This window comes from Acidovorax sp. FG60, assembly GCF_057808995.1.
Window position 1 is genome coordinate 110,711 of sequence record NZ_JBMDJC010000004.1, and the last position, 55,204, is coordinate 165,914.

The 55,204-nt window shown below is 65.2% G+C and carries 54 protein-coding genes (2 of these 54 cut by a window edge); 19 read left to right on the top strand and 35 right to left on the bottom strand.

Annotated elements, in window-relative coordinates:
- Positions 1-801: the 3' portion of a LysR family transcriptional regulator gene (locus ACODS0_RS07690; RefSeq protein ID WP_488834030.1), read on the top strand. Its footprint begins 174 nt before the window's first position; the window shows 801 of its 975 coding nt (coding positions 175-975); its start codon lies beyond the left edge, outside the window; the stop codon is at positions 799-801.
- 191 nt (positions 802-992) lie between these two features.
- On the top strand, positions 993-1,505 hold the full coding sequence (locus ACODS0_RS07695) for an SRPBCC family protein (RefSeq protein ID WP_055401106.1): 513 nt from the start codon (positions 993-995) through the stop codon (positions 1,503-1,505).
- Between the two features lie 38 nt (positions 1,506-1,543).
- Here the strand turns inward: ACODS0_RS07695 and ACODS0_RS07700 are convergent, their stop codons facing one another.
- Positions 1,544-2,419, bottom strand: a complete 876-nt coding sequence (locus tag ACODS0_RS07700) for a hypothetical protein (RefSeq protein WP_488834033.1) — start codon at positions 2,417-2,419, stop codon at positions 1,544-1,546.
- Between the two features lie 108 nt (positions 2,420-2,527).
- Complete coding sequence (locus tag ACODS0_RS07705) at positions 2,528-3,328, bottom strand: SDR family oxidoreductase (RefSeq protein ID WP_488834036.1); 801 nt, start codon at positions 3,326-3,328, stop codon at positions 2,528-2,530.
- A gap of 138 nt (positions 3,329-3,466) precedes the next feature.
- Between ACODS0_RS07705 and ACODS0_RS07710 the strand changes: the two genes are divergently transcribed.
- A complete protein-coding gene (locus tag ACODS0_RS07710) occupies positions 3,467-4,390 on the top strand; it encodes a LysR family transcriptional regulator (RefSeq protein ID WP_218300972.1) in 924 nt (307 codons plus the stop codon).
- 191 nt (positions 4,391-4,581) lie between these two features.
- Here ACODS0_RS07710 and ACODS0_RS07715 read toward each other — a convergent pair whose 3' ends face one another.
- The 4 genes from ACODS0_RS07715 to ACODS0_RS07730 all read right to left on the bottom strand — a co-directional run bounded on the left by ACODS0_RS07715 (position 4,582) and on the right by ACODS0_RS07730 (position 7,188).
- A complete protein-coding gene (locus ACODS0_RS07715; RefSeq protein WP_488834037.1) occupies positions 4,582-5,157 on the bottom strand; it encodes a DUF1439 domain-containing protein in 576 nt (191 codons plus the stop codon).
- A 184-nt stretch (positions 5,158-5,341) separates the two neighbouring features.
- On the bottom strand, positions 5,342-5,593 hold the full coding sequence (locus tag ACODS0_RS07720) for a hypothetical protein (RefSeq protein ID WP_055401112.1): 252 nt from the start codon (positions 5,591-5,593) through the stop codon (positions 5,342-5,344).
- A 167-nt stretch (positions 5,594-5,760) separates the two neighbouring features.
- Positions 5,761-6,246 (bottom strand): GNAT family N-acetyltransferase, encoded by a 486-nt coding sequence (locus ACODS0_RS07725; RefSeq protein ID WP_488834039.1) that lies wholly within the window; start codon positions 6,244-6,246, stop codon positions 5,761-5,763.
- Positions 6,247-6,309: 63 nt separating this feature from the next.
- Positions 6,310-7,188: a PA4780 family RIO1-like protein kinase gene (locus ACODS0_RS07730; RefSeq protein ID WP_055401116.1), complete on the bottom strand. Its 879-nt coding sequence runs from the start codon at positions 7,186-7,188 to the stop codon at positions 6,310-6,312.
- 192 nt (positions 7,189-7,380) lie between these two features.
- Between ACODS0_RS07730 and ACODS0_RS07735 the strand changes: the two genes are divergently transcribed.
- On the top strand, positions 7,381-8,229 hold the full coding sequence (locus tag ACODS0_RS07735; RefSeq protein ID WP_488834042.1) for a hypothetical protein: 849 nt from the start codon (positions 7,381-7,383) through the stop codon (positions 8,227-8,229).
- A 150-nt stretch (positions 8,230-8,379) separates the two neighbouring features.
- Here ACODS0_RS07735 and ACODS0_RS07740 read toward each other — a convergent pair whose 3' ends face one another.
- From ACODS0_RS07740 to ACODS0_RS07750, 3 genes are all read right to left on the bottom strand, one after another.
- Complete coding sequence (locus ACODS0_RS07740) at positions 8,380-8,802, bottom strand: hypothetical protein (protein ID WP_055401120.1); 423 nt, start codon at positions 8,800-8,802, stop codon at positions 8,380-8,382.
- Between the two features lie 358 nt (positions 8,803-9,160).
- Positions 9,161-9,940 (bottom strand): tRNA-uridine aminocarboxypropyltransferase, encoded by a 780-nt coding sequence (locus ACODS0_RS07745; RefSeq protein ID WP_228897222.1) that lies wholly within the window; start codon positions 9,938-9,940, stop codon positions 9,161-9,163.
- Entirely contained in the window at positions 9,937-10,545 is a 609-nt protein-coding gene (locus tag ACODS0_RS07750) for a methyltransferase domain-containing protein (protein WP_488834045.1), read from the bottom strand. The genes ACODS0_RS07745 and ACODS0_RS07750 overlap by 4 nt, the downstream gene beginning before the upstream one ends.
- A gap of 124 nt (positions 10,546-10,669) precedes the next feature.
- On the opposite strand from ACODS0_RS07750, the gene ACODS0_RS07755 reads away from it, so the two are divergent.
- A complete protein-coding gene (locus tag ACODS0_RS07755) occupies positions 10,670-11,905 on the top strand; it encodes a helix-turn-helix domain-containing protein (protein ID WP_488834046.1) in 1,236 nt (411 codons plus the stop codon).
- 120 nt (positions 11,906-12,025) lie between these two features.
- Positions 12,026-12,712, top strand: a complete 687-nt coding sequence (locus tag ACODS0_RS07760) for a Vgb family protein (RefSeq protein ID WP_488834361.1) — start codon at positions 12,026-12,028, stop codon at positions 12,710-12,712.
- 40 nt (positions 12,713-12,752) lie between these two features.
- Here ACODS0_RS07760 and ACODS0_RS07765 read toward each other — a convergent pair whose 3' ends face one another.
- The gene (locus ACODS0_RS07765; protein ID WP_055401124.1) at positions 12,753-13,142 is read right to left on the bottom strand and encodes a VOC family protein; all 390 of its coding nucleotides are present in this window, start codon (positions 13,140-13,142) and stop codon (positions 12,753-12,755) included.
- 173 nt (positions 13,143-13,315) lie between these two features.
- On the opposite strand from ACODS0_RS07765, the gene ACODS0_RS07770 reads away from it, so the two are divergent.
- Positions 13,316-13,915 (top strand): flavin reductase family protein, encoded by a 600-nt coding sequence (locus ACODS0_RS07770; RefSeq protein ID WP_228897218.1) that lies wholly within the window; start codon positions 13,316-13,318, stop codon positions 13,913-13,915.
- A 32-nt stretch (positions 13,916-13,947) separates the two neighbouring features.
- On the opposite strand, the gene ACODS0_RS07775 is transcribed toward ACODS0_RS07770, so the two are convergent.
- From ACODS0_RS07775 to ACODS0_RS07785, 3 genes are all read right to left on the bottom strand, one after another.
- Entirely contained in the window at positions 13,948-14,289 is a 342-nt protein-coding gene (locus ACODS0_RS07775; RefSeq protein WP_055400741.1) for a DUF1330 domain-containing protein, read from the bottom strand.
- 188 nt (positions 14,290-14,477) lie between these two features.
- Positions 14,478-15,887: a DUF2130 domain-containing protein gene (locus tag ACODS0_RS07780; protein ID WP_488834049.1), complete on the bottom strand. Its 1,410-nt coding sequence runs from the start codon at positions 15,885-15,887 to the stop codon at positions 14,478-14,480.
- 73 nt (positions 15,888-15,960) lie between these two features.
- Positions 15,961-16,881, bottom strand: coding sequence for a LysR family transcriptional regulator (locus ACODS0_RS07785; RefSeq protein ID WP_488834363.1), 921 nt, complete (start codon positions 16,879-16,881; stop codon positions 15,961-15,963).
- A gap of 116 nt (positions 16,882-16,997) precedes the next feature.
- On the opposite strand from ACODS0_RS07785, the gene ACODS0_RS07790 reads away from it, so the two are divergent.
- Both ACODS0_RS07790 and ACODS0_RS07795 read left to right on the top strand, forming a co-directional pair.
- A complete protein-coding gene (locus ACODS0_RS07790) occupies positions 16,998-17,834 on the top strand; it encodes a pirin family protein (protein ID WP_488834052.1) in 837 nt (278 codons plus the stop codon).
- Between the two features lie 82 nt (positions 17,835-17,916).
- Positions 17,917-18,561, top strand: a complete 645-nt coding sequence (locus ACODS0_RS07795) for an NADPH-dependent F420 reductase (protein ID WP_306553535.1) — start codon at positions 17,917-17,919, stop codon at positions 18,559-18,561.
- Between the two features lie 132 nt (positions 18,562-18,693).
- Here the strand turns inward: ACODS0_RS07795 and ACODS0_RS07800 are convergent, their stop codons facing one another.
- The 8 genes from ACODS0_RS07800 to hsdR form a co-directional block, all read right to left on the bottom strand.
- Positions 18,694-19,953 (bottom strand): DUF4172 domain-containing protein, encoded by a 1,260-nt coding sequence (locus ACODS0_RS07800; RefSeq protein WP_488834054.1) that lies wholly within the window; start codon positions 19,951-19,953, stop codon positions 18,694-18,696.
- A 336-nt stretch (positions 19,954-20,289) separates the two neighbouring features.
- Positions 20,290-21,294 (bottom strand): DUF5655 domain-containing protein, encoded by a 1,005-nt coding sequence (locus ACODS0_RS07805; RefSeq protein ID WP_488834056.1) that lies wholly within the window; start codon positions 21,292-21,294, stop codon positions 20,290-20,292.
- A 2-nt stretch (positions 21,295-21,296) separates the two neighbouring features.
- Entirely contained in the window at positions 21,297-22,364 is a 1,068-nt protein-coding gene (locus ACODS0_RS07810; protein WP_488834058.1) for a hypothetical protein, read from the bottom strand.
- 2 nt (positions 22,365-22,366) lie between these two features.
- Positions 22,367-24,004, bottom strand: coding sequence for a restriction system-associated AAA family ATPase (locus tag ACODS0_RS07815; RefSeq protein ID WP_488834060.1), 1,638 nt, complete (start codon positions 24,002-24,004; stop codon positions 22,367-22,369).
- Complete coding sequence (locus tag ACODS0_RS07820; RefSeq protein ID WP_488834062.1) at positions 24,001-25,551, bottom strand: restriction endonuclease subunit S; 1,551 nt, start codon at positions 25,549-25,551, stop codon at positions 24,001-24,003. The genes ACODS0_RS07815 and ACODS0_RS07820 overlap by 4 nt, the downstream gene beginning before the upstream one ends.
- Positions 25,544-26,623, bottom strand: a complete 1,080-nt coding sequence (locus ACODS0_RS07825; protein WP_488834064.1) for a PDDEXK nuclease domain-containing protein — start codon at positions 26,621-26,623, stop codon at positions 25,544-25,546. The genes ACODS0_RS07820 and ACODS0_RS07825 overlap by 8 nt, the downstream gene beginning before the upstream one ends.
- A complete protein-coding gene (locus ACODS0_RS07830; protein ID WP_488834066.1) occupies positions 26,620-28,218 on the bottom strand; it encodes a class I SAM-dependent DNA methyltransferase in 1,599 nt (532 codons plus the stop codon). Before ACODS0_RS07830 ends, ACODS0_RS07825 begins: the two co-directional genes overlap by 4 nt.
- 24 nt (positions 28,219-28,242) lie before the next feature.
- The gene (gene hsdR, locus ACODS0_RS07835; protein WP_488834067.1) at positions 28,243-31,647 is read right to left on the bottom strand and encodes a type I restriction-modification system endonuclease; all 3,405 of its coding nucleotides are present in this window, start codon (positions 31,645-31,647) and stop codon (positions 28,243-28,245) included.
- 584 nt (positions 31,648-32,231) lie between these two features.
- Between hsdR and ACODS0_RS07840 the strand changes: the two genes are divergently transcribed.
- Positions 32,232-33,590: an MFS transporter gene (locus ACODS0_RS07840; RefSeq protein ID WP_488834069.1), complete on the top strand. Its 1,359-nt coding sequence runs from the start codon at positions 32,232-32,234 to the stop codon at positions 33,588-33,590.
- A 781-nt stretch (positions 33,591-34,371) separates the two neighbouring features.
- Here ACODS0_RS07840 and ACODS0_RS07845 read toward each other — a convergent pair.
- Positions 34,372-35,130, bottom strand: a complete 759-nt coding sequence (locus tag ACODS0_RS07845) for a tyrosine-protein phosphatase (RefSeq protein WP_488834071.1) — start codon at positions 35,128-35,130, stop codon at positions 34,372-34,374.
- A 128-nt stretch (positions 35,131-35,258) separates the two neighbouring features.
- On the opposite strand from ACODS0_RS07845, the gene ACODS0_RS07850 reads away from it, so the two are divergent.
- On the top strand, positions 35,259-36,104 hold the full coding sequence (locus ACODS0_RS07850) for a helix-turn-helix domain-containing protein (RefSeq protein WP_488834073.1): 846 nt from the start codon (positions 35,259-35,261) through the stop codon (positions 36,102-36,104).
- On the opposite strand, the gene ACODS0_RS07855 is transcribed toward ACODS0_RS07850, so the two are convergent.
- From ACODS0_RS07855 to ACODS0_RS07880, 6 genes are all read right to left on the bottom strand, one after another.
- Positions 36,065-36,403: a DUF2834 domain-containing protein gene (locus ACODS0_RS07855; RefSeq protein ID WP_488834075.1), complete on the bottom strand. Its 339-nt coding sequence runs from the start codon at positions 36,401-36,403 to the stop codon at positions 36,065-36,067. The two genes, ACODS0_RS07850 and ACODS0_RS07855, sit on opposite strands and share 40 nt — an antisense overlap.
- A gap of 149 nt (positions 36,404-36,552) precedes the next feature.
- A complete protein-coding gene (locus ACODS0_RS07860) occupies positions 36,553-36,903 on the bottom strand; it encodes a DUF4124 domain-containing protein (protein ID WP_055401712.1) in 351 nt (116 codons plus the stop codon).
- 71 nt (positions 36,904-36,974) lie between these two features.
- The gene (locus ACODS0_RS07865) at positions 36,975-37,583 is read right to left on the bottom strand and encodes a YbhB/YbcL family Raf kinase inhibitor-like protein (protein ID WP_488834078.1); all 609 of its coding nucleotides are present in this window, start codon (positions 37,581-37,583) and stop codon (positions 36,975-36,977) included.
- A gap of 115 nt (positions 37,584-37,698) precedes the next feature.
- Positions 37,699-38,475: a helix-turn-helix transcriptional regulator gene (locus ACODS0_RS07870; protein WP_488834081.1), complete on the bottom strand. Its 777-nt coding sequence runs from the start codon at positions 38,473-38,475 to the stop codon at positions 37,699-37,701.
- A gap of 89 nt (positions 38,476-38,564) precedes the next feature.
- Positions 38,565-38,795, bottom strand: coding sequence for a hypothetical protein (locus tag ACODS0_RS07875; protein ID WP_055401716.1), 231 nt, complete (start codon positions 38,793-38,795; stop codon positions 38,565-38,567).
- On the bottom strand, positions 38,795-41,719 hold the full coding sequence (locus tag ACODS0_RS07880; RefSeq protein ID WP_488834083.1) for a DNA topoisomerase III: 2,925 nt from the start codon (positions 41,717-41,719) through the stop codon (positions 38,795-38,797). Before ACODS0_RS07880 ends, ACODS0_RS07875 begins: the two co-directional genes overlap by 1 nt.
- A gap of 131 nt (positions 41,720-41,850) precedes the next feature.
- On the opposite strand from ACODS0_RS07880, the gene ACODS0_RS07885 reads away from it, so the two are divergent.
- Genes ACODS0_RS07885 through ACODS0_RS07895 form a run of 3 tightly spaced genes read left to right on the top strand, consistent with a single transcriptional unit; the run spans position 41,851 to position 44,181 of the window.
- Positions 41,851-42,453 carry an SET domain-containing protein gene (locus ACODS0_RS07885; RefSeq protein WP_488834085.1) on the top strand — a complete coding sequence of 201 codons (603 nt, stop codon included), beginning with the start codon at positions 41,851-41,853 and terminating at the stop codon, positions 42,451-42,453.
- Positions 42,450-43,397, top strand: a complete 948-nt coding sequence (locus tag ACODS0_RS07890; protein WP_176887494.1) for a biotin--[acetyl-CoA-carboxylase] ligase — start codon at positions 42,450-42,452, stop codon at positions 43,395-43,397. The genes ACODS0_RS07885 and ACODS0_RS07890 overlap by 4 nt, the downstream gene beginning before the upstream one ends.
- 46 nt (positions 43,398-43,443) lie before the next feature.
- On the top strand, positions 43,444-44,181 hold the full coding sequence (locus tag ACODS0_RS07895; RefSeq protein WP_431151192.1) for an SPOR domain-containing protein: 738 nt from the start codon (positions 43,444-43,446) through the stop codon (positions 44,179-44,181).
- A 45-nt stretch (positions 44,182-44,226) separates the two neighbouring features.
- On the opposite strand, the gene ACODS0_RS07900 is transcribed toward ACODS0_RS07895, so the two are convergent.
- The 5 genes from ACODS0_RS07900 to ACODS0_RS07920 all read right to left on the bottom strand — a co-directional run bounded on the left by ACODS0_RS07900 (position 44,227) and on the right by ACODS0_RS07920 (position 49,840).
- Positions 44,227-45,228 (bottom strand): MBL fold metallo-hydrolase, encoded by a 1,002-nt coding sequence (locus ACODS0_RS07900; protein ID WP_488834088.1) that lies wholly within the window; start codon positions 45,226-45,228, stop codon positions 44,227-44,229.
- A gap of 106 nt (positions 45,229-45,334) precedes the next feature.
- Positions 45,335-46,786, bottom strand: a complete 1,452-nt coding sequence (locus tag ACODS0_RS07905) for a sensor histidine kinase (protein ID WP_488834090.1) — start codon at positions 46,784-46,786, stop codon at positions 45,335-45,337.
- A gap of 223 nt (positions 46,787-47,009) precedes the next feature.
- A complete protein-coding gene (locus tag ACODS0_RS07910; protein WP_055394601.1) occupies positions 47,010-47,684 on the bottom strand; it encodes a response regulator in 675 nt (224 codons plus the stop codon).
- Between the two features lie 139 nt (positions 47,685-47,823).
- A complete protein-coding gene (locus tag ACODS0_RS07915) occupies positions 47,824-48,753 on the bottom strand; it encodes an N-formylglutamate amidohydrolase (protein ID WP_488834092.1) in 930 nt (309 codons plus the stop codon).
- 121 nt (positions 48,754-48,874) lie between these two features.
- Positions 48,875-49,840, bottom strand: coding sequence for a Bug family tripartite tricarboxylate transporter substrate binding protein (locus tag ACODS0_RS07920; protein ID WP_228897203.1), 966 nt, complete (start codon positions 49,838-49,840; stop codon positions 48,875-48,877).
- A gap of 108 nt (positions 49,841-49,948) precedes the next feature.
- Here ACODS0_RS07920 and ACODS0_RS07925 point away from each other — a divergent pair, with 108 nt between their 5' ends.
- From ACODS0_RS07925 to ACODS0_RS07935, 3 genes are all read left to right on the top strand, one after another.
- Entirely contained in the window at positions 49,949-50,926 is a 978-nt protein-coding gene (locus ACODS0_RS07925) for a LysR substrate-binding domain-containing protein (RefSeq protein WP_488834095.1), read from the top strand.
- A gap of 70 nt (positions 50,927-50,996) precedes the next feature.
- Complete coding sequence (locus ACODS0_RS07930; protein ID WP_121421570.1) at positions 50,997-51,227, top strand: helix-turn-helix domain-containing protein; 231 nt, start codon at positions 50,997-50,999, stop codon at positions 51,225-51,227.
- Between the two features lie 15 nt (positions 51,228-51,242).
- Positions 51,243-51,770, top strand: coding sequence for a Clp protease N-terminal domain-containing protein (locus ACODS0_RS07935; RefSeq protein ID WP_488834097.1), 528 nt, complete (start codon positions 51,243-51,245; stop codon positions 51,768-51,770).
- A gap of 6 nt (positions 51,771-51,776) precedes the next feature.
- On the opposite strand, the gene ACODS0_RS07940 is transcribed toward ACODS0_RS07935, so the two are convergent.
- Positions 51,777-52,289 carry a MarR family winged helix-turn-helix transcriptional regulator gene (locus ACODS0_RS07940; protein ID WP_488834098.1) on the bottom strand — a complete coding sequence of 171 codons (513 nt, stop codon included), beginning with the start codon at positions 52,287-52,289 and terminating at the stop codon, positions 51,777-51,779.
- Between the two features lie 141 nt (positions 52,290-52,430).
- Here ACODS0_RS07940 and recA point away from each other — a divergent pair, with 141 nt between their 5' ends.
- Positions 52,431-53,507 carry a recombinase RecA gene (gene recA, locus ACODS0_RS07945; RefSeq protein ID WP_121422935.1) on the top strand — a complete coding sequence of 359 codons (1,077 nt, stop codon included), beginning with the start codon at positions 52,431-52,433 and terminating at the stop codon, positions 53,505-53,507.
- 82 nt (positions 53,508-53,589) lie between these two features.
- On the top strand, positions 53,590-54,069 hold the full coding sequence (gene recX / locus ACODS0_RS07950; protein ID WP_121508199.1) for a recombination regulator RecX: 480 nt from the start codon (positions 53,590-53,592) through the stop codon (positions 54,067-54,069).
- A 43-nt stretch (positions 54,070-54,112) separates the two neighbouring features.
- Here the strand turns inward: recX and ACODS0_RS07955 are convergent, their stop codons facing one another.
- A protein-coding gene (locus ACODS0_RS07955) for a chemotaxis protein CheW (protein WP_488834100.1) crosses the window boundary here: on the bottom strand, positions 54,113-55,204 show its end. Its footprint extends 1,602 nt past the window's final position; only the last 1,092 of its 2,694 coding nucleotides appear in the window; its start codon lies off the right edge, out of view; it ends in the stop codon at positions 54,113-54,115.

Here is a 55,204-nt window from a genome sequence, read left to right on the forward strand (position 1 = left end):
AGCCTGACCGAGGAGGGGCGCCAGTTTCTGGAGGCCGCGCAGCCGGGCCTCGCGACCCTGCAGCGGGCGGTGCACGGCGCGCGGCGTGGGCGCGAGGAGATTGCGGGGCCGCTGCGCATCGTGGCACCACGCTCCATCATGCTGGAGGTGGTCTGGCCCGTGCTCGACGTGTTCTGCCGCCGCCACCCGCTGGTGGAGCCCGATGTGCAGCTGGACGACCGCATCGGCAACTGGGTGGAGGACCGGGTGGACGTTGGTTTCCGCTCGGGCTACCCGCCCGAGGGCGGGGTGATTGCCCGGCGCCTGATGGCGCTGCAGCTGGTGGTGTGCGCCACGCCGGACTACCTGGCCCGCCATGGCACACCCACCCGCATCGAAGACCTGGCACAGCACCGCTGCAGCGGGTTTCGCCACCCCACCACCGGCAAGCCCATGCCGTGGGAGTTTCAGGTGGGCGATGACATCGTGGCCCATGCCATACCGCCTGCGTTCTGCGTCAACGACATCGAGCTCGAAGCGCGCGCGGTGCTGGGGGGCCACGCCATCGGCCAGCTTGTCGGCGTGACGGCGGCGCCACTGGTGCGCAGCGGGCAACTGGTGCCCGTGCTGACCGAATTCGTGCCCCAGCACCTGGGCCTGTACGTGTACTACGGCAGCCGGGCGGCGCAGCCAGCCCGCGCGCGCGCCTTTATCGATCTGGCGGTGGAGATGCTGGCCGACAACCCGGCGTTCGGACTGAGCGTGCAGGAGCTGCGGGCCCAGGCCCCAAAGCCCCGGCGGCGCAAAGCCTCGGCCACCTGAACGGGCGCAGGCCGCCGATGGCTGCCGTGTGCGCCCGCCGCGTTGGCGCACAGCGTCTTCGCCCGGGAAAGGGGCGATTGCGGGTCATTTGGCAAACAGTCCGTTGCGGAGAAGGGTATTTATCGGTGTGGTCGCACGCCCTACAGTGACTTGACTGCCCGAGAGGCGGAAGCAACGCACCGGATTCACCCATGACCACCTTCTCTGCCACGGTCCAGACGCACATCAAGGCCTCCCCGGCACTGGCGTTCCAGCACATCGCGCCCATTGACCCGCGCGCCCTGTTCACCGGCTACGGGCCTTTGCCCGCAGTGATCGGCACGCGCGACCAGACGGGCGCCTGGGACACGCCGGGGCAGACGCGCACCGTGGCGCTGTCCGACGGCAGCGTGGCCGAAGAAAGGCTCAAGCACTACCACCCGGCGCAGTACTTCAGCTACACCGTCAGCGGCTTCACCGGGGCACTGCGCTGGTTGGCCACCGGGGCCAATGGGGCCTGGTGGTTTGACCCGCAGGCGGGTGGCACGCAGACCACGGTGCGCTGGCGCCACGCGTTTCATCCCCGCTCCAAATGGGCCGCGCCGGTGCTCTGGCTGCTGGCCAACGTGCTGTGGCGCGGCTACATGCGCAAGGCACTGCGGCTGGCCAAGATGCAGATCGAGACCCCACTGCGTGCGCCCGGAGGCCCAGCGATTTCAGCCTGAGGCGGCCCCCATCCGACCCGACGACTGCCCACCACGGCTCAGTTGCTTTTGGCTTCGAAGAATGGCGTGCCCTGAATGGCCGACGGGCTGACGGTAAACGTTCTCAGGGGCTCCAGGGGCGGGGTCTCGCCTGGTTTCGGCGCAGGGCGCGGGGCGCCAGGATTCAGCGCGGGGGCTATGCAACCCGTGCGCACTGTTTGCACCACTTCAGGGTCCAGCGCCCGGCGTTTGCCCAGGCGGCTGCCCGACAGAAACAGCATGTCCCCTTTCAGCTCGGCCCGCTGGCTCATCAGCGGCAAGGCCTGCAGCGGATCAAACCCCACACGCACTGAATTGGCACCGTCCAGCCGGTACTGCACCACCTTCACGACCGCTGGCTTGCCCGGGGCTTCCTCCACCACGTCGCCCAGGTAGAAGTAGCGCACGGCCTCTGCAGGCAGTGGGGGCAGCGGGTAGTTTTCAGACCAGCTGCTGTGGTCCGGGCCAAACAGCGGGCGCAGCGTGGCCGGGGCCTTGTCATCCGCCGACACCGCAAACACCGGCGCGCGGGCACTGGACAGCGTGGGGCCGTGGAAGTCGAACTCCACCATGGCGCCCAGCGCTGCCACCTTGCGGGCGTAGGCCGGGAACAAGGTCTGGTCCGGCCGCACCTGCTGCAGCCGGACTCCGCTGCCTTCCGCCTTCCAGCGGCCCGCCATCAGCATGTCCAGCACCCCACCCGTCACCGCAAAACAAAAGGTGTTGTCGTCCAGCAGCGCCAGTTGCGTGATGGTGTCCACGGAACGCCCCCGGTATTCGCCCACATAGCCCGACTCGGCGGGCGTGGCGGCGTGCAGGGAGACGCTGACCGTCAGCGCGGCCAACGCTGCTGCAGGGGCGCAGGCATTGCGCAAAGTGCGGAGGGTGAGGTTCACAAAAGGGTCCCAGGTGGAAGGGTGGGCCACTATATCGCCCTGGGCGCAACCCGCGCGCGCAACGCATCCCACCAGCACAAAACCCAAAGAGCCCCGAGCTACCTTGGCTCAGGCAGCAAACCCACCATCGATGAGCAGGCTGGCCCCGGTCACCATGCCAGACTCCGGCCCCGCCAGATAGGCCACCATGCCCGCGATCTCGTCGGGGTGGGCATGGCGGCCGAGCGCCATCATGCCGTGCATGTTGCTGGCCAGGGGGCCATCGGCGGGGTTCATGTCGGTGTTGACCGGGCCAGGCTGCACGTTGTTCACCGTGATGCCACGCGGCCCCAGGTCGCGCGCCAGGCCTTTGGTGAGGCCCACGATGGCGGCCTTGCTCATGCCATAGACGCTGAAGCCTGCCCATGGCACACGGTCGGAGTTGGTGCTGCCGATGGTGATGACGCGGCCATAGGCACCGCCCTGGCCCATGTGGCGCACGGCAGCCTGCGTGGCCACAAACACCGCGCGCACGTTCACGTTGAGCGTGTGGTCGAAATCGGCGAGGGCAAAGCTGTCGATCTCGCCCGCCACCGCCACGCCGGCGTTGTTGACGAGGATGTCGAGGCGGCCCAGCGTGCGCGCGGCCGTGTCGATTGCTTGCGTGAGGGCGGCGGCGTCTGCACTGTCGGCACGCAGCGCCAGGGCCTTGCCTCCGGCAGCTTCAATGGCAGCCACCAGCGTCTGCGCGGGGGCCTCGGAGCTGCTGTAGGTGAAGGCCACGGCCGCTCCGTCGCGCGCCAGGCGCTGGACGATGGCGGCGCCGATGCCACGCGCGCCGCCGGTGACAAAGGCCACCTTGCCCGCCAACAGGCGTGACGCGCTGGCAGGCAGCGTGGTGGGGGCGGATGTATCGGGCACAGAAGACATGGTGTTTTTCCTCAAAAATCAGATGGTTGAAAGGTTCTTCACGGAACCAGGAACACCTGCAGTTTCAGAAAAACATTGCTTTGCGGGTAGCCAGGAATGGGCTGGATCTATTTCAACCTACAGTTGAAAATGCAAACCATGCAACCCCTGAGCCACCTCGAATCGTTCGTCAAATCCGCCGAGTGCGGCAGCTTCTCGGCCGCCGCGCGGCTCATGGGCCTGACGCCTGCCGCCGTGAGCAAGAACGTGGCGCGGCTGGAGGCAGGCCTGGGCGTGCGGCTGTTCCAGCGCAGCACGCGGCGCCTCACGCTCACCGAAGGCGGGCAGCGCCTGCTGGCGCAGATCAGCCCGCCGCTGACCGCGCTGGCCGATGCGGTGGACCACGCGGCCGAGGCCGAGCAGCAGCCTGCGGGCACGCTCAAGGTGAGCATGGGCCTGGCGTTTGGCCGTGCCTACATCGTGCCGCTGCTCACCGAGTTTTTGCAGCGCTACCCGGCCATCCAGCCCGACTGGCGCTTTGAGAACCGCCAGGTGGATCTGATCGGCGAGGGTTTTGATGCCGGCATTGGCGGTGGCCTGAATCTGAACCCCGACATGGTGGCGCGCACGCTGGGGCCGATCCACCTGGTGGTGGTGGCCGCCCCCGCGCTGCTGCAGGGCCGCAAGGCGCCGCGCCACCCGGCAGACCTGGCGCAGTGGGACGGCATTGCGCGCCGCGCCATCCGCACGGGGCGCGTGCCGGTGACCACACTGCGCAACAAGGCGGGCGACGCTGCAGCGGCAGTGTTCCGCCCCCGCATCGTGTTCGACGACCCCGAGGCCATGTGCCAGGCCGCGCTGATGGGCCTGGGCCTGGCCGTGCTGCCCATGCCGTTTGCGCAGCCCTGGCTGGCGCGCGGCGACCTGGTGCGGGTGCTGCCGGGCTGGTGGGCGGATGCAGGGCCGACATCGCTGTACTACCCCAGCAAAAAGCTGCTGCCAGCGCGCACGCGGGTGTTTGTAGATTTTGTGGTGGAGCAGTTCGCGCTGCGCGGGTTTGCGCAGCGGGTGCGGGGCGATTGAGCGCAAGCCCCTGCGCGAGACAGACCTGCGCAACCTGCGCCACCCTCGGCCCAGCCCTGGTGGGAGAGGGCGGGGAGAGGGAGAACAAGCGCGGCGCCCCCGAAGCCCCGTCTCCCCCACCCGCTCCCGCGAGGGGAAACGGAGTTAACCCCGGCGCTGCGGCGATGGAAGGCGGCCGTGCCCAGCGGGCGTCATGGCTGCTTGCCCACAAACGCCACGGTGAGCCCCTTGGCCGTCACCGTGATGGGCCCGGGCTGCAGCCCCAAGCCGTCGAACATGGCCGTGTCCTGCGGGCGCAGCTGGTGCAAGGTGACTTCGCGCAGGGATTGTTCGGCCAGCACGGGGGCATAGGCATTGATCAGTTCGGTGACGGCCGGTTTGAGCGTGGGGAAATCCAGCCGCCCCAGCCGGATCTGGTGGGCGCGCAGCGTGCGGTCACTGGCTTCATAGCGCAACGCAAACTCCACATCGAACGTGCCCGCGTGGCTGCGCCGCAGCGCAGCGCCCGCCGCGTCCACCGCCATGACGGCGCCCAGGCGATTGACCTCAGGCAGCAGGCGCAGGCGCGGGGGTTGCAGGGTGAGATCGAACAGGCCTTGCACCGGCACACTGCGCGGGAACTTCGTGGCCACCATCTCCTGCAGCTGCGCGAGCGGCACGGTGTAGCTGGGCTGGGCCCACGCGGCACGCCCTGCCAGCAGCAACGCGGCGCCGCCCAGGGCCAGGCGGCTGCCGGTGGTTCTCAGAAATCGTCTGCGGTGCAGCATGAGGCTATCTCCTTGATAGGCCTGTGTGACACGCACGAGATGAAAAGGTGCCCCATTTGTGGGCCATGGCTGTGTATCCGTTCGCACAGCCCTGCAAGCCGTTCCCAGCCATGGGTTGGAACCCAAAATGACCGCTGGCGCTTATCCAACAAGCGCTGACCTCTCTCCATGGAGATGCGATTGCTTATCGCCCCACCACCGACCAGCCTGCCTTCTGGTTGCCCTTGTCGTTCTCATACTCCCACGCCGTGCCGCAGCGGTCGCACACATAGCGGGTGATGGTGACGGAGCCCGTCTCGCGGTCTTCCTTGCGGTTGCCGCGCTGCACCAGCTCGGCGTGGCCCGGCGCCTTGCGCCAGTTGCGCTGGATGCCCTGGCAGGGCTCGCACAGCGCCATGGGTTTGAGTTCGTTCTGTCGGGCCAGGTCTTTGGTCATGGGGTGTCAGCCGTCGTGGGCCGGTGTGGGTGGGTTTGTCTGCTGCGGGGCGGCTACTGTAAGGCACCTGCGTGTGCAAAGACACAGCATGATGGCTGAATTACAAGCAAAATCAGCCTCTAGCGATTGATAGACAAGCGTAACCAGCTATCAAATCAGGAGTTGCCTTAGCCCATCACCAGCGCCTTGGCCATGCGCGCGTTGTGCAGCACCACGCCCGCGCGCTCCACCTGCTGGCGCGCTTCCACCGCAAAGCCCTGCGCGGCAAAAAAAGGCTCGGCGGTCAGGCTCACATGGGCGTTCAAGTGGGTGATGCCGCGCTGCGCCGCCTGCGCGTGGAGGTGTGCCATCAGCGCCCGGGCCACGCCCTGGCCTGCAAACGCCGGGGCCACAAAAAACATGTCGATGGTGCCGCTGGCCTGCAGATCGGCAAACCCAGCTATCGCCCCGCCGCCAATTGCTTGCGCGACGAAGGGCTGGTTGGCCCGCATGCGCTCGGCCCATTGCACAGCGTCATGGTGCAGCGGCGCCCAGGCGGCGAGTTGTTCGGCGGTGTAGTCCTTGTTGGCCAGGCTATGCACCGAGGCATGAAAAATGGCGCGCAACGCGGGTTCGTCGCCAGGGCAGAAGTTGCGGATGTGGAAGGAAGGCATGGCGAGCGAACTGCAGAGAAAAAGGGGCGCGATGGTGCCACAACGCAGCGCGGTGGAGAAATCTCAGCCCGCCGCCATGCGCAGCCTGCGCGCTGCATCTTCATCGCGTGCGTCGTCAATCTCGCGCAGCACGGCCTGCATGTCCACATCGGCATGCGTGGGCGCATAGATGCCGGTGAGCGGCGTCTCGTTGCTCAGCAGGCCGCTCTGGTACAGGCTCCAGATCTCGGGGCCGTATTGGGTGGCGCGCAGCTCGGGGGCAAACTGGCCGAAGAAGTCGCGCAGGTTGGCCACGTCGCGCAGCAGCATGCGCTGGGCGTGGTTGTTGCCCGCAGCGTCCACGGCCTGGGGTAGGTCGATGATGACGGGGCCATCGTGGCCGGCTTCTCCACCTTCTGCGCCCGGCAGGTGGGCCAGCAGGATGTTGAACTCCGACAAGTCACCATGCACCACGCCCGCACACAGCATGCGCACCACCTCGGCCACCAGCGTGGCGTGGTGGGTGCGCGCGTCTTCGGGAGTAAAGCTCACATCGTTCAGGCGCGGGGCGGCGTCACCGTGGGCGTCGGTCACCAGCTCCATGAGCAGCACGCCGTCGTGAAAGTTGTAGGGCTGCGGCACCCGCACGCCGGCAGCGGCCAGGCGGTAGAGCGCATCGACCTCGGCGCTTTGCCAGGCGGCCTCTTGCTCTTGCCGGCCAAACTTGCTGCCCTTGGCCATGGCGCGGGCCGAGCGTGAGTTCTTGACCTTGCGGTTTTCGGTGTAGTCCACCGCCTGCCGAAAGCTGCGGTTGTTGGCCTCTTTGTAGATCTTGGCGCAGCGCGTTTCATCACCACAGCGCACCACATAGACCATGGCCTCCTTGCCGCTCATGAGCTGCCGGACCACGGTGTCGATCAGGCCTTCCTCAATGAGGGACTGCAGGCGGGGGGGAGCTTTCATCGGGTCAGTGCGGTAGAGGGGGAATGGTCCATTGTCGTTGCAAGGCCACAAGAGCACGGCGTGCCCAGGGCCTTGAACGACAATCCGACGGCTTTTCAGTGTGACGACAGGCCGCCCCTGGGCACGCCGCCGTTCCACCGCCTTCTCTTTTTCTTGCGCCGTACCAGGCGCTGCCGCCCGGAGACACCCCCCATGCCCTTCGCCATTGCGCTCCCCGCCACCGCCCCGCGCGCTGCCGTGTTGGCGGGGCTTCTGATCGGGGGCGTTGCGGTTTCGCAGCCTGCGGCGGCTGCCGGGTTCCGCCAGGGTGCCTATGCGGACTCCTTGGGCAGCACCGCCGTGGTGTGCGTGACAGCGCAGCACATGGCCAGCCTGACGGCCCCCGCCTGGAAGAACGCCATGCAGCAGCGCGGCATGGACTGCACGGTCAGCGAGTCTGACCAACCCATGCCCGGCCATGAGACCTGGAAGGCCCGCTGCGTCGCCCCTGCCCAGGCCGCAGGCGCCAGCGCCGCGCACCTGTACCAGTTCACCGTGCACGCCGATGGCGAGCAGCTTGTCATCGACAGCGGCATGCAGACCTCGGCGGGCCGGCAGATGATGAAGAAGGCCTTTTTCGGCACCTACCAGGGGGCGTGTGCGCCCGGCACCCCACCCCTGGACGTGTGGGCCTACCTGGATGGCACGCACAGCATGGGGACACCTGCGCAGGCCGATGCACGCAAGGCGGTCGCCATCGACCTGATCCGCTGCGGCAATGTGTTCAACGGCCTGTCGCTCAGCGTGGCAAAAGCCCGGCAAGAAGGCATGCGCGCCGCTGCGGCGGCCATGCTGGAAGCAGCGGTGGAGCTGCACCCCGGCGAGGGCGACTTCCACATCGACGCGCTCAAGAAATCAGCGCCCGAGGTGTCGGCCGAACTGGTTGGTACGTCGGCAGAAAAGAAGTTTGCGCTGTACCAGACCTGCAGCCCGTATCTGGAACCAGACGGCATCACCAAGGCGGTACAAAGCCGCGTGGCAGCGGGTGCCACCCCACGCTAGTGGGGTGTTGCACGCTATCCGGCACGTAGAACGGCGATTCGTTCGCAACTGCAGCACCTCGGTTCAGCCACCTCACGGTGCCCACAAACACCAACGCCCCGCACCACGCACAGTGGTGTCGGGGCGCTGCTTGGGGCTAGGAGTCTGCGCTTATTTGTCCAGCTCGGCGGCCAGCATGTCCCAGCTGGGGTACGAGCTTTCATCGAGAGTGATCGCACCCTTGCCTGCGGCAAACTTGAAAGCGGTGGTGCCGGTGCGGGCAAATTCCAGGGTCTTGAGTTGGCACACCGCGGCCTTGGAAGGGGCATCGTTGCAGTAGCGCGGGGCGTTGTCCACGATGGTGCCGGCCGCGTAGCGCACCTGGCGCAGATGGTCCACGGTCTGAAAGCTGTCCTGCTTCACATCCATCTTCACATCGCAGCCGCACGATTGCTTGAGGGTGCTGGCGGCGGTTTTCAGCGCGGGGGCCACCTCGGCAGCAAAAAAGTCGCGCTCGGCCTTGCCGGCATGGGCCAGCGATGCGACAGCCAGGCTGAGGGTTGCGACGAGCAACAGGGGGATCTTGTTTTTCATGGTTCTCCAACGGGTTGGCTTTGGGTGTGCAGGCCCCTGCCCCTCCCGGACAGACGGGCCGCGCCAGAGGTGGTGGCGCCAGCGCCGAATTTTGCGGGGGGCCAGGTGCAGCGCTTGTAACAACGCGGTAACAGCGCATGCTTTTTGGGCAACAGGTCATGCACGCACGCGGCCCGGCAGTCCGAGGGGCGATGGCTCAGAGGCTGAGAGTTTTTTAGCCGAGCCCGAAAGGCGCGCGAAAACGCCTCGGATCTAGGCACAAAGCACAGCCATAGCTCGGGCTACGGCGAGCATGTGCAACGACGAGCCGGGGCGTTTCGGCGTGCAAGGCGAGCATGGATAAAAGACTCTCAGACTCTCAGCCGCGGCCCTGCGCCAGAAGCCGGAGCCGTGCGTGCGCCGCCCCGTTCACGTCCGGCGGCAGCTGGTGCTTGGCTTGCAGGTAGTGGTGGGTGAACACGTCCAGGTACGCCTCCAGCGCCTGTGCTGCCTGCAGCTCGCCCGCCAGTTCCAGGCACAGCGCGCCCACCTCCGAGGTGCAGAAATGGTCCGTGCGCGTGGAGCGGCGCAGGTGGTAGCGTGAGAGCTGCTCGGGCTGCAGGCTCAGCACGGGCAGACGGTCCAGGTACGGGCTCTTGCGGAACATCTTGCGCGCCTCGGGCCAGGTGGCATCGAGCAGGATGAACAGCGGGCGCTTGCCCGTCGGCTCGGTGCTGCCCACCTGGGTGACCACGCGCCCGGGCTCCACAAACTCACCCGGAAACACCACATACGGCTGCCACTGGGGGTCAGCCAGCAGCGCCAGCAGGTCGGGGTGCACCTCGGTGCGCGCCCAGCCAAACGCGTAGGTGTCGGCCACCACGTCGGCAATCAGCCAGCCGGTGTTGCTGGGCTTGAGCGGCTCGATGTCGGCCATCAGCAGGCACATGCCCGCGCGCGTGGGCAGCACGGGGCGCAGTGCGCAGATGCAGTGGCTGGGCACCAGTCGGCAGCCCGCGCAGCGCTCGCCCTTGGGGCCACCCCGGGCCAGGAAGGGCTTGGCGCTGCGAGCCAGGCGCTCGGTGCGCAGGCGCGATACCGCATGGGGCGGGTGCGGCACCGCCTGCGGCTGGGGCGGCGGCACAGGGGTCGCCGTCACTGCCCGCCCGCCTGCTCCAGCGCAAACAGCGGCAGCTCGGCCCGGCGGCTGAGCCACACGCCGCCACCCAGTTCGATGGCGCCTTCGCGCAGGCCGCGCCGGTACAGCTCGGCACGGTGGCGGAACACACGGTTGTCGGTGATCTCTTCGTCGATGATGTCGCGCTCAAAATCCTCGCGCGACACAGCCTCGACATACAGCGCGCCTTTTGTCAGGCGGCCCAGGTTGAGCAGCGCGGCCTTCAAATCCGGCGGGCTCAGGTAGGGCAGCACGCCCTGGCAGATGACCAGGTCATACGGCGCATCGGCGGCATAGTCCACCACCGAGCCCTGCTGCCAGCCAAAGCGCTCGCACAGGTAAGGGCTGAACTCCACGCCCTGGTAGCTGGCCTCTGGAAAATGCTGCGCCACGATGCCCTTCCACAGGCCAATGCCACAACCCACGTCCAGCACGCGGTTCACCGGCACACGCAGGTACTTGAGGTAGCTGCACACAAAGGTGCCCAGGCGCTCCATGTGCTGCGGGTCCACCACGCTCGTTTTTTTGTCGAAGTAAAAGCGCTGGTAGTAGGCCTCGTCAAAAGTGGTGGCGCTGGCGGATTTCAATGGCGGGTCCTTGTGTCTTTTGGGGGGATTTGCACCACCCGGCGGGCGGCACAGCGAAGCGGCCAAGTATCCCCCACGCTTGCTGGCGTGCCATCGCAGCAGCACGCTGCGGTAGTCTGTCGCCATGGATTCGCTGATCTCCGCCGCCGCCCGCGCGCTGGCCGCAGGCGACGCCCTGGCCGCCCTGCAGCGCGTGGCCCTGCGCGACGACCCCCCGGCCCTGGCCCTGCGCGGCATTGCCATGGCCCAGCTGGGCGAGCACCCGCGCGCCCGCGATCTGCTGCGCCGCGCCGCACGCGGCTTTGGCACGCACGAGCCCGTGGCCCACGCCCGCTGTGTGGTGGCCGAGGCTGAAGTGGCCCTGGCCCAACGCGACCTGGGCGGGCGAGCGCAGGCGCTCATGTCGGCAGGGGCTACGCTGCAGGCCCACGGCGACACCGCCAATGCGCTGCAGGCACGGTTGGTGGCAGCGCGCACGCTGATCCTGCTGGGCAAGCTGGACGAAGCATCGGCTGCGCTGGCAGGCGCTCCCACCACCGACGCCACAACGCGACTGCCCCCTTCCCTTGTCGCGGTGGCCGAACTTGCCGCCGCAGAGCTGGCCCTGCGGTCACTGCACATCGGCGCAGCACGCACCGCCCTGCAACGCGCGCAACAGGCTGCCGCCCAATCCGGCGTGCCCGCGCTGCTGACCGAGGTGGCGCAGGCCCATGCGTTGCTCGAACAGCCCGCTGCGCGCTGCCTTGCGAACGGTGCCGAGCACACGCTGCGGCTGGACGACGTGGCCGCGCTGCTGGCGTCCCCCACGCTGTGGGTCGTGGACGCCTGCCGCCACGGCGTGCGCGCGGGCGAAGTGTGGCACCCGCTGGCACGCCGCCCTGTGCTGTTTGCGCTGGTGCGCGCGCTGGCTACCGCCTGGCCGGGCGGCGTGGACCGCGAAGCCTTGATCGCCAACGTGTTCCGCACCCGCCACCCCGACGAAACCCACCGCGCCCGCCTGCGGGTGGAAATCGGCCGCCTGCGCGCCCTCATCGCGCCGCTGGCCGGGGTGGAGGCCACGCCGCGCGGCTTTTTGCTCCGGCCCCACGGCGGACGCACTGTGGCCGTGCTGGCCCCGCCGGTGGAGGGCGAGCAGGGCGCGCTGGTGGCGCTGCTGGCCGACGGTGCGGCATGGTCCACATCCGCCCTGGCGCTGGCCCTGGGCGACAGCCAGCGCACCGTGCAGCGCGCACTGGCTGAACTGGAAGCTACCGGCCGCGTGCGCGCCATCGGCCAGGCGCGCGCACGCCGCTGGCTGGCCGCGCCCCTGGTGGGATTCACGACGATCTTGTTACTCCCCACCGCGCAGCCGATTGCCTAAAGTGGCTTCACCGCCCAACGCACAGCGCCCTTGCCGTGCACCGGGTACCTACCCTCAGGAGCTACCGAGATGACCACAGTCACACCTACCGCCACCCACGACACCGCCTGCAGCAGCGACATGGCGGGCACCCCGCCGTCCACCAAACACCTGCCCATTGCGGCCCGCCAGCCCGCCGAGGTGGTGCGCGAATACGGCCCGTTTGGCGGCGCCAGCACCATCCACGGCGTGACGCACGATGGCCAGCGGGTGTGGGCCGCCACGGGCGAACACCTGGTGGGTTTTGACCCGGCCAGCGGCGCCACCACCCGCACGCTCAACGTGGTGTGCGACGCAGGCACCGCGTTTGACGGCACGCACCTATACCAGATCGCCGAATCACGCATCGACAAGATCGACCCCGCCACGGGCCGGGTAGTGGCCACCATCCCCGCACCGGGCGGCGGCAACGATTCAGGCCTGACCTGGGCCGAAGGCAGCCTGTGGGTGGGCCAGTACCGTGACCGCAAGATCCACCAGATCGACCCGGCCACGGGTGCGATCCGCCGCACCATCGAATCCAACCGGTTTGTGACCGGTGTGACCTGGGTGGACGGCGAGCTGTGGCACGGCACCTGGGAGGGCGAAGAAAGCACCCTGCGCCACATCGACCCCACGAGCGGCGCCGTGCTGCAGCAGCTCGATATGCCGCAAGGCGTGGGTGTGAGCGGGCTCGAATCGGATGGGGCCGGGCTGTTCTACTGCGGTGGTGGCGGCAGCGGCAAGGTGCGCGCCGTGCGTCGGCCCGGCGCACACACGCCCACTTGAAGATCAGAAAACCGATGCGCTGAGCCGGTCGGCCCGGCCGTCACGCCGCTGGCTTGGGTGGGCGGTGCAACGCGCAGATCTTGTTGCCGTCCGGGTCGCGCAGGTATGCCAGGTAGAGCTTGCCGCCAGGGCCTTCGCGGTAGCCCGGTGGGTCTTCGCAGGTGGTGCCACCGTTGGCCACACCGGCCGCGTGGAAAGCATCGGCCTGCTCGGGCGACTGCATGGCAAAGCCGATGGTGCCGCCATTGGCAAAGGTGGCGGGCTCGCCATTGATGGGGGTGCTGATGCAGAAGGTGCCGGTGGGGCCCCGGTAGAAGTAGCGGTTCTTGTTGGCGACACCCGGGGGCACACCGATGGTGCCGAGCAGCGCGTCGTAGAACTTCCGGGACACCTCCAGATCGTTCACACCGACCATCACATGACTGAACATAGCTTCTTGTCTCCGTAGTGCCCCCGGGGGGCAGTGGTTGATAGGCCCGGGGATGTTACCGGCCCTGCACCCACCCGGCGCGCACGCTGGCGACACGGCCACACACGGCAGTCTGGTTTCAGATCAAAATGCCATCTACCGCTTATCCAACAAGCGCCACCAGCTATGAAATCATGAGCAAACCCAGCCCACAACATTCGCCCCGAATCCCCCACATCGCCCCCGTCCCCCTCGACAAAGCCTACCGCCTGCTCAACCACGGCCCCACGGTGCTGGTGTCGGCAGAGCATGCGGGCCAGCACAACGTGATGGCTGCATCGTGGGCCTGTGCGCTGGACTTTGCACCGCCCAAGGTGACAGTGGTGCTCGACAAAGCGACACGCACGCGCGAGCTGGTCGAAGCCAGTGGCGAGTTCGCATTGCAGTTGCCCACCCTGCCCATGGCGGCGATGACCGTAGCCCTTGGCACCGACAGCGCCAAGACCCACCCCCACAAACTGCAGCAGCACGGCGTGGAGCTGTTCCACGCCCCTGGCCATGCCACCCCGCTGGTACAGGGCTGCGCCGCCTGGCTGCTGTGCCGCGTCATCCCCGAGCCCCACAACCAGCAGACCTACGACCTGTTTATCGGCGAAGTAGTGGCCGCCTGGGCGGACGAGCGCGTGTTCCGCCACGGGCACTGGGAGTTCGACACCGCGCCCGATGCGCTGCGCACGCTGCACTACGTGGCGGGTGGGCAGTTTTATGCGACGGGGGCTTCGGTGACGGTGTAGCCCCGGGCCCGTGTCTGTGCCCGGAGGAGCATTCAGGCCTTGACCCCCAGCTTGGCCAGCAAGGACTCTGCGCGGTAGTTCGGTTCCGCCACCCCATCCAGCAGAAACACCGTGGATTGCGCGTGCTGCGCACGCAGTGGAATCAGCTCGGCATAGGCTGGCGATTCGTACCAGGCACGCGCCTGCTCCATGGCCGGGAAGCTGATGATGATGCAGTCCCCATCGAACACGCCTTCCTTGACCTCTGCCCGGGTGCCATGCACGAGGAAGGCCCCGCCATAAGGCGTGAGGGTCGCGTCGATGCGCTGCAGGTAGGTGACGATATCGGGGCCGAATTGCAGGTTGCTCAACAGGCCAACGGCATAGGCAGACATAACTGGGGCTCCTTTCTGGTCTCTCAGTGAGTGGGTTGGCTGCGGTTTCGGTGTGTATGCACAGACGCAGCGCGCGTCTTCAATGCCGCTTTACGCTGGCACCCGACCCGCGAGGACCACTGTAGAAAAAGGCGCTCCGCTTGGCGATTACCTCAGAGGTCAAGGTTTAGCGCCGCGATGCTCTTGCATCACTCCCCGTCCAAAAGCCCCACCTGCTTGAGCTCTGCAAACTTGGCCGCCATCGTCGGGTTGCCGCGGGTCAGCTTCTTGATCGTGAGGTCTTCGGCCTTGTCGTTGGCCAGGCGCAAATTGTTGGCCGACTTGTGCAGCGCCTCCTTGGTCTTCTCCAGGTCCTTGATGGCCTCGTCAATGCGCCGCACGGCCTCCTCAAACCCGTCTGACGCCAGACGCCAGTTGCGCCCAAACGCGCCCTTGAACTCCTCCAGCTGCGATTCGAACTTGGTGATGTCCAGGTTCTGTGCCTTCACCAGCGCCAGCTCCGACTTGTACTGCAGCGACTTCATCGCAGCGTTGCGCAGCAGCGTGATGATGGGGATGAAGAACTGCGGCCGCACCACATACATCTTGGGGTAGCGGTAGAACATGTCCACGATGCCGGTGTTGTACAGCTCGCTTTCGGGCTCCAGCAGCGACACCAGCACCGCATACTCGCAGCCCTTTTCAGTGCGGTCCTTGTCCAGCTCTTTCAAGAAGTCTTCGTTGCGCTTCTTCGTGGCCGTCTCGTCGCTCTCGTTCTTCATCTCGAACATGATCGAAACGATCTCGTTGCCCGCCTCGTCCAGGTCGCGAAAGATGTAGTCGCCCTTGCTGCCGCTGCGAGCGTCGTTGTCCTTTTCAAAGTAGGCGCGGGGAAACGCCGTGGCGCGGATGCGGTTGAACTCCGTCTCGCAGTGCTGCTCCAGCGTCTCGCCCACCATCTTGGTGGACAGGCGCGCCTTCATGTCCCGCAGCCGCGCAATCTCGCCGTCACGGTCGCGCAGCTGCAGGGCGAACTGCTCCTTGATGGCGGCCTCCTCCAGCTGCTTTTTCACCACCACCAGGTTCAGGTCGTTCTTGAGCTCGTCGCGCTCCCGCGCCACCACCGTGACTGCCTCGGTCACCGCCAGCCTGCGTGCCACCTCGGCAGCGTCCAGTTGTGATTTGAGCTGCTGAATCTCGGCGTCCTTTTGGGCGGCCACGCCCTGCAGCTGCTGCGCCAGCCGTGCTTGTGCCAACTGGTCCGCTGCCTGCTGCGCATGCCGCGCACGCTCCAGCTCATTGGCCAGCGCATCGCGCTGCTTTTCTACCGCGCTCAGGGCGTGCGCCACCGCCAGGTCGCGCTCCACCGCGCCCGCATCCAACTGCGCCTTCAGGGCTTGGATCTGTGCATCCTTGGCGGCTGCCGCCTTCTGCAGCTCATTGGCCACCTGGGCCTGCGCCAGCGCCACCGCATTGCGCTTGTCCTGCTCGGCCAGCTCCAGCCGCTCGTGCAACTGCGCATGGAAATCTGCGTCGCGCACCTGCTTGAGGATGTCGGCGTAGCCGGTCTCGTCCACCTTGAAGGCCTTGTTGCAGTGGGGGCAGATGATGTCGTGCATGGCGGTCACCGTGTGTCGTGTTGCGTTGGTGGGGGAGCATAGCGGGCAGGAGCATGAGCGGATTCATGCTGCATCAGCCGCAGGTCTGCGGCGGCAGTTCCTGCATCGCGCCCATCTTGCCGATCACCAGGTCCATGAAGGCAGACACCGCCAAGGGCAGGTAGCGCCGGCTGGGGTACACCATGTGCACGCCGTGGCCCTGCCGGTGGTACTGCGGGAGCACGGGCACCAGCAGGCCAGCGCGCAGATCGCGCAGGGTTAGCGTGGAGGGCAGCAGTGCAATGCCCAGGCCCGCCAGCGCGGCCTTGCGCAAGGCCTGCGCCGTGTTGCCACTGAAACGGCCCGCCACCTGTACCTCGGCCTGCGCTCCATCCGGTCCCGTCACGCGCCAGGTGGCCTTGCCGCTGGGGTGGCTGAACACCAGGCAGTCGTGGCCTGCCAGGTCTTGCAGCGTGTCCGGCACGCCCTGGCGGGCTACGTAGGCCGGGCTGGCCACCAGGCCGTCGTTGCCCGCATCCAGCACCTTGCGCGCAAAGAGGCTTGAGTCCTCCAGGATGCCGCCCCGAAGGGCCACATCAATCCGGTCTGCAATCAGGTCGGCGCGTCCGTCGCTCAGTACAAAGTCCACCCGCACCTTGGGGTGCGCTGTCAGAAACTCGGTCAGCCACTCCATCGCAAAGAAATCAAAAAAATCGGCCGGTGCCGCCACCCGTACCAGGCCACTGGGCTCCTGGTTCACCGCCAGCAACTCCTCGCCCGCATCCATCAGCCCCTCTACCGCGCCGCTGCAGCGCTCCAGAAACACCTGGCCCGCGCTGGTAAGCGTGAGATGGCGGGTAGAGCGCTGCATCAGCCGGGTGCCCAGCTGCGCTTCCAGCTGCTGCACCCTGCGGCTCAAGGTGTTGGGCGGCACGCCCAGGCGGCGCGCGGCCTCGGCAAAGCTGCCACAGCGCACCACCTGCACAAAGATGGCCACGTCGTTCAGATCCAGCATGGTCGTGCTCATTCATTCAATTAATGGACGAGTTCAATCATATTGCACCATCTAGTCAATCAATCGATGAATTTTTAAGCTACAGGCATCAGTTCAACACCTCCAAGGTCCTCTTGATGTCTGCACCCACCACAGCCCCCCGCGCCATCGCCCACCGCACCCGTGGCACCGCGCACGGCCCCATCACCCGCCTCATGAGCCCCGGGGACCTGGGCCAGGTGCTCAAGCCCTTCATCTTTTTGGACCTGGTCCACTTTCAGCCGGGTGCCGCGCAGCAGGGCTTTGGCATGCACCCCCACTCGGGGATCGCCACCGTCACGTTCTTGTCGGAAGGCGATGTTCGCTACGAAGACAGTACCGGCCAAGCGGGCCTGCTGCCTGCGGGCGGTGTGGAATGGATGCGGGCGGGCAACGGCGTATGGCACACCGGCGCCCCCGTGGGCGACACACCGGGCCGGGGCTTTCAGCTGTGGGTGGCCCTGCCCGCCGCGCTGGAAAACGCCCCCGCCCAGAGCCAGTACCTCGCCCCTGAGCTGGTGCCCCAGGTCGGCCCGGTGCGGGTGCTGCTGGGCGAGTACGGCGCAGCGCACAGCCCGGTGGCGGCGCCCGAGGGCATGACCTATCTGGCCGTGCAGTTGGCCCAAGGTGCGCGCTGGACCTACACCCCGCCCCGCGGCCACACCGTGGCATGGGCAGCAGTGGCCACCGGCACGCTGACGGCAGGCGAAGCCATTGACGCTGGCGAGCTGGTGGCGTTTGAGCCCAGCAGCCAGAGCATCGACTTTGTGGCCACCCAGGCCACCAGCTTTGTGCTGGGCTCTGCCGTGCCGCACCCGCACGACCTTGTCATGGGCCGCTACTCGGTGCACACCAGCCCGGCCGCACTGGCACAGGGCGCCACAGAAATCCGGCGCATTGCCACGCAACTGCGCCAGGCCGGGCGGCTCGGGTAGTCGTCCAGCCCTTCCATCCCGCTTTCTCACCTCACCCGTTCCACCTCACGTCAACCCACTTCATTTCAACCAGGAAAACATCATGAACATCGGCATCATCGGTTCTGGCGCTCTCGGCTCCAACGTGGCCCGCGCATTGGCCAACAAGGGCCTCTCGGCCACCCTCTCCACCCGGCGCGGTCCGGAATCATTGGCCGCGCTGGTGGCCGAACTGGGCCCCACCATCAAGGCGGGCACCGTGGCAGAAGCTGCCGCCGCAGACATCGTGCTCATCGCCGTGCGCTGGGAAGACCTGGGCCAGGCCCTGGGCCCCCTGCCTGCGTGGAACGGCCGCATCGTCATCGACGGCACCAACCCCGTGGCGTTTCTGGACCCCAACTCGCCCGACGCCCAAGACCCCACCAACCCGCTGGCGGCCTACGGCATCAAGGCCATCGACCTGGGCGGGCGCTCGTCCAGCGAAGTGTTCAGCGAATTCGTGCCGGGCGCCCGCGTGGTCAAGGCGTTCAACCACCTGGACGTGAACGTGCTGGCGCAGCCCCAAGTGTCTGGCGGCCAGCGCGCCATGTTCTATGCGGGCGACGATGCCGCCGCCAAGGCCGAAGTGCGCAAGGTGCTAGACGCCATCGGCTACTTTCCGGTGGACCTGGGCACGCTGGCGGTGGGCGGGCGCTTGTCGGAGCTGCCGTTTGGCGCGTTGTCGAGCACGCAGTTCATCAAGATCTGAGCCAAGGGTGCCTGACAAGGCACTTTCAGAGCTCCAGACTCACCTTGCCAAACGCAGAGAGCCTGGGGTCTGCGGCAGTCCGAAATTCCGGAACAACGGCCAATTCCAGGAATGCCCCCGGCACTCAGCTTCTCAGGGCTTGAGCGCAGGCTGCTTCCAGCCCGGCACGTTCACCGCGTAGCGCGTGGCCTTGCCAACCCCCTCTACGCGCAGCAAGCCGTAGGCCAGCAGATCGCCCAGATCGCGCGTGGCGGTGGCTTTGGATGCGCCGGTGATCTTGGCGTACTTTTCATTGGTCATGCCACCCAAGAACCCGCCGCCAGTGCCCACATGCCCCGCCTCCAGCAGGCGCTCCAGTACCTTGCGCTGGCGCTCATTGGTTTGGTACTGGGCCGCCCGCAGGCGAAACTGTGCTTTGTCTGCCGCATCCCGCACCACGGCTTGGCTGGCCACGCAGGCGCGGGTAAACGCTTGCACAAACCACTGCACCCAGAGCGTGGCGTCTATCGCATCGGCATCCGGTGCCACACCGCGCAAGCGCTGCACATGGTTCAGCGAGTCGTAATAGGCAGCGCGGGTTTTGAGCATCTGGTGCGCCAGGCCATACACCCGCACCAGCGCCGGGCTGGCCTGGGGGTCTTGCGCCACCATGTCTTGCGCCAGCGCCATGTCGGCCAAGGCGCGGCCCAAGCGGCCATTGCCATCCTCAAACGGGTGGATCGACTCAAACCACAAATGCACCAGCGCCGCGCGGGCAATGCCATTGACTGCGGAGCCTGTAGTGGCCATGCCGGCAGTGGCGGCGCCAGCGGGGCGCGTGCCTTCAAACCAAACCACAAAGCGCTCCATCTCGGCAGTGACCTGCGCAGAGGGCGGCGCCTCGTAATGCACCACCTCGCGCCCCAAGGCGCCGCTCACGATCTGCATGGCATCGGCATGGTCGCGCACCCGCCCCACCGCAATGCGTGTGATGCCCGACGTGCCACCCGGAAACAGCGCCGACTGCCAGCGGCACAGCCGGTCCAAATCCAACACGGCACCGTGGTTGGTCAAGGCGTCTTGCATTACCTGCACCAAGCCGTCGGCAGACCGGTCCGCCCCCGGCGCATCGGCCAACTCCAGCCGATGCGCCACCGACGAGCGCAAGGATTCAACATTGAGCTGCTCACCCTCAATGGCTGCAGTCGCCAGCGCCTCTTGCACCCACAGCTCGCGCTGCACTGCGTTGGCCTGCTCCAACCCAATGGCCCCCAGCAAACCCAGCAACCGGCCCTGCTGCAGCCGGGCTTGCTCCAGCGCAGGGGCCAGCGCTGCGGCATCGAACGTGAGCTGCGGCCATGCGCGGTGCTGCCAGATATAGCGAGGGGATGCGGGCTTTGGAGAAGAAGGCATGACGCGTATTTTGCGCGATACGAATCAAAAAATGAGGCGTATTTCCGAAAATACGGCTCAACAGCAAACCATCCAAGTGCGTTTCAAGGCCCGCCACAGCCCACCCAGCAGCACAAACTTGTCGGGTGAGAGGGAGAACGTTGCAGCCGTGGCTGTCGTAGACCGACCGCGCGTCTAGCGCGCCCAGGCCCGTTGCTGGCGGTAAAGGTGAGGTGGCAGAGGCCGAGGATAGGAGCCGATTCGCTCAATAGGTAGCGAGAAACACACGGGCTTGGGATGAAATTAGCCGCTAGCGGCTGATAGACAAGCGCAACCAGCTATCAAAACAGAAGCAAATCATTGCCCCGCAGCGCCCCGCCCCTCATACGCCGCCATGATGAACGGCTTCACCGCGTCCAGATCAGCCTGGGTCGAGAGCGTCACTTCCAGGTTGCCCGTGCCCCAGTGCCCGATGTTCGTCACGTCGCGCGCGTTGGGCAGCACCGGCAAGGCGGTGGCGGGGTCTACATGCAGGTACAGCACCAGGCAGTTTTTGCGGTGCAGCACCACCGTGGCAAAGTTCTTGAGGCGCTTGAAGGCCAGGTACAAGCGCAGCTCTTTGCGCTGCACATCGTCGCCCAGCGACAGCGTGTAGCCCTCTAACGAAGCCAGCAGCAACTGCATGGGCTCTGGCAAATTCACCAGCAGCTCGGCAAACGACTTGTCAGGCCCCGAGCCTTTGGTGCCGATGGGGTCGGCCACAGCAGGTACCGCCGTGGCTGCCACAGTCGCCGCCACATCGGGCTTGCTGGGTGTGGCCTTGGGCGGTTTGGCCGTAGTGGCCTTGCTGCCCGCATCGCTGCCCGCGTTGACCGACTCCAGCAGCAGCAAATCGCCGCCAAACTGCCGGTAGCGAATCAGCTCGATGTTGCGGCCAATCTGCTGCACCGCGTGGCCGTCGTACTTGGTGAAGTCCGCCGCAATGCACACCACGCGGGGCGCGCTCCAGTCAATGGCATCTGCGGCAGCAGCACCCAGCTTGTCCAACACCAGCAGCTTGAACTCGGCCTTGTGGTCCAGCAGCCAGTCCAGGTAGAACAAGCCCTGGTTGATGACGTTCTCACCCACCGACCGCTTGTATTCCAAGATCACGGGGCAGTTGTTTTCATCCAAGCCCAGCGAATCAATGCGCCCGCCGTGCGTCTTGCCGGTGGAATGCTCGGTGGCAATAAAGCGGATGTTGAGCAAGGGCTGCAGATTGGCCTCGATCAGCGTTTGCAGGGGCTTTTCCAGATCGGAGGCGCTGCCTTGCAGTTCGGTGGCGGTGCCGTTGGTGAGGCGGAAGAGTTTGATGTCGCTCATAGTCAGGTTGTTGGGGCAGCCAACGGGCGAAGGAGATCGCGCAATAGTTGCTTTAGGCGGTCATGCCCCTGCTCGCAGCGTAGTCGCAACATCCGAAACACCGCTGCTTTAAGGAACGCCTTGCTACTCATGCCGTTGCTAGCGTGAAATTGCTCGAACCTTCTTAGTGCCTCAAGCAAACTGGCGTCAGTATCTCCATCCTGATCAGCACTTCGAGCCCAGTTCTGAAACTCCCTCAGCCATGCCGAGTAGCCTTCGTCAAGGTGGTCACGTTGGTAACGTTCGCGAATAGAGAACACTGCATCCCAGGTTGGGATTGCTGGCCCATCAGGTTCGAAATTGATCGTCCACCTGGGCGTGCTGGGAGTAGCACCGTGGAACGGGTCACTGTCGTCGAGCACCAGGTAAATGTTCGCGTGGTTGTATGGATCGAAAGCCACGCGACGTCCACCTTCCGCGTCGTACAGCACGTCGACCGCGAGCTTGTAGTTCGAATTGCATTTGTGCCCCATGGGCACAAGGTTCCTCAGGTTGGCCGCAGCAAAAGGGTAGCGACTCTTCGCTAGGTAGTGATCCAAGGCCTCACGCGGAGCCCCGGGTGCGTCGAAGTACTCTGTGCCACAGAACGGGCAGACATGATCGGTCGCCGCGTCATAGATGGCCTTGTAGTGCTCGTCGCGAACCTTGAGGTCTGTGAGCAGCCCGAACGCATAGTCAAAGAGCGAAGTCACGGCCGCATGAATGGCCGGAGGCAGCTTATCCAGCGCGGCGCAGTCGCACGCGTTGGAAAGTAGGTCTGCGATGCGGTTCTGGTCCGTGATAGCGACGAAAATGACGTCCCTCTCCCTCTTTGACGCCAGCTTTCGGAGCGCTTTGTCGTACGCCTTGAGCCGGTCACGCAGACCTGTACGCGATTTCAGTGCCGCTTGATGCGCGTCGGGCAATATCTTTGGCCAAGCCGGATACCGTTTCTCGGCGTCCACCAGCGAATGCATCGTCGTGATGGCGTCTAACACGCAATCGTGAAGCCAGTTGTTTTTCGTGGCAGCAAGCGGGTAGCCAAAGAGCATTCCTACGCGTCCCCCTGCTTTGAGATCTCGCGCAGGTGATCCATTAAGAACACCTTTTCGACTGAGTCGCCGAGCTTCTCGATGCCCGCTTTGATTGCTGCCGCGTCGTCGCTAGCCATCAAATCCTTGATCTCACGTCGCGGCACCTCCGACATCGGTGGTCGAACGTCGAAGCACTCTCCAAGAATCGCATCGAAGGTTGTGCCGAATGTCTCAATGTCGGGTCGCCGCACTTGGACCTTGGAGCCACCTTTATGGAAGATGAGTACGTTCTTCCGTGACATATCTGACGGCACAAACGGCGAGTGCGTCGTCAGCAAGCAGTCCTGTTGCGCAGCCACTCCACCCGCGGCACCACGCTTGCCGTTCGCCGTAGGCAGATCCATGAGCCGAGAGATGAATTTGACGCGCCATAGCGGATTGAAGTGCGACTCCGGCTCGTCGAGCAGAAACAGCACGTTGGGAAACGAAGCCATACACATCGTCCCGAGAATCTGCGCTAGCTGATGCTCACCGTCGGAGAGCGAAACGTAGTCAACAACACCTTCACCGACCCTGGGTAGGAACCGAACCTGCTCGAAGCGGAAAACTTTGTCCTCGTCCTGAGGCTCCGGCAGCCGCGATGCGAAACGTCTCGTTTTTATGTCGCGGAGCAACCGTCCGCGGGTGACTCTCGGAATCGCCAGGTCGTTCAGCATCGCCAGTTTGTGAAGTGCCGAGTACAGCTCGATCGTGGTCGACCAGAACGCGAAAAAAGCCTCGCGGGTTTCGTCCGTCACCAGAACATCGAAGACGTATGTTTCTGACTTTTCGTCGTACGTGTGGCAGGTTGAGCACCGTTTCAGTTGTTCGATATATAGCTCGAGCTCATCCGTTAGCTGCACACCCTTGCGCCTCCGCGTCGACGTCTCACGGGCCGAGAGCTTTGGAACGGCCCGGTGGGCCAGCTGGATCACGCATCGAAACGAATGGAGTTCCTTGAGCCTCGCCTCTCGGAGCAATGCATCTCTTTCCGTCTCAGACCCTAGTAGAAGGTTGGCAACAAGCACCTCAAGGTGCGTGCCGTAATCCACGAGCATGAGTCGCGTGTCGGGAATGGGCTGAGACTTTGCACCGGGCTCGTGGCCCAGCGCCTGTTTGCCGACTGCATCAGCGTAACCGCTACGGCTCACAAGGAACGGCAGGCTCAACGTCTCATTTCCACCAGACGTGTAGCCGATGATTCGCGACGGTAGGAGCGCAGCGGTCGCAGTCTCTCCTACCGCGCTATCAACCCATTCAAGACCGTCTTTCCGTTCAATCTTGAGTACGGGACGCCGTTTGCCTTCCCCGCGACGCGAAAGGCGGACATGTACCGGATCACTATCTCCTTCGGGTCGAATGAAATATTCGATCTCGAACTGCAGATCCTCGTTACCTTTTGCGCGCTCCTCTTTATCGACACAGGCGTGGAAGACCGTCTGGAACGCTTCTGCGACAACCTGTAGAAACTGCGACTTGCCCGCGCCATTAGGGCCAACAAGACAGAGTGGTTCGAATGGCTCAGGATCGTCCAACGTTCCCCTCAGGCCCACATCGAGCCCGTCGAGGAGTCCGCCACAGGTCGCAGCTTTAACAATATGAACGCGGATGAGCTTCATGCCCCCACCTTCTCAAACTCTATTGACATGAGCTTCTTGTTGAAGACCTGCCGGACAACGGGACTAGATTCTTCTAAAACCTCAAATAGTGCTGTTTTGAGAGATTCGTAGTCGCCAGTAAACAGATTCCTCAACTCATCGAACGAGAAACGATCATTCTTCAGTTCCATGATTGCAGCCTTCACAGATCCCTTATCGATATTGGTCATATTGGTTGGCTTTTTAGGCATCTCGTGCACAGGGTGCGACGCTTTACGAGGGACGTGAGGTCTTTGGCTCTTTGACGTTACCAGCAGTGCGCTAGCAGGTTCATCGCTTGGGTCCTGCGGCACAAGCTCTCCGCGAAAGGCTTTGGCCAGCACCAATGGTGTCAGGCGCTGGGCTTGGATTCGGGCGGTAGTGGCGCGGTCTTCCAGGCGGTTAGCTAAAGCGAAAAGCGCTTCTACGCGGCGCACGATCTCGGCCTGCTCGCGCATAGATGGCAACGCAAATGAGAATGCGGCCAGCTTCTTTGCATTAATGTTGGATTGGCTCACGCCATCAGATTTCACTGACCAGCAGTAGTCCCGACCCGCTTTGCTGCCCAAGCAATAATTGAGATATTCAGGCAGGAGTTCGGATGAACATCTCACGCGGATTAGATACCCTGCATAGATGGCTGGGCGTTCGCCTTGATAAACCGCTGTTTTGCCAACTAACTCCGGGCTATTGGTGCGGTTGAACAGTACATCCCCTTTAGACAGCTTGTACTTTTCTATTTCAAGCGGGTCAGATGTGTAGACCAAGTCGGACCAGTCGATCTGACCTTCTTGGATGTTCCCCATTCTGAGCACTGGCACTGTCCCCGCCTTTGAAGACTTCGCAGCAGATCCATAAGAAAAGGTGTGGGCGACCTCTGCCAGCTTGACATCTCGCCAACTCGATTTGGCATTGAGTCTCCACTCTCGGGTCAGCGCGCCGGACGTTGCTGCCCCCAAAACCGCCTGCCGAAAACGCTTGAGCAAAGCGGGGATGGCGTCGAAGCGATCGTTGCAGGACTGGATGCGGGCGAGCAGGGTGTCGAGTTGGTTGGCGATGCGGGTTTGCTCGGCGGCAGGAGCGAGCGATACAACGTACGCACGCACATCTTTAGAGCGTACTGCCGGATAGAGCGCACCTTGCACCAATGCCGACATGGAATCGACAAACCTCTCTGTGCGCACCAAATAGTTGATCCAGCGTGGATCTATTCCTGGAACCGGACGCAAAACGTCGAAGCCAGTTGATGCAATTTCTCCGTCCAACTCCTTGGGTACTAAAGCGACGGCATTCAAGTTAGGGCGCGTCATGGAAACCAAGGTGTCGCCCGCAGCAACCTGCTTCCTCGCCCTGCTTGGTGCATCTTTACCAAGTAGTTTTTGCGGAGTCTCAATCGTCTTGGTGGTGCGATTTACTGAACCGATGTCGATGTAGCGAATAGTCTCGTCACTGGACGGCACGCGCTGCGTCACATCGCTGGTGATAGCTGCTAGTGGAACTTGTGCCCAGCTTTCTGGCAACTCACTCATCCTCGCCCCCCCTCAACAACACCCCGCGCCGCGCCAGCCGTTCGCGCGCTTCCAGCAGGGCCTGGTGCAGGTGCTGTTCCAGCTCGGCCTTGGGTGGCAGCTCGGTCCAGTATTCGGCCACGGTGATGCCGTCTTTGTGCATTTGCAGCAGCTCCACCTGTTCGCGGCTGGATTCGGCGCACAGGATGAGGCCGATGGGAGCTTCCTCTCCGCTCTGGCGCTCGTGCTGGTCCAGCCATTTCAGATACAGCTCCATCTGGCCTTTGTGTGCGGCTTTGAAGCGGCCCAGCTTCAGCTCGATGGCCACCAGGCGGTGCAGGCGGCGGTGGTAGAAGAGCAGGTCCAGGTAGAAGTCTTCCCCGTCGATGACCATGCGCTTTTGCCGTTCCACAAACGCAAAGCCCCGGCCCAGCTCCAGGATGAAGGCTTCGAGCTGGCGCAGGATGGCGGCTTCCAGGTCGGCCTCGTCATGGCCTTGGCGCAGGCCCAGAAAGTCGAGAAAATACGGGTCTTTGAAGACGAGGGCGGGAAGGCTCGGGGCTTCGACAGGCTCAGCCTGAACTGGGAGAACGGGGAGCGAGGCTTGCAGTGCAGCCAGCTCAGTGCGTTCAAACGCCTTGCGCTCGATCTGGTGCGTCAGCTCGCGCACGCTCCAGCGGTCTTGCGCGGCTTGCTGGGCATAAAACTGGCGGGCTTGCGGGTTTTTGAGCGCAACGATGGCGACCATGTGGCTCCAGCTCAATTGTGTCGACAGTGTCGACACAATCTCTGCGCTGGGGAAAGCCTGCGCAAACTTGACCATGCGGCGCAGATTGCGGGCTTCAAAGCCCCGGCCAAACTCTTGCGAGAGCTGTTGGCCCAGTTGCTCCAGCAGTTGGCTGCCGTACTGGGCGCGCTCGCCGCCCAGCACTTCGGTGGCCAAGCGTTGGCCCACCGCCCAGTACAGGCGGGTGAGTTCGGCATTGACCGCACCGGCCAGGCGCTGGCGGCTGCTGGCGATGAGGGTGCGCAGTTCGGCGTGCAGGTTGGTGGGCAGGCCACCTTCTGCCGCAGCGGAAACCAGTTGGCTCATGGCTGCGCCTCGTCGGCCGTAGTTTCGTCTACCACGGTGTCGTCGGCCAGCAGGTCTTCCAGCGCCACGTCGGGGTCTTCGCCCAGCTCTTCCAGCAGGCTGCGCAGGTCGGCCATGGCACCGTTGAGCTCGCGCATCACCATGCGGGCCACCAGTGCGGGTTCGTCACGCTGGGCTTCAGCCGTTTCGGCGCTGTCGTCTTTGAGCCAGCTGATGTCCAGGTTGTCGCCACGGGCCTTGATTTGCTCGCGGGTGAACTTGCGCCAGCGGCCTGCTTCGCCCGTGTCCACGCGCTGCGCCAGGGCTGCGGGGCCGCCGCAGGGGTCGTTGCCAAACACGTCTTCAAACTTGTCGCGGGGCGTGCTGGCCGGGGCATCGGGATGGGTGCGGAAGTAGTCGCGGGTGAAGGGGGTGCGCTTGCCAAACTGGGGCATGTTGGCGCGCATGTCGTACACCCACACTTCTTTGGTGTTGCCTTTGTCGGTGGTGCCACGGGTGAAGAACAGCACGTTGGTTTTGACGCCCTGGGCGTAGAAGATGCCAGTGGGCAGGCGCAAGATGGTGTGGAGGTTGCACTTGTCCATCAGGTCGCGGCGTATGTCTGCGCCCACGTTGCTTTCAAACAGCACGTTGTCGGGCAGCACCACGGCAGCGCGACCACCGGGCGCCAGGTTGCGGTAGATGTGCTGCAAAAAGCAAAACTGCTTGTTGGTGGTGGGGTAGGTGAAGTCGGTGCGGGTGGGCAGGCCGCCGCCTTTTTTGGTGCCAAAGGGCGGGTTGCTGAGGTTAAGCGTGGCCTGGGGCAGGCGGGTGCCTTCTTCGCCCAGGGTGTCTCCAAACTGTATGCCGCCTTCAATGCCGTGCAGCAGCATGTTCATGAGCGCCAGGCGGTGGGTGTCTTGCACCAGCTCCATGCCGTAAAAGGTGCTGTGGCGGTATTTGCGCTGTTGGGCTTCGGTGCGCTCGTCTGGCGGAAACTTGTCGCGCAGGTAGTTGTTGGCGGCAATCAAGAAGCCACCGGTGCCCGAGGCGGGGTCCTGGATCACATCGTCCAGCGTGGGTTGCATCACGGCTACGATGCTGTCGATCAAATCGCGGGGCGTGAAGTATTGGCCTGCGCCGCTTTTCTTTTCGCTGGCGTTGCGCTCCAGCAGGCCTTCATACAAGTCGCCCAGGTCGTCGCGCTGCACGCTGTACCAGTCGAGCTTGTCGATCTCTACCACCAGCTTGGACAATGTGGCAGGCTTGGTGATGAAGGTGCTGGCGTTGGCGTAAATCTGCTGCACGCTGCCACTGCCGTGCAGGCCGTAGTCCAGCAGCAGTTCTTTGTACATGTCCAGCCGGTCGGGGGCCGATGCTGCCATCAGGTCGGCCCAGCGGATGCCATCCATCCTTACTTTTTTCTCACCCTTCCTGGGCGCTTTTTCGATGACCAAGGTGCCTTCCTGGCCGGTCTCTTGCATCATGCGCAGGAACAGCAGGTAGGTGAGCTCGCTCACGTATTGGTGGTAGGTCACTCCGTCGTCGCGCAGCAGGTTGCACAGGTTCCAGAGCTTGGCGACGATGTCTGACGCCGCAGGGTTGATTGCAGTCATGTAAGGGGATGCGGGGAAAAGCGGTCAGGCGGACTTTTGGTCGTCCGCCCACAGTGCGTCGTTAAAGGCTTCCAGCACGGGCTGGAGCTGGCCGTTGAAGAGTTTGTCCAGGCGGGCAAAGCCGCCGCCATCGCGCCTGAATATAAGGTCTGGGTCGTCCAGCGCTTCGCGGTCTACCAACATATTGGCTTTGGTTTGCGCGGCTATGCGTTTGAGCCAGTCGCGCTGGGGCTGCGTCCAGGGTTTGCCTGCCAAGGGCTTGGCCAGCAGGTCTTGCAGGGCGTGGTCCACACGCTCGGCATAGGGTAGCAAGGCATCGCCCACAGCGGCCTGGCGGATGTAGCCAATGATGCGGGCGGCAATGTCCTGGTTGCTCAGCTCGCGCCAGGCGGTGGCCAAGCGGGTTTCGGTAAAGCCAGCCTGGTCGAGCGCCAGCACCAGTTCTTTGAGTTGCTTGCGCGTGAGGTCGCGCGGGCGGGTGAGCACGGTGATGAGTGCGGGTAGCTCGTTGCCGTGGCTGGTGATGAAGTCTTTGAACTCCTTCAAATAGTCTTCGGGTTTGCGGGCGGTACCGTAGCCGCGCTCGATGCCTGCGAGGGCATCGGGGTGGTCGGAGACAAAAACAGGCTCTCCACGCCCTTCGCGCTTGCGGTCAAGTATTTCGCCCAGCCTTGGGTTTTGAATGAACCAGTTGGCGATTTCGTCCACCGACAGGGTGCGCAGCTTTTGGATGAAGGCATCGGGCGTCATGCCTGCCTTGGTTTCAAAGTCTTGCGTGGCCTCAGCGTCGAGGTGGCGCTTTTTGACTTGCAGCTTGGCCAGGAACTGTTCGCGCACCAGCTCGCGGGCAGCAGGGTCTTGCACGGCCACCATTTCTTGCTCCAACTGCGCAAAGCTGATGCTGGGGTTGACCACCACGGGGCGCATGGCGGTCATGTTGCCGATGGCTTCAAAAATACGCACCGCGTCAAACACGCGGAAGCTGTCTTTGGGGTCGCCATCAAAGTCGCACAGGCGGGTGGCGCGGCCCAGCATCTGGTCAAACAAGATGCGGCTGTTGACCTGGCGCAGGAAGACGAGGTTGCAGATCTCGGGCACGTCTATCCCGGTGGTGAGCAGGTCCACCGTCACGGCCACGTTAGGCAGGCGTTCGTTTTTAAAGCGGCGAATCAGCTCCAGGGGTTTGTCGGCATTGCCGGTGATTTTGATGACGGCATCGTCCTCTACGCTCCCATACTGCGCTTCAAAGGCGACTTTGAGCACATCCACCACCAAGTCGGCGTGGTCGGTGTTGACGCAGAAGATGAGGGTTTTGCGCTTGCCCGTGGGGTCGATCTCTTGCGCCAGGTAGTTGCACACCACCTCGTTGAAGGGGCGGGTAATGACCTTGCGGTTGAAGTCTTCGACGTTGAGGTCGATGGCGTCGGGGGCCTTGAAAAGCTCGATCTGGTTGCGCTGCGCGTCGTAGACCTTGACCTCTTCGCCCGCCTTCCAGTGCATGCCGCCTTTGGAGAGATCGGTGTAGATCTGAATGGGCGGTTCGTAGTCCACCAGGAAGCCATCCACCACGGCCTCGCGGTAGCTGTAGGTGAACACCGGGGCACCGAAGATTTCGGTGGTGTGCAGGGCGGGGGTCGCAGTCATGCCGATCTTGACGGCATCAAAGTAATCGAGCACCCGGCGGTATTTGGAGATGTAGTCTTCAAAGCCCCGAAAGCTGAGTTCGGTGTCAGACAGCTCGCGGTCCAGCGTGTAGCCCCGATGGCATTCGTCGATCACCACGCAGTCGTATTGGTCTACCGTGGGTGGGGCTACGCCATCGGCAGGAAACAGCACGCGCCGCATCATGCCTTGCACGGTGGCGATGTGGACGGCGGTGTCAGCGTCTGGCGCTTGGGCATCCAGCTCTTTGATGCCGAAGGCTTCGGCAAAGGTTTGCAGCCGCTCCATGCGGGTGTCTTTGAAGGCGTTGGCCGCTTGCTCGCCCAAGGCCGACCTGTCTACCAGGAACAAGATGCGTTTGAAGCGCTGCGCTTTGAGCAGGCGGTAGATGAGCGCAATGCAGGTTTTGGTTTTGCCGGTGCCGGTGGCCATGGCCAGCAGGATGTCGCGCTGGCCCTGGCCTATGCGTTTCTCCGTCTCGCGGATGGCTTTTTGCTGGTACAGGCGCAGCGGAAAGCCGAAGTTGAACTCGGTGTTGTCCAGTTGCTGATGGGCTTTGACCTCATCTGCCGCTAGCAGATGCTTGAGCCCATCGGGGCTGTACCAACCATCGAGCGCCTGGCTGCGGTTTTCTGGGTGGCGCAAGTCGCAGAACCAGATGCCGCTTTTGGTAGACAACTGGCGCAAGTAGGGGCGCCCGTTGGCAGAGAAGACGAATGGAATGCGGTATTCAGACTGCGCACCCCAGTTGCGATCGTGAAGATGTACCTCTGCGCCCGCCGTGAAGGTGCGGCTGTAGCGCTTGGCCTGTTGCAGGGCCCCTGACACGTCGATGTTCTTCCGCTTGGCCTCGACCACGGCCATGGGCGTGAGCCCCTGAAAAAGCACGTAGTCGGCGGCGTAGCCATCACACGGCCATTCAGCAATGGCCAGATTGCGGCCACGAACGGGCCGAGCCCCTTTGCTGTAACGCAGCGTGTCGCTGTCGGCCTCCCAACCTGCTTGGCACAGTTGGGCGTCGATGATGCGGCGGGTTTCGGCCTCGTCCAGCTGGACTTTGGTGGCAGCCGCGTTGGCGGACTGCAGCAAAGACGCGTATTGCGTTGCGGGCGCAGCCACAGCGGCGGCTTGCAGGGCAGAAAGTTGGTCTGCCAAGCGCGCTTTTGCCGCATCTGCCTCTGTGGCCAACTGCTCCCAAACCGCCTTTTCTTCACTCAACGACGATAGCTGTGTTCGCGTCTGCGCAAGCTCTGCACCCGTTTGCTCATGTTGGGCTTGGTAGCTTGCGACCGCCTGCTTCAACCGTGCCAGTTCGGCTTGCAGTTCTGCGGCTTCGTTGACGGGGGGCTGGGGCGGCACAAAGGGGCCAGAGCGGTGGTTGGCATCTTTGAACGTGCGGTGGAACCACAGCGCGAGTTGCCAGCACAGCTTGAGCGTGGACAGGGCTCCTGCATGGTTGCCTGCCAAAGCATGGTTCGCGGCGTTGCCGTTGACGCGGATTTGATCGAAGACCTGCTTGACCTCTCTGGGTAACGCGCCTTCGTTGTGCAGGCGTCGTATGAGCTCGTACTGGGTTTCGGCAGGGTTCGTCAATAGCCCGGCTCTGGCCGCCAGAGATTGCGCCAAGATTTCTGAGAATTGCCTGAGCTTGAGCAAGCTGGTGTTGGGGTCTTCTGCAAAGTACCGCTCGGCCAAGGCGCCCAAGCGCCACAACTGCTCCTCATAGGGATGCAGCATGTCGAAGTTGGATTGAATACTTTGAGGCATGGGTGCTGGGGTCAGTGACAACTTCGCGCTACGCGCGCCAAGGCCGATTTTCACCAAAGAGGGTAATTGAGAAATCGTCTACTGCCCCGGTATTGCGTTGCGCGCCAAAACCAACCTCTGTGTCGCTCTGGTAGCCGCCGCATACAACAAAGCCACGCCGTAGCTCCAGGCAAACACCACTTCGCCCTCTCTGCCATACGTCGCTCGCCACCTGTCGTGCGCGACACGCATGTGCCCAGTGCTGGTATCAATGTCGCCATGCCGTCTGTTGCCTCCCGGATTTGTCGTCGTTGTCGCCCGCATGCTCAAGCATGTGTGCATTTGTTAATGCACTGTAGGTGGTGACCGGGCAGGGAGCAATCTTTGAATACCAAAGCCGTTGGATTCAGCCGGTGCGCTGGGCCACTGATGTGCTGCAAGTTTCGCAACAGAAATATCAAGCTGAATTGGCCTCTAGCGGATATCTAAAAAGCGCTAGCAGCTATCAAAACCATATCGACCCGCGTCATGCAGCGCCACAACCCGCCGACTCAGGCGCTACCCCCTGCCCGCCCCCGTGCACCCCGTGGGGTAAATTGCCCCGCATGCCGAACACCTCTTCGTCCCCCTCAACCGCCGCCCCGGCATCCCTCATCGATTCCCCCCAAGCCGCCTGGCGCCTGCTGACCACCCTGGGCCTCGTGGTGCTGGGCAACAGCAGCATGTACGTGGTGTCGGTTGTGCTTCCCGCCGTACAAGCCGAGTTCGGCGTGGGCCGGGCGGATGCGTCGCTGCCCTACACGCTGATGATGGTGTGCCTGGGGCTGGGCGGGCTGTGGACGGGGCGGATGGCAGACCGGCATGGGCTGATGCCGGTGCTGTGCGTGGGGGCGGTGGCGGTGTGTGGCGGGTTTGTGTGGGCGGGGCTGTCGGGCAGCATCTGGATTTTTGGGCTGGCGCATGGGTTGATGGGGCTGATTGGCAGTTCGGCCACGTTTGCGCCGTTGATGGCCGACACGGCGCTGTGGTGGAACAAGCGGCGCGGCATTGCGGTGGCGATCTGCGCCAGTGGCAATTACATCGCGGGTGCGCTGTGGCCGCCCATCGTGCAGCACGGCATCGAAGCCATTGGTTGGCGCCAGACCTATGTGCTGATGGGGCTGGTGTGTGGCGCGGGCATGCTGCTGTTGGCGCTGCGCATGCGGCAGCGGGCGCCGATGGTGTTGATGGATGTGGCTGCGGCTGCGGCGCCTGCGTCGTCGTCACCTTCGGCAGGGGGTGCTGCGTTGGGTGCTTCTGCTTCACCAGCGACTGCGTCCGCACCATTGGTTCCCTTGGCACTGGACCGCAGCCGCCCGTTTGGCTTACGCCCGGTACACGCGCAGTTGCTGCTGTGCGTGGCGGGCGTGGCGTGCTGCGTGGCCATGGCGATGCCGCAGGTGCACATCGTGGCCTATTGCACCGACCTGGGTTTTGGCGCGGCGCGGGGGGCCGAGATGTTGTCGCTGATGCTGGCGTGCGGCATTGTCAGCCGCCTGGTGTCGGGCGTGATCTGCGACCGCATTGGCGGGGTGCGCACGCTGCTGCTGGGGTCGGCGCTGCAGGGGGTGGGGCTGATGCTGTTTCTGCCGTTTGACGGGCTGGTGCCGCTGTATGTGATCTCGGCGATGTTCGGGCTGTTCCAGGGCGGCATCGTGCCCGCGTACGCCATCATCATCCGCGAGTATTTCGCGCCGCAAGAGGCGGGCGCCCGGGTGGGCGCGGTGATCATGGCCACGCTGATCGGCATGGCGCTGGGGGGCTGGATGTCGGGCTGGATTTTTGACGTGACGGGCAGCTACCAGGCGGCGTTCATCAACGGCATGGGGTGGAACCTGCTGAACCTGTCGATCATGGGCTGGCTGTACTGGCGGGTGCGGCGCCAGGGCGCGACTGGGGGACGGATGCAGCCCAGTGCGGGGTGAGTGTGGCGGGCGCTAGTGTGGTGTTGCACGCTATCCGGCACTTAAAACCGCGTCTTTTCGGCCAGGGTTGCGTTGCAAATCCGCGCGATACCTACGGGTATCGCTGTGGTTTGCGCCTTGCCCTGACCAAAAATCCATCGGTTTTCAATGTGCCGTCAAGCGTGCAACACCGCACTAGGGGCTCGCTGGCCCTGCGCCGCCTTCATTTCGTTGAGAATTTTGATCAAATAGGCCTCTAGCGCTTGGTAGTCAAGCGCCTGAAGCTATTGATTTATGAGCAATTGAGCGCTGCAGCATTCGCTCAACAGGCCCCGGCAGGTGCAACCCGATTTTTTATCGGCCTGCACCTGCCGGGGCCCCACGGGACCGCAGTAGCAGCTGCGGTCCCTGAGCAGGTCGTCGTTGCCTTCGACCCTGTGTTCGGGCTGCTCAGCAAGGCGCTTCTCACCAGGCTGCATGCCTTCATCCCGAAGGTATGCGCCCGGTGCTAGTAGCAACCCTGTCTGTCGCCTTTGCTGTCAGCCTCTCCTCCCTGTTCCCGCCCTTGTGTGCATTTGTTACTTGACTGTAGGGGGTGAGGGAGCGCGGCACAACCTGCGAAAGTTGGTAGGTACGGCGGGCTGTGCGGGGCGAGAGTACGGCAAAAAGAATCAGCCAAAATGGCTCTATCGCCTTGCTGCATTGCATTGGCAGCTTCTGCTTTGATAGCAAAAAAAACTTGCACGGCACAAAACCACGTACAGGGTGCCGCGCGATTCTTCGGGGTCTTGGTGCGAATTGGCTACACCGCCGCCTGCAGATAGCGCCCCGCCAGCTCTGTCTGCGCGGCGGCGTCCACGCCCAGCACGTCCACCAGATACGGCTGCAGGCCGCCAAACTCGGTGTCTACCTTGTGCAGGGCGGCGTCCAGAAATTCTTCTTGCACGCGCCACAGCACGGCCAGCACTTCCTCGGGCGCGTGGCTGCCCATGCCTTCGGGGCGGCGGTAGAGGGTGTTGGTGAGCAGGTAGTCGTGCATAACCACGTCGCGCGGCACGCCCAGGGTGAGCAGGATGAGGGCGGCGGCAAAGCCGGTGCGGTCTTTGCCAGCGGTGCAGTGGAAGACGGTGGGGGTGTCGCTGGCCAGCAGCAGCTTGAACAGTTCGGCAAAGCGCGGGGCGTTGTCGTGCACAAAGCCGCGGTAGGTGTCTTGCATGAGCCCCACGGCGTCTTGCGCGGTGAGCTGGCGGCCGGTGCGTTGCAGGTCGAGCGCGCGCTGCACCACGGTGGGCTCGATGGCGAGCGGGTGGTAGGCGATGCCGGGCAGCGCGTAGGCATAGGCAGCGCTTTCGGCCTTGCCGCGAAAGTCCACTGCGCGGGCCACGCCCAGTTGGGCCAGCAGAGCCTGGTCCTCGGGGGTCAGGGCGGCGAGGTGGTCCGAGCGAAAGATGCGCCGCCACTTCACGGGCCGCCCGCCCTGGCCGGTGTAGCCGCCCAGGTCCCGAAAGTTGGTGGCGCCTGCTAGGGGGAGGGATCGGGTGGGGGTTTGCTCTTGCTGCATGGTGCGTGCGGGGAGTGTGGTGGGTGGGGGTATTGAAGCAACAAGGATAGTCGGGCGGTGCGGCAGGCGCATGTCGCACGGGTGGCTGGAGGAATGCATGGGGCGCGACCGTGTGCAGAATCCGGGGCATGCAGCGTTTTGTGCCCGTGCCCTCTGATTTGCAGCCCTGGCTGATGGCGGGGGTGGTGGTCGACGCCCCGGCGGAGCTGGCGCAGTCGCATTTTCCGGCGATGGTGTCGAGCATGCTGGTGGTGCGGCTGGCCGGGCAGGTGTGTTGCCAAGGAGCGCTGGTGCCGCCAGCGGCCTGGATCAGCGCCAGCACCACGGCCACGGTGTACGAACACGGTGGGCCGGTGCGGGCCGTGGGGCTGGTGCTGCAGCCTGAAGCCGCGGCGGCGCTGTTTGCCAGCGCACGCGGTTTGGTGAACACGCTGCGGCCGCTGGCAGAACTGGTGGGCCCTGGATGGACCGAGGTGGAGCACGGCGTGCATGCTGCGCAGGATGATGGCGCGCGGATCGCGGTGCTGTGCCAGTTCGTCCGGCAGCTGGTCGCGCCGCCGTCACCGTGTGAAGCACGGCGGCTGCAAGCCCTGGCCCTCTTGCAGGCGGCCCACGACGATGCCCCAGGCGCGGATCGGCGCATGGGCCTGAGCCAGCGGCAGTTTGAACGGCGCTTTGTGGCGAACTGGGGCATGGCGCCCAAGCAGTTTCAGGTGATTGCGCGGCTGAACAGCACGCTGGGCAACGCCCTCGCCGCGCCCGGCGGCCCGGTGGTGGACCTGGCGGCCGACCAGGGCTACTACGACCAGTCGCACATGGCGCGTGATGTGCGCAGGCTGGCGGGCCACCCGCTGCAGGCCCTGGTGCAGGGCACGCGCAGCCCGCTGACCGCACACTGGCCCTTGCAGATTGGGGCACAGACCCTGCTGCCGAATCAACCTGCCCCACCCGTGGAGCCCACGCGCAAGCGCTGAGCCAGGTACAGCGGCATCACAAACGCGAGGCCAATGCCAAAGCAGGCGGCGATGTAAGCCCAGCGCCACGCGCCCAGGCTGCGGTCTGCCGCCACCCAGGCGGAGAACGCCGCGGCAGCCAGGTACACGTCGCAGGTGATGCCGGTGGTCAATGCATTGGCAAAGGCATCGCGCCAGAAAACGTCGGGCATCACGCTGCCGCCCGCCAAAAAATACACGGTGTTGAAGTACCAAGGGACGGCCAGGCCCAGAAGGGCCAGCAGAAGAAAAAATGCGCGCAGGCGGGTGTGGTTTTGCATCGGTGCATGCGGCACTCTCAAGAGAAAGAGAGAGGCCTTGGGTAGTGAATCAATGCACCGATTGAATCCGCGCAGCCCCCTGGCGGGCTAGGAAAAAAACGACATGCCTCGCACCGGCGGACGAGCCGCTGCACGCCATCTTCATGAACTTACTGCGCGCGCGGCAGCGATGTCACAGCGCCATCCACCGGCAGCTCCTGCGTGCCCTTGGGGCAGGGCTGGTCGGTGTAGGTCGTGCGGCCGTCCTTCACGCACTTGCGCGGCTGCGGGGCCACGGGCTCAGACGCTCCACTGTTCGCAGAGCGGGCCTGTGCGGCAGGCTGCTGCTTGCCGGGCGGCAAGGTGTCGGGGCCGGGGCGGGTGATCTTCTTCCAGGCCTGCTCGGTCCATGGCCCGGCGTGGGGCAGCCACTGGTCGGCTGTCCACCATGCGGCGGCTGCGGCGGCCAGCAGCAGTGCGGCCAGAATGGACCAGAGGGTGCGTTCGCGGGTGCTGCGCATGGGGTGGGCCTGTGGTGTGGTGGGTGACCACCAAGCTTAAAACATCACGACGCCCACCCGACCACGCGGTATCACGGCTGCTTGCCTTTGGCCGCAGGGCGCCCGTAGCGCGCCGTGAGCGTGGCCTTGCCCAGGCTGTTGGCGTTGATCATGTAGCCGGCCAGCGCGGCGGTGGCGTCGGCAGGCAGGTCCAGGCGCGGCACCTTGAGCGCGTGCACGGTGAAGATGTAGCGGTGCGGCGCATCGCCTTCGGGCGGGCAGGCCCCGCCCCAGGCGGCCACGCCGTAGTCAATGCGCACATGGCTGGCGCCTGCGGGCAGCTTGGCGCCGCCGGCAGCACCCGCGTCGGGCCGCAGCTCGGTGGTGCTGGCGGGGATGTTGACCACCGACCAGTGCCACCAGCCCGAGCCGGTGGGGGCATCGGGGTCGTAGGCGGTGACGGCGAAGCTTTTGGTGGCTGCGGGTGCACCGCTCCAGCGCAGGGCGGGTGATTGGTTGTCGCCCGCACAGCCAAAGCCCTTGAACTCGAAGCGCTGGGGCAGTGTGCTGCCTTCGGCAAAGTCGGGGCTGGTGAGCGCGAAGGCCTGGGCGTGGGCGTGGGCGGCAGGGGCCAAGCCGATGGTGGCGAATGCTGCGATGGCGGCGCCAACGCGAAGGGGGCGTGAAAGTGGGTGGGTCATCTGAAAAGCTCCTTGCAGTAGCGGTGTGAAACAAGGGCTTGATGGTGCTGCACGCCGCGCCTTCGCATTGGCCCGGCGGCATCAATGGCTGTGCGCTGCGCGTCAGCCGCAGCCATCAGGGCCGCAGCTGCGAAGGCGGAAAGCCGAAACGTTCGCGAAAGGCCGCGCTGAAGCGGCTGTGCGATTCATAGCCGCAGCGGGCCGCAATCTCGGACACCTGCAGCGTGGTGCTCTGCAGCAGCACCAGCGCCGTCTCCAGCCGCACATCGCGCAGGCACTGGCTCACGGTTTCGCCCTCTTGCGCCAGGCGGCGCTGCAGGGTGCTGGCGCTGGTGGCAAAGGCGGCGGCGATGCGCTCCACCGTCCAGTCGGCCTGCGGGCTGGGGCCGACCAGGCGGCGCACGCGTTCAGCCCAGCCCAGCTCGCCGGGCGGCGCAAACACGATGCCCGCCTCGGCCAGCATCAGCAGCACTTCGAGCGCGCGGTGTTCGCGCAGTGCCTGCGAGCTGGCATCGCTCTCCAGCGCGGCCACGGCGCGCGTGAAACTGTCTTCAAAGGTGGCGTCGGCCGCCAGGCCTGCGCAGCCCTGCACCGGCGGGACGGCTGCAAACTGGCCGAACTGGCGGTGGAACTGCTCCACCAGCTCGGGCGCAAAACACAGGAGCCGCGCCGCATAGCGGCCCTGGGGCGCCGGGTCGTTCACCACCTCCCACTGCGCGCCACGCGGCAGCACAAACACCCGCCCGCGGGGGTAGCGGTGGCCGCCGCCGGGCGTGACCAGGTGCTTGGTGCCCGAGACCACCCAGCCCACCGAATCCATGCGTACGGTGACGGTGTGGATGCGGTGGTGGACCGTGGTGGCTATCTGCAAGGACAGTGCGGTTTCGCCCATCGTTCTTTCCCCTGGGGCTCAAGCGCCATCATCTGCGCGGCGCTGTGCCGGATGATGGCAGGCTTCAGCAGACGGCAGCACAAGCACCGTCAGCGCGTGCGCTCTTTCGTCACGCCCACATCGATGTCGCCAAACACGGTAACGCCGCTGGCACCCTGAGGCTGCTGCTGGCTGGCCGGGTCGCTGGAGCGCGCGGAGCCTGCGGTACTGCTGCAACCACCCAGCGCCCCGGCAACCGCCAAAGCCGCCAGCGTGGTGCGCCAGAAGCCTTGTGCGAACCGTGCGGGCGATGCGGCGTGTTCCGTGTGGAGCGGCTGCATCATTCGCCGCCCAGGTGGTTGCCCAGGATGCCCGCCAGCTCGAACATGCCCGCGCTGTCCTTGCCAAACACGGCGCGCAGCTTGTCGTCGGCGACGATGGTGCGCTTGTCCTTGGGGTCTTGCAGGTTGTGGGCCTTGATGTATTCCCACATCTTCTTCACGGCCTCGGGGCGCGCCACGGGTTCGTTGCCGATCACGGCAGCCAGCGCGGCACTGGGGGCCTTGCCAGCGGCGGCCTTGCGCGGTGCCTTGGTGGCAGCGGTCTTGGTGGCCGGGGCCTTCTTGGCTGCGGCAGGTTTGGCGGATTTTTTGGCTGCAGCGCTTGTCTTACCTGCCTTGGCAGCTATCGTTTTAGCAGCAGCGCCTGGGCGCGGCGGGAACTTGCTGGGCGCAAACTCAAAGTTGACTTTGCCCGCCTCCTTGTCCCACGCCAGGTGGGCCTTGAAGGCGCGGCGCGTGCGCATGCTCACGAACTTGTCGAGCAGGTCGGTCTTGCCGGTGTCCAGCAGCTTGGTCATCTGCTCGCGCTCCACAGGCTGTTGCAGGATGATCTTGCCGCTTTTGAAGGTGCAACTCGGTGTGGGCTGCGCAGCGGTGGGCACGGCCTTGCTGCACACGTAGTTGCTGCCGTGCTCATGCACTTCCGATCCGCAAATGGGGCAGGCACCCAGCGACGCGTCTTCAAACTCGACGATCTCGCCGGACTCTTCGCCTTTCTTGTCATCGCCAAAGTCGAATTCGAGCTTGTAGTTGTGCGCCTCGTCGTCGTACTTGATGACGATCTCGGACGTGAACGGCCAGCCCGCCTTGGAGCGGAAGCCTTCCAGCGGGCCGATCTTCTTGTCGCGCAGCAGGGCGTTGGCCTCTGCGGTTTCAAACGTGCGGCCTGCGGGCGACTTGCCAAAGCTGAAGCCGCAGCCTTCCGAGCCGGGTTTGCCCACGCAGGCAAAGCGGCGGTAGTTCTCTTTGACCACGCCGCCGCAGTTGGGGCACGGCGATTCGAGCGTGGCGTAGTCGCCGGGGATGGTGTCGCGGTCGTATTCCTTGGCCTTCTTGACCATGCGCTCGGTCATGGCGGCGATCTCGGCCATGAAGGATTCGCGGCTGAGCAGGCCCTTTTCCATTTGCGAGAGCTTGAACTCCCACTCGCCGGTCAGGTCGGCGCGGCAGAGTTCTTCGACCTCCAGCCCGCGCAGCAGCGTCATCAGTTGAAACGCCTTGGCCGTGGGGATGATCTCGCGGCCTTCGCGCAGCATGTACTTTTCAGTCAGCAGGCCTTCAATGATGGCCGCGCGCGTGGCTGGTGTGCCCAGGCCTTTTTCCTGCATGGCTTCGCGCAGTTCGTCGTCGTCGATCTGCTTGCCCGCGCTTTCCATGGCGCCGAGCAGCGTGGCTTCGGAATAACGTGCGGGCGGTTTGGTCTTGAGGCCCTTGGGGTCCACCTGCAGGGTGTTGACCATTTCACCGGGCTTCACGGGCACCAGGTTCTGGCCCTTGTCGCCGTCCCTGCCGCCTTCGACCTCGTCGGCCGCTTCCTTGCCGTAGATGGCCAGCCAGCCCGGCTTGACCAGCACCTTGCCTTCGGTCTTGAAGCTGTGGGGCGCCACGGTGCTGATGCGCGTGGTCACCGTGTATTCAGCGCTGGGGAAGAACACCGCCATGAAGCGGCGCACGACCAGGTCGTACAGCTTTTGCTCGGCCTCAGACAGACCACTGGGTGCCTGCAGCGTGGGGATGATCGCAAAGTGATCACTCACCTTGCTGTTGTCGAAGATGCGCTTGGACGGGCGGACGTAGTTGTTGTTCAGCACGGTGAGCGCGTGCGGCGCCAGGTGGCGCATGCCGCTGTCGGCCAGCATCTCGAAGGTCTGCTTGGCCACGGGCAGATAGTCTTCGGGCAGCGCGCGCGAGTCGGTACGCGGGTAGGTCAGGGCCTTGTGGCGCTCGTACAGGCTTTGCGCCAGGGCCAGCGTGGTCTTGGCAGAAAAGCCGAACTTGCCATTGGCCTCGCGCTGCAGGCTGGTCAAATCGAACAGCAGGGGCGAGGCTTGCGTGGTGGGCTTGCTCTCTTCGGTGACCGTGGCCTGCTTGCCGCGCACGGCGTTGGCAATCGCCTGGGCTTCGGCTGCAGACCACACGCGGTCGGCGCGGGCTTCCACATCCTCGCCCTTCTTCCACTTGGGGTCGAACCACTTGGCGGGGTATTCACCGGCCTGCGCACCGAAGGTGGCGTGGATTTCCCAATAGTCGCGGCTGATGAACTTGCGGATCTTTTCTTCGCGCTCCACCACCAGCGACAGGGTGGGCGTCTGCACCCGGCCCACGGTGGTCAGGAAGAACCCGCCGTCGCGCGAGTTGAACGCCGTCATGGCGCGCGTGCCGTTGATGCCCACCAGCCAGTCGGCCTCAGACCGGCTGCGGGCAGCACTGGCCAGGCCCGCCATCTGCTGCTCGGTGCGCAGGGCGTCAAAGCCGTCCCGGATGGCCTGGGGCGTCATGGATTGCAGCCACAGGCGCTTGACCGGCTTGCCCAGGGGCTTGGCGCCCCCGGCGTATTGCTCGATCAGGCGGAAGATCAGCTCACCCTCGCGGCCCGCGTCACAGGCGTTGATGAGTTGCGTCACGTCCTTGCGCTTGGCTTGCTTGACCACGGCGTTCAGGCGCGTCTTGGTCTTGTCCACGGGCTTCAGGTCGAAGTACGGTGGGATCACGGGCAGGTGCGCAAAGCTCCACTTGCCACGCTTCACGTCAAACTCTTCGGGCGCCTGGATCTCTACCAGGTGGCCCACGGCGCTGGTGACTACATAGCGGTCGTTCTCGAAGTGGTCTTCGTGTTTGTCGAACTTGCCGGCCACGGGGGTCAATGCGCGCACGATGTCTTGCGCGACAGAGGGTTTTTCTGCAATTACCAGGGTCTTGGTCATTTTGGGGCTCTCGCCAGTCATTCTGGTTGCCCGGGTTCCGGGCGCTTCTACAATTCGGGTCTCACGCGCATGCACACGCATACACGCGCACGCACACATGTGTGCACTATCAAGTTAACAGAGTTTTTGCCATGCCCCGCTCCGCATCGCCTGCCGCCCCCACCCTTGCACCGGGCCGCCGCATCCAGACCCGGCGCTCTGGCGTCCATGGCAAGGGCGTGTTTGCCGTGCAGGATATTGCGGAAGGCGAAGTCCTTGTGGAGTACACGGGCGAAGTGATTGGCTGGCAGGAAGCGCAGGACCGGCACCCGCACGACCCCCTGCAACCCAACCACACGTTTTACTTTCACGTGGATGAAGACCACGTGATCGACGCAAAGTTCGGCGGCAATTCGTCGCGCTGGATCAACCACAGCTGCAACCCCAACTGCTACGCCGATGAGCGGGACGGCCGCATTTTCATCACCGCGCTGCGCAACATCAAGGCGGGCGAAGAGCTGAACTACGACTACGGCCTGATCATCGAAGAGCGCTACACCAAGAAGCTCAAGGCCGAATACCCCTGCTGGTGCGGCAGCAAGAACTGCCGGGGCACGCTGCTGGCGCCCAAGCGCGGCTGGGCACCACCGGTGCCGTTGCCACCATCCAAACCCTCTCCAACCAAGTCTTCCGCCAAAAAAGCCAAAGCCCCCAACGCGCCTTCAACCACCAAGCCACGGGGCCGAAGCCAGTGAGCGCCGCCTCCCCCATCCGCTGGCCCGCCGAGGCCATCTGGGAAGCGGTGTCACCGCTGTTACCGGGCTTTACCGTCGAGGTGCTGCCCACCATCGACTCCACCAACACCGAGCTGATGCGCCGCGCGCGCAACGGCCAGTGCGAGCCCACGCTGCTGGTGGCCGAGCAGCAGACCGCCGGGCGCGGGCGGCTGGGACGGGTGTGGCAAAGCGGTGTGGATGTGAGCAGCGCCGGGCCGCCCCAAGCTGCGAAGGCCCCCTTGGGGGGCAGCGCCGCACGCGAAGCGGCAAGCGTGGGGGCCATACCATCCCTCATGATGTCGCTGGGGCTGCCGCTGGCGCCGCAGGATTGGTCGGGTCTCTCGCTCGCTGTGGGGGTGAGCGTGGCTGAAAGCCTGCAGCCCGTGCTGCCCGCTCTGGGCGCCGACCAGCCCGCGCGTGTGGGGCTCAAGTGGCCCAACGACCTCTGGCTGGGCGGCACGGCGGGTGACCGCAAGCTGGGCGGCATCCTGGTGGAGACCGCGAGTTTTGTGGCGCCCCAGGCAGCCTCTGCTGCAACAGCCAGTGCCAGCACCGCACGGTATGTGGTGGTGGGCATCGGCATCAACGTGCTGCCGCGCAGCGCCGAGGGCATGAGCATGCCGCCCGGCAGCTTGCAGGACGTAGAGCCCGGCCTGGACGCCCCCTCCGCCCTGCTGCGCATCGTGCCCGCGCTGGTGGCCATGCTGCAGTCGTTCGAGGGCTACGGCTTTGGCCCCATGCAGCCCCGCTTTGCAGCCCGCGATGTGCTGCAGGGCCGAGCCGTGACGCTGAGCGACGGCCACACCGGCACGGCGCACGGCGTGGGGGACGATGGTGCGCTGCTGGTGCACACTGCGGGCGGCATGCAAGCCATCACGAGTTCCGAAATCAGCGTGCGGCCCACTGCGGTGCCTCCGGTGTGAAAAAGCTCCCTTTGTTGATCTCGATGTTCCTGAAAGGCCGCGCTCCATGCTCCGTCTTGCCGTGATCGCACTGCTGCTGGCCAACGCGGGCTACTACGCGTGGTCGCAAGGGCTGCTCAAGGACTGGGGCTTTGCCCCCGAGGTACAGGCCGAGCCGCAGCGCATGAACCAGCAGATCCGACCCGAGACGCTGCAGATCCTGCGTGTGAACCCCAGCAAAACCTCTTCCTCCTCCTCTTCTTCGTCCTCCCCCCCGCCCTCTCCCTCCACCCCCGGCACGGCCACCGCATCGGCCGACGTGGCGTCTTCCGCCGCCTCCTCCCCACCCCCTGCCGATACCGCCGAATGCCTGCAGGCCGGTGTATTTGACGAGCGCCAGGCCGACGCCCTGCGTACCGCCGCCGCCAACCTGCCGCCGGGCAGCTGGCTGCTGGAGCCCACGCCCATCCCGGGCCGCTGGATGGTCTACATGGGCCGCTTTGAAGACCTGGAAACGCTGGACCGCAAACGCGCCGAACTGCGAGCCCGCAAGGTAGACCACGACCGGGCAGGCGGCACACTGGAATACGGCCTCTCGCTCGGCCGTTTTTCGTCCAAAGAGGCCGCAGAGCGCGAACTGGCCAACCTGGGCAACAAGGGCGTGCGCACGGCCCGCGTGATCCAGGAGCGGCCCGAGTCCCCCGGCTTCACGCTGCGCCTGCCCGCCGTGACCGACGCACTGCGCCCGCAGTTTGATGCGCTACGCAGCGCCATGGCGGGCAAGACGCTGCGCAACTGCGCGTAACCGCAGCAGCTGCGATGGCAGGGCCATCGCTTGCGCCGCCGGTTGTCACATCGGGACGGCGCGCGTCTCGCCGTGGCGCATGAGCCAGACCCGGTCCTGCGGCAGGCCGCGCTGCGCCAGTGCAGCGGCCACGTCGCGCGGAGGGTGGTCAAACGCCTCCTGCGTCAGCATGAACGTGCCCCAGTGCACGCCCATGGCCTGCTTGGCGTCCACATCCAGCATCAGCTGCACGGCGTCCTCGGGGTTCACGTGCATGGGCTTCATGAAATCGCGCGGCAGGTAGGCGCCGATGGGCAGGGCCAGGAAATCCACGGCCCCCAGGCGCTGGCGGATGGCCTTGAAGTCGTCGCTGTAGCCCGTATCGCCCGGAAACAGAAAACGCCAGGGGTCCCCAGCGTTCGGGCGCGCCCATTCCAGCGCATAGCCGCCCCACAGCGAGGCGTTGGTATCCCACGGGGTGCGGCGGCTCCAGTGCTGGGCGGGCGTGAAGTGCACCCGCACACCCGGGGCGATGTCGGTGTGTTCCCACCAGTTCAGCTCGGTCACGGGGCCCATGCCGCGCTGGGTGAACCAACCTCCCAGGCCCAGGGGCACCACAAAACGCGGCGACTGGCCCGCGTCGCGCAGGCGGCGCAAGGTGCCGTAGCACAGATGGTCGTAGTGGTTGTGCGAGATCAGCACCACGTCGATGGACGGCAACTGCTCGGGGGTCAGCGGTGCCGGTACGCGGCGTGGTGCGCCAAAGCGGCCGAGTGGCCCGGCAAAGCCGCACAGCGTCGGGTCCATCAGCACGTTCAGACCCGCCACCTGCAGCAGGATGGACACATGGCCCAGCCAGGTGACGACCGGTGCCTGCGGGCGCTGCGCCAGACGCGCGTGGTCCACGGGCGCGCTCCACTGCCGGGCAAAGGCTTCATAGCCCCCGGCGGGGTCCGAGCGGGGTTTGAAATCGCCGCGCAGCGAGCGCCACACCATCTCGTACCAGGGGAAATTGCCAATGACGACGCCGGGGTGGGTGTTGACAAAACGGCGGGGTGATGGAGGCATGGTGGCAGCTTGGGGTCAAAGAGGTCGCATGATGCCGCAGCCCAGCGCGGGGCGGCGGGGTGTAGTGCATCGCCCCTGCGGCGTGCCCGTATTCGGGCGGTGCTGTTCAGCCGCCCGCCACCTCATCGCGCGCGGCAAAACGCACGCTGAAGCGCGCGCCCGGCGGCTGCTGGCCCGGGCGTGCGTCTTCCAGGGTGACCTCGGCATCGTGCTTGCGCGCAATCTCCAGCACGATCGGCAGGCCCAGACCGGAGCCGTCGGCCTCGCTGCCCAACGCACGGTAGAACGGCTGGAACACCAGCTCGCGCTCGGCCTCGGGCACGCCGGGGCCTGAGTCTTCGACCTGCAGCAGCAGCACATGGCCAAACGTATCGGCCAGCACGCGGGCCGTGACCACGCCCGGCTTGTCGGGCGTGGAAGGGGTGTAGTTGAGGGCGTTGTCCACCAGGTTGCGCACCAGTTCCTTGAGCAGCGTAGGGTTGCCGTCGAGCATCACGCCGGACGAGCCCGGCTCTGAACCGTCGTAGCCCAGGTCGATGTGCCTTTCCAGGGCGCGGGGCACCGAGTCGCGCACCACCTCGATGGTGAGCCGGGCCAGGTCGCAGGGCTGGCGCGCAAAACCCACGCCGCTGCCCTCGGCGCGCGCCAGCGCCAGCAGCTGGTTGACGGTGTGTGTGGCGCGGATGCTGGAGCGGCCAATCTGCTGCAGCGAGCGCTTGAGTTCCTCGGTGCTGGTGCCCTCGCGCTGGGCCAGGTCGGCTTGCATGCGCAGGCCTGCCAGGGGCGTCTTGAGCTGGTGCGCCGCGTCGGCCAGAAAGCGCTTTTGCGTGGCCAGCGAGTCGTTCAGGCGCTGCAGCAGGTCGTTCACCGAGGCAACGAGGGGCGCCACTTCGAGCGGCACCGTGCGGTCGTCCAGCGGGGAGAGGTCGTCGGGGTTGCGCGCGCGGATGCGCTGCTCCAGCTGGTTGAGCGGCTGGATGCCCCGCGCCAGCGCCAGCCACACCAGCAACACGGCCAGCGGCAGGATCACGAACTGCGGCAGCATCACGCCCTTGATGATTTCGGTGGCCAGCACGCTGCGCTTTTCGCGCGTTTCGGCCACCTGCACCAGCGCCACGGGGGTGTCTGGCAAGGGCAGGCGCACCCAGATGTAGGCGACGCGGATCTCAATGCCGCGCATTTCGCCGTCGCGCAGGCGCACCTCGCCGGACATGGGCACCTCGTCGGCGGGCGGCTCGGGCAGCTCGCGCTCGCCGGAAAGGAACTCCCCGCCGGGGCCCAGCACCTGGTAGTAGACGATGTCGGACTCATCGGCTCGCAGGATCTCGCTGGCAGGCTGGGGCAGGTTGAACTGCACCTTGTTGCCCGCCACGCCCACCAGCTGGGCGAGGGCGTGGGCGTTGTATTCGAGCGCCCGGTCAAACGGCTTGTTGGCCAGGCCCTGCGCCACCAGCCAGGTCAGCGCCAGGCTGACGGGCCACAGCAGCAGCAGCGGCGTGAGCATCCAGTCGAGGATTTCGCCGAACAGGGATCGCTGCTCTCGCTGGAATATTTTCAAGGCGTTCGCCGTGGCGTTTTTGAATGATATTGGCCTCTAGCGCTTATCCATAAAGCGCCAGTAGCTATATTTTTATGAGCATTCATCAGCACGCAATCGCAGCTCACAGCCTGCGAAACTGGCGCAGCCCAAGCCAGTGCACCCGTGGAACTGGCTTCGCCAGGCCACCGGGTGCGTCCCCCTTCAAGGGGAAGGCGCCGAAGGCGACTCAGGGGGTGCATCTTCATCCTGGAATCTTCTCAAGGCAGTAGCCGAGGCCGCGCACGGTAGCAATGCGGATGGGCCCGCCTTCGATCTTCTTGCGCAGCCGGTGGATGTAGACCTCGATGGCGTTGTTGCTGACTTCTTCGCCCCACTCGCACAGGCGCTCCACCAGTTGTTCCTTGCTCACCAGGCGGCCCGCGCGCTGCAGCAGCACCTCCAAAAGGCCCAGCTCGCGCGCCGACAGCTCGATCATCTTGCCGTCGATGGTGGCCACGCGGCCGGCCTGGTCGTACACCAGCGGGCCGTGTTTGATGGCGCTGCTGGTGCCGCCCATTCCCCGCCGCGTGAGGGCGCGCACGCGGGCTTCGAGCTCCTGCAGGCTGAAGGGCTTGGCCATGTAGTCGTCGGCGCCAAAGTCCAGGCCCTTCACACGCTCTTCCACGCTGTCAGCGGCGGTGAGGATGAGCACGGGCAAGGCGGAGCCTCGGCCGCGCAGCTTTTTGAGCACCTCCAGCCCGTGCATCTTGGGCAGGCCCAGGTCCAGGATGAGCAGGTCGAATTCGTTGTTGGTCAGGAGCGCTGCATCGGCCTCGGTGCCGCTGGCCACGTGGTCCACCACGGCTCCCGAGGCGCGCAGGGTGCGCAGCAGGCCATCGGCCAGCACCTGGTCGTCTTCGGCAATGAGAATGCGCATGCGTTGTCTCCTGGTGAGGTGGCGGCGGTCTGGTGCCGCGCCTGTGCCACGATTTTAGGCGCCGCAGTGCCCCGCTGCGCCGAGAACACGGCGCCTGTGGCGCGCGTGTTCCCCGGCGGCCTTGCCCGTGAGCGCAAGGTTAGCGCGGGTCGTGCGCCAGCAGCTTGCTGACCAGGGCTTTCAGGTCGGCCTGCAGCCGCGCCATGCCCTCGGGCACCTGCGCCAGCGTGCGCTCGTCCATGTAGAGCTTGCGGTTGATCTCGACCTGGATGCTGTGGCGGTGCTGCGCTGGGTTGCCGTAGCGGCGCACCAGCTCCACGCCTTTGTAGGGGTGGTTGTATTCCACGCTGTAGCCACACGCGCGCAGGTGATCGCAGATCAGTGCGGACAGCGCGGGGCTGGCCGTGGTGCCGTCGCGGTCGCCCACCACGAAGTCGGCGTGTTCGAGGCCCGGAAACTCGGTGGCAAAGCGCCCGGCCACGGCGGGCATGGAGTGGCAGTTAAGGTGGATGCTGTAGCCGTGGCGCGCATGGGCGGCATCGATGGCCTGGGCCACTGCCGCGTGGTAGGGGCGCCAGCATTGGTCGATGCGCGCACGCACTTCGGCCACGGTGAGCTGGCGGTGGTAGATGGGCTCACCCTCGTCGGTGAACTTCCAGATCAGGCCCTTGCCCAGGCGCACCTTGCTGAGCACCTTGGGGTCGGTGGAGATGGGGTCGGTCCATTCGCCGTCGATCAGGCTGGTATCCAGCTCGGTGGTGTCGCGGTTGGCATCCAGGTAGATGCGGGGGAAGTGGGCCTCGACCCAGGCCACGCCCAGCGCAGGGGCAAAGGCGTAGATTTTTTCGACATGGGTGTCTTCCGCACGGCGCAGGGTGGCCAAGGCGAGGGCGGAGCCAAAGTCGGCGGGGTACTGAGTGCCGCTGTGGGGAGAGTCAAGCACCAGCGGTGTGCTGCCGGACACCGCAGTGACGGTGGCAGATGGTTGCGTGGCCTGCCCGGGTGAACCGGTGGCTCCCGGTTGGGCGTGCTGAAAGCGGTGGTGGATCAGTTTCAAGGCTGAATGCATAGGCAGAGTGTGCGCAAAATGGGGCGGCTGGCCTAGCCGTCCAGACCGGGCGAAGACCATGGTTATCCCTGTGATGGTCTTCCCCGGCTATGGCCGCCGGGCCCGCGGGCCCGGTGTGGGTTCAATCAAGCACCACCTTGGCGTAGGCGGCAACACCCTTCATTTTCTCGATCTCACGGGCGATCTGTGCGGTGAATTCCTTGGAGGTTGTACCGGAGGGGTACAGGCCCTGACCCGCCAGGCGCTCGCGCACGGCGGGTTCCTTGAGGGCCTGGGCCACGGCCTGCTGGATGCGGTCTATGGCCGCGGCGGGCGTCCCCGCCGGGGCCACCATGCCAAACCAGGAGGGCTCGTTGGCCTGTTTGTAGCCCACCGCCGCATAGGTGGGGACATCGGGCAGGACTTCCAGCCGCACTGGCCACGACACGGCCAGCGCCCTGAGCTTTCCAGCCTTGATGTGGGGCAGCGAGGAAGCCACCTGGTCAAAGTACACCCCGACCTGGCCAGCCAGCACGTCGTTGATGGCCGGACCCGCACCGCGGTAAGGGATGTGAACCATGGAGACACCTGCGCTGCGCTTAAACAGCTCGCCCCACATGTGTCCGATGGTGCCGTTGCCCGGAGTGGCATAAGCCACTTTGCCGGGGTTGGCCTTGAGATAGCTCACCAGCTCGGCGAGGTCTTTGACGGGCAGGACGGCGGGGTTGACCACCACCACGCCGGGCGCTTTCACGATCTCGGTCACGCCCACAAAGTCCTTGATCGGATCGTAAGGCAGCTTGCTGTACACGGCGGGGTTCACGCCGTGGGTGGACAGCGTGGCCACGCCCAGGGTCAAACCGTCCGCAGAGGCCCGCGCCACTTCAGCCATGCCGATGGAGCCGCCTGCGCCGCCCCGGTTTTCCAGCACCACGGGCTGCTTGAGGATGCGGGCCAGTGACTCCTGCAAGCTGCGGGCGGTGATGTCGGTAGCCCCGCCGGGGGGAAAGGGCACGATGATACGCAGAGGCCTGGCCTCTTGCGCCAAGGACATTCCAGGAACGAAAGATACAGCGGCCAGCGCTGAGAGCATGTGACGGCGTTGCATGGGTTCTTCTCCTATAAGGAGCCACAAGGTTAAGTGAGGCATACACAACCGCCAAGCAATGGATACGCCTGATAACATTCCATTGTGGAATGATTAAATCCAGCAACCATGTCCTCTCTTCGTCGGCTGTCGCCCCCTTTGCACCTGTTGCGCGCGTTTTCCATGGTCACGCGGTTTGGCAGCGTCTCGCGCGCTGCCGAGGCCTTGCACCTCACGCAAAGCGCGGTCAGCAAGCAGGTCAAGGAGCTGGAGGGCTGGGTGGGCGTGGCATTGTTTGAGCGCAGCCGCAAGCGCTTGGCGCTGACGCCCGCGGGCGAACGCTACGAGAAAGCCGTGCGCGCGGTGCTGGCGCAGCTGGAGGCCGCCACCCTGGAGCTGATCACCAGCGACGATGGTGGCGGGGCGCTGCACCTGTCCAGCCTGCCCACGTTTGCGGCCAAGTGGCTCATCCCGCGCCTGCCGCAGTTCCAGCAGCTGCACCCGCAGGTCACTCTGCACTTCGTGCCCTACGTGCACAGCTACGACTTCGAGCGGCCCGAGCTGGACTGCTCCATTCTGTTCGGTGAAGGCCACTGGCCCGGCGCACACGCGCACTACATCACGGGCAACGAGGTGGCCTTGATCGCCCCGCGCACCCGCGTGGCCGACTGGACCATCGACACGCCAGGCGATGTGGCCCACCACACATTGATGCGCCACGTGACGGTGCCCGAGGCCTGGCTGCGCTGGAGCGAGACACACGGGGTGGAGTCCCTCATCGACCCGCTGGCCGGGCCGCAGTTCGACCAGTTCCAGACCATGATCCGCGCGGTGATGGCCGGCATGGGCCTGGCGCTGGTGCCGCGCTGCCTGGTGCAGGATGAAATCACGGCGGGCCTGGTGCGCGAGCCCCTTGCCGACCATCCGCTGCGCGGCGGCTTCCGCAGCGACATGGGCTACTGGTTTTGTTACCCCGAGGGCCGCACGCAGCTGCAGGCGCTGCAGTGCTTTCGACAGTGGTTGCTGGCGTGTGAATCGCCCGGGGGTGAGACAGTGCTTTCGCCACCCACACCGGGTGCAGGGCCGATCGCGCTCGTTCCGCGGTGACGCCTTGCTGTGAACAGGCCGTCGTCAACATGGGTTGACGATAGAGCTATTCGTCAACTATAGTTGACGAATGCAAGCGCCACCCGCACTCCCCTCACCCGACAACCCCGAGGCCGCGCTGGCTGCCGTAGTCGCCTTGCGGCTGATGGCCGACCGGCTGGAAGCTGCCGCCGTGGCTGCGGCGCTGGAGCAAGGGTGGTCGTGGGCACAGATTGCCCAGGCCCTGGGCGTGAGCAAGCAGGCAGCGCACAAGCGCCTGTCACCCCACATGCCCCAGGCCCCACAGCGCCCCCGTTCTTGAGAAGGAGTTATCACCATGTTTCGCCAATTGCAGCACCGCTTCCAGAGCATGCGCACCCTGAGCCGCCTGTGCACCGGCGCCGAGGCACATGCCCGCGCAAGCGGCCAAGCCGCACCGGGGACAGAGCATTTTTTGCTGGCCGCCATCGACCTTCCCGATGGGTCGGCCCGGCGTGCGCTGGAGAGCATGGGCGTCGCACCCGCCGCCGTGCGGGATGCGATCGAGCAGCAGTACCGCGATGCGCTACGCAGCGTGGGGCTGGATGCAACCCTGCCGCAGGCGCCAGCCCTCGCGCCACCGGCCCCGGGCCTCTACCGGGCACAGCCATCGGGCCAGGAGGTCATGCAGACGCTGGCGCGCTCCCGCAAGAGCCAGGGCGGCCCCCTTCTGGGCGCCCACGTGGTGGCAGCGGTGGCCACCATGCCGCACGGCGTGGCGGCACGCACGCTGCGTGCCATGGGCATTGACGCTGACCAGCTGGTGGCAGCGGCGCAGGCCCAGGTGTCAACGGCAACAACAACCGCAACGGGTACAGCCGACTAGCCGGGTTCAGCGCATCAACATACCCGCCCCATCGCCGCCCGCATAGGCTTCCAGCCCAATCGCCACCACAGTGGCCACGTCATGGCCCACTTCGGCCCGGAACTCGGCCTCCGCCTGCGCCACAGCATCGCGAAACGCCTGCAGCCAGGCCAGCCCCGTGGACGTAAAACACACGCGGCGGGCGCGCGCGTCCAGCGGGTCGGCCTCGCGCGTGACCAGGCCCCAGGCCTCGCACTGGTCCACCAGGTTGGCCATGGCCTGCTTGGTCATGCCCGCGCGCTGGGCCAGGTCGGTCAACCGGTCGCCCTGCAAGGCCAGGTGCCGGGTGATGTGCACATGTGCTGCCGTCACCTGGTCGCGAGCCGCCAGGTTGGACAGCGCCAGCGGCACCTCCACGTTGTGCGCCATGAGCTGCAGCACGCGCGCGTCAAAACGCCGCATGGCGTGGCCGAACAGGCGACCCAGGTGGGTCTGGCGCCAGCCGTCTTCGGCAGGGGATGGAAGGAGCAAATCAGGCATCACCGAATTGTCAGGCAAACTGACTAAATTATCCTTGAAGACCTTGCAACAGCTCGCATAAACTACTGTTCAAGCATCCAGCCTGTGATTAACCGCAGAGCGATGCAAGCATCCAACCTGTTGTTTTTCAAGGAGTTTCTCATGGACGTCGCAGTCAAAGGCACCAACCCCGCATTGCCCGTGAACACCGAAAAGGCCAAGGCCCTGGCCGCTGCGCTCGCCCAGATCGAGAAGCAGTTTGGCAAGGGCACGATCATGCGCCTGGGTGAAGGTGAGGTGATCGAGGACATCCAGGTTGTCTCCACCGGCTCGCTGGGCCTCGATATCGCGCTGGGCGTGGGCGGCCTGCCCCGTGGCCGTGTGGTCGAGATCTATGGCCCGGAATCGTCGGGCAAGACCACGCTCACGCTGCAGGTTATTGCCGAGATGCAGAAGCTGGGCGGTACCTGCGCGTTTGTGGATGCCGAACACGCGCTGGATGTGCAGTACGCCCAGAAACTGGGGGTGCAACTGTCCGACTTGCTGATCAGCCAGCCCGACACCGGCGAGCAGGCGCTGGAAATTGTGGACAGCCTGGTGCGCTCCGGCGCCGTGGACCTGATCGTGGTGGACTCGGTCGCCGCGCTCACGCCCAAGGCCGAAATCGAAGGCGAGATGGGCGACGCGCTGCCCGGCCTGCAGGCCCGCCTGATGAGCCAGGCGCTGCGCAAGCTGACCGCCACGATCAAGAAGACCAATTGCATGGTCATCTTCATCAACCAGATCCGCATGAAGATCGGCGTGATGTTCGGCTCGCCCGAAACCACCACCGGCGGTAACGCGCTCAAGTTCTATGCCTCCGTGCGCCTGGATATCCGCCGCACCGGCACCATCAAGAAGGGCGACGAAGCCATCGGCAACGAAACCAAGGTCAAGGTGGTCAAGAACAAGGTGAGCCCACCCTTCAAGACAGCAGAGTTCGACATCCTGTTCGGCGAAGGCATCAGCCGCGAGGGCGAAATCATCGACATGGGCGTGACCGCCAAGATCGTGGAAAAGAGCGGTGCCTGGTACGCCTACAACGGCGAAAAAATCGGCCAGGGCCGCGACAACGCGCGTGAGTTCCTGCGCGAGAACCCCGACCTCGCCCGCGAGATCGAGAACAAGGTGCGCGAAGGCCTGGGCATTGCGCTGCTGCCTGGCGCACTGCAGGCCCCTGCCGCCACTGCGGACGAGTGAACTCCGAAGTTTCAAGCAAAATTGGCTGCTAGCGCTTGATTGGCAAGCGCTAACAGCTATCAAATTTGAAGCAAATAGATTCATGGGGTTCACCACGCTCTCGCTCAAGGGCCGGGCCCTGCGCCTGCTAAGCCAGCGGGAGCATTCCCGCAGCGAGCTGGCCGCCAAGCTGGCGCCCCATGCAGAGAGCCCCGAGGAGCTGGCCGCCCTGCTGGACCTGCTGGTGGAGCAGGACTGGCTGAGCGACCAGCGAGCGGCCCAATCCCTGGTGCACCGCCGTGGCCCCCGCCTGGGTGCAGCCCGCCTCGTTCGGGAACTGCGCAACCGGGGAGTGGCCGATGAGCTGGTGCGCGAGGCCACGGCCCCGCTGCTGACCACCGAGGTGCAGCGTGCCCGGGAGGTATGGCAGCGCAAGTTTGGCCAGGTGCCGCTGGACATGAAAGAACGCTCGCGCCAGGTCCGCTTCCTGATGGCACGCGGCTTCACGATGCATGCCATCCAGAAAGCCATTGGTGGCGATACGGACGGCGACACGAATGACGAGAACCCTTGCGCCACCTGACCCAACCTGGCAGCGTCCGCAAGCTAGGCCAGGCCAGGCCCGGTCAGCGCTGTGTTGTCAACTCTGCAGAGGTACTGCTGGCTGAGGGTGCCGCAAGCACCTCGGGTGGCAAGGGTACCCACCGGGCATCCAGGCCATTGGGGTCCACCACATACACGATGGCCTGGCCCGAGCCTCGGTCGCTCAGGATGCCCGTGATCCATGGGGCATGCGCAGACACGCTGCCGGGCACTGGGTGCACGCTGTCCTGCGACACCACGCCCACCAGACGCTCCACCAACAGCACCACAGGGCGGCCCTGGCTCTTGACCACGACCGCCACGGCCCGCCGAGGGTCGGCCAATGCAGACAGGCCCGCAATGCGGCAGGCGTCATAGGCGGGCGCCATGCGGGTGCCGCCTTCGTGGGCAATCTCCAGCATGCCGACCAACTGCGCCGGGCCCGGCACCTGCACCAGGCGCGCGGCCGACATGGCCTGCTGCACGTGCATGCTGTCAATGGCCAGCAGCAGGGCGCCACAGGCCACCACACCATAGCGGCGCACATTGCCGCCCGCCCCCTGCACAGATGACTGCGGCAAGGCCAGGGCACCGCCGCTGACCACGGCGGGCTGTACGGGCATCAGCAAGACGGAGTACACGGGTTCCCGGTATCCATCGTCGCGCTTGAATTCCCGGTATCCGGTGCTGACCGCCACACCCGCCAGATAGTCCTGCCCTTGCCAGTGCACGCGCTGCGCGGTGGCGGGCAGGACCGACGCAGTCGCCGCAGAGGAAGTTCTTGCGCCCTGCCCGGGCTGCCGCCCTGCGGCGGCGGGTGGCACTGCGGCCCGTGCGATATCTGCCACAAAAGGCAACACAGGTTGCGCACCGCCCTGAGCGGCATCCGGGCCATCCTCGTCTGCGCTGGCTAGCACGCGCCCCTGCGCATCGGTGAAGAAGCCGCGCATGCCCTGGCCCTGCGGCAGTGCGTCGCGCAGCATGGCCTTCAGCTCGGTGGCGCAGTTGAAGGCCAGCGCGATGCCGCCCACCACCGGGCCGCCCGGCGCAGCGCGCAGCGCGGCGCAGTACACATAGGCGGGCAGCCCATCGGCCAGCGCCTGCGGCTGCATGGGCGACACGACGTAGGCCTGCGA

Excerpts from the sequence above, each read along its gene's own strand:
- ACODS0_RS07710 (WP_218300972.1), top strand. The coding sequence starts at position 3,467 with ATGCAACCCCTGAGCCACCTCGAATCGTTCGTCAAATCCGCCGAGTGC.
- ACODS0_RS07740 (WP_055401120.1), bottom strand. The coding sequence starts at position 8,802 with ATGAAAAACAAGATCCCCCTGTTGCTCGTCGCAACCCTCAGCCTGGCT.
- ACODS0_RS07760 (WP_488834361.1), top strand. The coding sequence starts at position 12,026 with ATGGCGGGCACCCCGCCGTCCACCAAACACCTGCCCATTGCGGCCCGC.
- ACODS0_RS07805 (WP_488834056.1), bottom strand. The coding sequence starts at position 21,294 with ATGAGCGACATCAAACTCTTCCGCCTCACCAACGGCACCGCCACCGAA.
- ACODS0_RS07925 (WP_488834095.1), top strand. The coding sequence starts at position 49,949 with ATGTCCTCTCTTCGTCGGCTGTCGCCCCCTTTGCACCTGTTGCGCGCG.
- recA (WP_121422935.1), top strand. The coding sequence starts at position 52,431 with ATGGACGTCGCAGTCAAAGGCACCAACCCCGCATTGCCCGTGAACACC.
- ACODS0_RS07870 (WP_488834081.1), bottom strand. The coding sequence starts at position 38,475 with ATGGGCGAAACCGCACTGTCCTTGCAGATAGCCACCACGGTCCACCAC.
- ACODS0_RS07780 (WP_488834049.1), bottom strand. The coding sequence starts at position 15,887 with ATGCACGACATCATCTGCCCCCACTGCAACAAGGCCTTCAAGGTGGAC.
- ACODS0_RS07865 (WP_488834078.1), bottom strand. The coding sequence starts at position 37,583 with ATGACCCACCCACTTTCACGCCCCCTTCGCGTTGGCGCCGCCATCGCA.
- ACODS0_RS07895 (WP_431151192.1), top strand. The coding sequence starts at position 43,444 with ATGCTCCGTCTTGCCGTGATCGCACTGCTGCTGGCCAACGCGGGCTAC.
- ACODS0_RS07840 (WP_488834069.1), top strand. The coding sequence starts at position 32,232 with ATGCCGAACACCTCTTCGTCCCCCTCAACCGCCGCCCCGGCATCCCTC.
- ACODS0_RS07720 (WP_055401112.1), bottom strand. The coding sequence starts at position 5,593 with ATGACCAAAGACCTGGCCCGACAGAACGAACTCAAACCCATGGCGCTG.
- ACODS0_RS07770 (WP_228897218.1), top strand. The coding sequence starts at position 13,316 with ATGAGCAAACCCAGCCCACAACATTCGCCCCGAATCCCCCACATCGCC.
- ACODS0_RS07800 (WP_488834054.1), bottom strand. The coding sequence starts at position 19,953 with ATGCCTTCTTCTCCAAAGCCCGCATCCCCTCGCTATATCTGGCAGCAC.
- ACODS0_RS07820 (WP_488834062.1), bottom strand. The coding sequence starts at position 25,551 with ATGAGTGAGTTGCCAGAAAGCTGGGCACAAGTTCCACTAGCAGCTATC.
- ACODS0_RS07695 (WP_055401106.1), top strand. The coding sequence starts at position 993 with ATGACCACCTTCTCTGCCACGGTCCAGACGCACATCAAGGCCTCCCCG.
- ACODS0_RS07785 (WP_488834363.1), bottom strand. The coding sequence starts at position 16,881 with ATGCTGGATCTGAACGACGTGGCCATCTTTGTGCAGGTGGTGCGCTGT.
- ACODS0_RS07910 (WP_055394601.1), bottom strand. The coding sequence starts at position 47,684 with ATGCGCATTCTCATTGCCGAAGACGACCAGGTGCTGGCCGATGGCCTG.
- ACODS0_RS07735 (WP_488834042.1), top strand. The coding sequence starts at position 7,381 with ATGCCCTTCGCCATTGCGCTCCCCGCCACCGCCCCGCGCGCTGCCGTG.
- ACODS0_RS07900 (WP_488834088.1), bottom strand. The coding sequence starts at position 45,228 with ATGCCTCCATCACCCCGCCGTTTTGTCAACACCCACCCCGGCGTCGTC.
- ACODS0_RS07705 (WP_488834036.1), bottom strand. The coding sequence starts at position 3,328 with ATGTCTTCTGTGCCCGATACATCCGCCCCCACCACGCTGCCTGCCAGC.
- ACODS0_RS07795 (WP_306553535.1), top strand. The coding sequence starts at position 17,917 with ATGAACATCGGCATCATCGGTTCTGGCGCTCTCGGCTCCAACGTGGCC.
- ACODS0_RS07915 (WP_488834092.1), bottom strand. The coding sequence starts at position 48,753 with ATGCATTCAGCCTTGAAACTGATCCACCACCGCTTTCAGCACGCCCAA.
- ACODS0_RS07825 (WP_488834064.1), bottom strand. The coding sequence starts at position 26,623 with ATGAGCCAACTGGTTTCCGCTGCGGCAGAAGGTGGCCTGCCCACCAAC.
- recX (WP_121508199.1), top strand. The coding sequence starts at position 53,590 with ATGGGGTTCACCACGCTCTCGCTCAAGGGCCGGGCCCTGCGCCTGCTA.
- ACODS0_RS07715 (WP_488834037.1), bottom strand. The coding sequence starts at position 5,157 with ATGCTGCACCGCAGACGATTTCTGAGAACCACCGGCAGCCGCCTGGCC.
- ACODS0_RS07765 (WP_055401124.1), bottom strand. The coding sequence starts at position 13,142 with ATGTTCAGTCATGTGATGGTCGGTGTGAACGATCTGGAGGTGTCCCGG.
- ACODS0_RS07930 (WP_121421570.1), top strand. The coding sequence starts at position 50,997 with ATGCAAGCGCCACCCGCACTCCCCTCACCCGACAACCCCGAGGCCGCG.
- ACODS0_RS07790 (WP_488834052.1), top strand. The coding sequence starts at position 16,998 with ATGTCTGCACCCACCACAGCCCCCCGCGCCATCGCCCACCGCACCCGT.
- ACODS0_RS07940 (WP_488834098.1), bottom strand. The coding sequence starts at position 52,289 with ATGCCTGATTTGCTCCTTCCATCCCCTGCCGAAGACGGCTGGCGCCAG.
- ACODS0_RS07845 (WP_488834071.1), bottom strand. The coding sequence starts at position 35,130 with ATGCAGCAAGAGCAAACCCCCACCCGATCCCTCCCCCTAGCAGGCGCC.
- ACODS0_RS07850 (WP_488834073.1), top strand. The coding sequence starts at position 35,259 with ATGCAGCGTTTTGTGCCCGTGCCCTCTGATTTGCAGCCCTGGCTGATG.
- ACODS0_RS07880 (WP_488834083.1), bottom strand. The coding sequence starts at position 41,719 with ATGACCAAGACCCTGGTAATTGCAGAAAAACCCTCTGTCGCGCAAGAC.
- ACODS0_RS07920 (WP_228897203.1), bottom strand. The coding sequence starts at position 49,840 with ATGCAACGCCGTCACATGCTCTCAGCGCTGGCCGCTGTATCTTTCGTT.
- ACODS0_RS07860 (WP_055401712.1), bottom strand. The coding sequence starts at position 36,903 with ATGCGCAGCACCCGCGAACGCACCCTCTGGTCCATTCTGGCCGCACTG.
- ACODS0_RS07935 (WP_488834097.1), top strand. The coding sequence starts at position 51,243 with ATGTTTCGCCAATTGCAGCACCGCTTCCAGAGCATGCGCACCCTGAGC.
- hsdR (WP_488834067.1), bottom strand. The coding sequence starts at position 31,647 with ATGCCTCAAAGTATTCAATCCAACTTCGACATGCTGCATCCCTATGAG.
- ACODS0_RS07855 (WP_488834075.1), bottom strand. The coding sequence starts at position 36,403 with ATGCAAAACCACACCCGCCTGCGCGCATTTTTTCTTCTGCTGGCCCTT.
- ACODS0_RS07810 (WP_488834058.1), bottom strand. The coding sequence starts at position 22,364 with ATGCTCTTTGGCTACCCGCTTGCTGCCACGAAAAACAACTGGCTTCAC.
- ACODS0_RS07725 (WP_488834039.1), bottom strand. The coding sequence starts at position 6,246 with ATGCCTTCCTTCCACATCCGCAACTTCTGCCCTGGCGACGAACCCGCG.
- ACODS0_RS07730 (WP_055401116.1), bottom strand. The coding sequence starts at position 7,188 with ATGAAAGCTCCCCCCCGCCTGCAGTCCCTCATTGAGGAAGGCCTGATC.
- ACODS0_RS07755 (WP_488834046.1), top strand. The coding sequence starts at position 10,670 with ATGGATTCGCTGATCTCCGCCGCCGCCCGCGCGCTGGCCGCAGGCGAC.
- ACODS0_RS07815 (WP_488834060.1), bottom strand. The coding sequence starts at position 24,004 with ATGAAGCTCATCCGCGTTCATATTGTTAAAGCTGCGACCTGTGGCGGA.
- ACODS0_RS07775 (WP_055400741.1), bottom strand. The coding sequence starts at position 14,289 with ATGTCTGCCTATGCCGTTGGCCTGTTGAGCAACCTGCAATTCGGCCCC.
- ACODS0_RS07830 (WP_488834066.1), bottom strand. The coding sequence starts at position 28,218 with ATGACTGCAATCAACCCTGCGGCGTCAGACATCGTCGCCAAGCTCTGG.
- ACODS0_RS07885 (WP_488834085.1), top strand. The coding sequence starts at position 41,851 with ATGCCCCGCTCCGCATCGCCTGCCGCCCCCACCCTTGCACCGGGCCGC.
- ACODS0_RS07875 (WP_055401716.1), bottom strand. The coding sequence starts at position 38,795 with ATGCAGCCGCTCCACACGGAACACGCCGCATCGCCCGCACGGTTCGCA.